We start from the raw sequence: 46358 nt of genomic DNA on the forward strand, positions 1-46358 counted from the left end.
CCGTAAAAATATACTTCGACGTTGATCCATTTTCATCCTGCTGATGGTGCCGCGGAAGCGGCATGAACGTCTAACTCTAAAACTTTTTCCAAACTACCAAGCCCTTTCTATATTATTTCAAATATGAGCAGTACTCGAATCCTTATTAGTACTAATGAAAAAATATTTACTAAATCATGAAATACATTATTCCTTGAGAACTTTAATTGAGTAAGTTTCCGGCTTTCGATGCTTAAAACACGGAATTTTACTACGCACTTGATCAATATAGTCTAAATCAATATCCTGTATTACTATTGTTTCTCTCTCTGGGGCTCTTGCAAGCACGGTTCCCCAAGGATCTATAATCATGCTGTTTCCAAATTCGACGTGATCCGGTGGGGCTGGCCCGAATTGACCAGCTGCAACTATGTAACATTGATTTTCAATTGCTCTCGCTCGCAAAAGAATTTCCCAATGATGCGCACCCGTGTATAAAGGAAAAGCTGCCGGAACGAAAATTACTTTACTACCTTGGAGAGCTAATGAACGGAATAACTCAGGAAAACGAATATCATAACAGATCGTCATGCCAATCGTTCCAAAAGAAGTTTCAGCTGTAACAACTTCATTCCCCGGTAAGATTGTATCTGACTCCTTTATAGAAAATCTTCCCTCAAAATCCGCATCATACAAATGGATTTTTCGATAAGTTTTTACAATCTCTCCATTCCCATTTATTAAAATACTTGTATTAAATACACGATCATTCTCTGCTCTTTCCAAAATGCTACCACAGTTTAAATATATATTGCATTCTTTGGCTATCTTTGAAAATGCTTCACTTGTTGGCCCTGGTATTGTTTCTCCTAATTTTACTTTTTCACTGTCGTCCCCTATAAAATCAACATATTCCGGCAAAACTACAAATTCTGCACCCATCATTGCTGCCTCTTTTATGAATTGCACGGCTTTAGAGATATTTTCTTTTTTACTATTTTGAGAATTGAGTTGAATGGCAGCTACTTTCATATAAAATCCTCCCATTTTGCAAACCAAAATCAATTTCTAATTCATCTTTTAGGATTTCCCCGGAAAATAAGCCATGTGAAAAATTATTAATAAAGCATATCAAAAATAGTTGTTTTTATTCTTTTTTAGCAATAAATCCTATAAGGGTTATATGTATTCTGTAAATACTTTTTGATTTCCAAGCACGATTTTTCAAACTTGTAATTTATCCTTAGATGAGATCTTTCGGATAATTCCTTCTGGCATAAACATTATAACCAGAACAATAATTAATCCGTAAACTACCAGTCGATAATCTCCCAATACTCTCAAATATTCTAATCCCATAACCACAATAAATGATCCAAGAACAGGGCCTGCAATGGTTCCCAGACCTCCAATTACAACTATTAACAAGATCTGCATCATGATGTCTATACTAATTACTGATGTTGGGGTTAATACTTGAACATAATGAGCAAATAACGATCCTGATATACCTGCTATAAAAGCGCTTATCATAAATACATATAGTTTATGTTTTGTTAGGTTAACACCTAAACTTTCAGCTGCATCTTGAGATTCCTTTATTGCTTTTAACGCTAATCCTTGGGGACCCTTTACTATTCTCATAACAACGAATATGGTAATAAAAAAAATAATTAGCACAAGGTAATATATATTTATTCTATTAGCCAAGTTAAAGCTAATCGGGCCGATACTTGTAAAAGCTGGAATGCCATTTAAGCCAAGCTCTCCCCTTGTAAGATCCACAAGATTACTTGTTACCAACTTTGTAATTTCAGCAAACCCTAAAGTCAAAATGGCAATATAAGGGACTATACGTAATCTTAAGACTGGTAAACTAATTATTACCCCAATAATCGCAGCCATTAGTCCACCAATTAACAATCCAAACCACGGTGAAACATCTAGTCTCATTGCCATTAAAGCTGATCCGTACGCTCCTATTCCAAAAAAAGCCTGGTGGCCAAAGGAAAATATTCCTGAATATCCAGCAATTAAATTCCAACTTGAAGCTAATATTGCAAAGATAAGTGACAAAATTAAAAGATGCAGTATATAGCGTTGAACGAGTAATGGAAAAACAAGAAGAAAAACTGCACAAGCCAGATAAACAAATTTACTTGATTTGTACCGTAGGATGTTGTTTCCTAGAAAAGATTTTTCGCTTTTTAAATTAATAGTTTCTTCACTTCCATTTAGTGGGTTTCTTAAGTTCAATGATCACCACTCCTTTGTTCCAAATAATCCTGAGGGCCTTATCCATAAAACTAAAATAAGTAAAGAAAATGCAATAACATTTTGCCATTCTGAGGAAAATGCTAAAATTCCCAACCCTTCAAATATACCTAGACTAACCCCACCAATTATTGCTCCTATTAAACTGCCAAGTCCACCAATTATAACTACTGCTAACGCTTTTAGTAATGGATCAACTCCCATCCAAGGGTTAACCGAATAGATTGGTGAAAGCATAATAGCTGCAACTGTTGCTAAAGCAGCACTAATACCAAAAGCAACCATATATATAACTTTAGTATTTATCCCATAAAGAGTGGCGGAATCTCTATCTTGTGAAGTTGCTCGAAGTGCTTTCCCAAAACGACTGTATTTAAGAAAAGCCCAAAACAATATAATTACTAGTACCGCTACTAAGAAAATTAACAATCTTTGAACAGATAAGTTTACCCCAAAAAAAGACAATTTTGCATCCACATAATAAGGAATGTTTTTAAACCGTTCACCCCATATGTTAAGTGCTAAGTTTTGTAACAATACTGAAACTCCAAAAGTAGCAATGAGATGACTTTCAGTCCACCCTGGTCTGTCCATTAAATTTTGAATAACTAGTCTTTCGACAACAACTGCAACAAGAAATACAATAGCCATGCTGAGGATAGCTGCTATAAATGGATTCAAACCTGATGAGACATTCAGAAAAAACATGAAAAATCCACCTAACATATAAAACTCACCATGAGCTAAATTTAACATTTTCATCGTACCCCAAATTAATGACAATCCACTTGCCATCAATGCATACATTGAACCAACTATAATTCCATTTATAATTTGCTGAATCAATTGTTCCAATCTATTGCCTCCTCTTATAATCCTAAATAAGCCTGTTTAACGTATACATTATTCATTAGATCTTCTGCTTTTCCATCAAGAACTATTTTTCCAGTTTCCAATACGTAAGCATAATCAGAGATTTCTAATGCTACATTGGCATTTTGTTCAACTAATAATATTGTAATTCCTTCCTTATTTAACTTTTGAAGTAATTCAAATATAGATTCTACTATTTTTGGTGCCAATCCGAGTGATGGTTCATCCAACATTAGAACTTTTGGGCTGCTCATTAACGCACGTCCAATAGCTACCATCTGTTGCTCCCCGCCAGATAAAGTACCGCCATGTTGCATTCTTCTTTCTTTTAGACGCGGAAACATTTCGTATACAGTTTCTAACTTTTCCTTTCGCTTTCCCCATAAAGACTTCTCAAAGGCACCCATCAATAAATTCTCTTCGACAGTCATTTGGGGAAACAGTCTTCTTCCCTCAGGAACATGGGATATACCATTTGATATAACTGAAAAAGGCGGGATTTTATCTAAATTTTTTTCTCTAAATAGTATTTCACCACTTTTGGGTCGCAACAGACCTGATATTGTCTTTAAAGTTGTTGTTTTTCCAGCTCCATTCGAACCCAATAAAGCAACTGTTTCTCCTTCTCCAACTTTCATAGAAAGCTTATGAATAACCTGAACATTACCATAAAAAACATCAATTTCACGTATTTCAAGCATGTTTTATCCCCCCCAAGTAAGCATCGATTACCAAGGGATTCTCTGAAATTTCCTTGGGAGTTCCTTCCGCTAAAACTTCACCATAGTTTAAAACTATTATACGATCAGACACACCCATAACAGCCTTCATCACATGTTCAATCATAATAATGGAAACACCGCTTTGCCTAATCTTCCTTATAATTTCGACAACCTCATTTCCTTCAGAAGGTGTTAATCCACCAATAACCTCATCTAACAAAAGTACTTTAGGGTTAGTTGCAAGAGCACGAGCTAATTCTAATTTTTTCAAGTTACCTATTGATAAACTTTTAGCTTCTAAGTATTTCATGTCACCCATTCCAACAAAATCCAATATCTCTTCTGCCTTCCTTTTTGCAGCTGAAATATTATTGTTTTTCTTACCAAAATATGATCCTACTATTACATTCTCAATTAAATTCATGTTCTTAAACGGTTTTGTAATTTGAAATGTTCTCGCTATCCCTTGATGGCAACGCATATCAGGACGTTTTGAAGTTATATCGTTACCATTAAATATTATTTTTCCTGAATTAGGCTTTAAAGCGCCTGCGATCACGTTAAACATAGTTGTTTTCCCTGCTCCATTAGGGCCGATTAGCCCAAGAATTTCTTCTTGGACTAATCCTAGCTCCACATCCTTTAATGCGATTAAGCCCCCAAAAACTTTTGTAATGTTTGTGGCCTTCAAAATATACTCATTGCTCATATTTTACCTCCGCCAATTCCTAATTGTGGAAACAAACAGATTATTTCATCCATGGTTGCGGCTCATATTCTGAAGTCGCAATATTTTCAGGCCAAATAATCTGTTGTTTTCCTTTTTGAATTTGAGCTGCTGGTACGGGGATATAATCCGGTCCTGCTTTTGCTGTATGGTCTTTTTCATCAAATTCATATACCCCATTAAGTCCTTCTCTGTTAAAATTGGAAAGGGCTTCAACTATTTTTTCGGGATCAAGACTTCCAGCCATTTCAATAGCACTTATAGCATTGTTCATATAATCATAGCCCTGTGCAGCATCAGCATTACCTTCAGTATCATACGTTTCCACATATTTATCTTCAAACTCTTTTTGTTTCTTTATTAATTCAGGGTGGTAGGAAATTGGCTCCCAAAGTAAACCATTTGCATCGTCTCCAGCTTGTTCAAGAAATTCTGGTCTAAGGGGGTAATAAATGGCCAGGTGCAAAGATTCTATACCTGTTTCATTAAACTGTTTCACTAATGCAACTCCGGATGAAACTGCAGTAAAACATGTGATCAAGACATCAGGTTTTAGTGATTTCAGCTTTGTTAATTGTGGATAAAAATCAGTATGCCCGACATCCACCGTTTCAAAAGTAACTTGTTTCCAACCATCTTCCTCAAATAGCTTTTGAGCCTCTGCAACGTTTGAACGCCCATAATCTGTATCCTCAACTACAAATGCAATAGTTTTATCCTTCGGATCAAAACTTCCATCTTCAATCAATGATTTTATTGTTGAATATGCTCCTTCTCCATACGCTTCACTACTGAAATTCCCTTTATAAAAGTATTTATACTTATCCGGATCTTCCTCTACTTTTTCTGAGATAGCACTACTAACTGCCTCACCGCTCATGATTGGCTTTTCATACTGGGATGCTAATTCCATAACAGCCATAGTAACGGAACTTGAAAATGCATCACCTATCAAAAAGTCAACATTTTCATTATTTAATAGTTTTTCTGCAGTACTTACACCTTCGGCTGGTTTACCTTGGTTATCTTCAAAAAACATCTCAATAGGCAGCTTTTCACCATCAATCTCTACTCCACCCTTATCATTCCACTCTTTAACTGCCAACTCCATTCCTTGCTTTAGTGCTATTCCTGAATTAGCTGTTGAGCCTGTAAGGGGACCTGTAACTCCTATTTTAATCTTGTCTGTTTTACCACCGGTCCCTTGAGAACATCCAGCTAAAACTAGAATACTAATTAAAATTAAATTCATTAACAATAAAATAATTCTTTTATTTTTCAAAATATACACAATATACTTCCCCTTTTAATAAATTAAACTTGAAGTTCTGTTTTTTCTATCCAAACGGTTTAATCACTGTCTTACCTTACACCAATCTAGAATAAAAGCTGAAATAGTTTTTGTAGCCGTTTTCAAACTTTTTAAATCGATGTATTCGTTCGGTCCATGCATATTTCCTCCTGTTGGTCCGTAGCAAGTTGATGGAATTCCAAATTCCTCAAACGCACGTATATCAGTTGTTCCTGTAAATGCTACCGTCTCTATTTCTTCATCAGTTGTTAATTTATGAGCAGCAGAGATTGATTCGAAAAGTTCCACGTCAGCAGAGTTTGTAAAACCCGGTGCACTAAAACCATAAAAAGTTACTTCAGGCGGGTTTTCCTTTAACCAATCATCTCTTTTGGCAGCATTTAGGATCCATTCTTTTAGCTCTTTTTGTATGTCTCCGGGATCTTGATCAGGATAAAAGGCAACACGAGCCTCAAATGTACATTCGGATGGAACGTTTGATGGCCAGTCTCCTCCCTTAATTACGCCAACATTGACATTTAATGGATGAGGGTGTTCAGTATAGTAACTATGTTTCGGCCGATTGTTAATATACTCCCTATATTCGTCAAGAGCCTGTATTAAATAAACTGCTTTATTAATTGCATTTTGCGCTCTTTCTGCCCTTTCCACATGGGCCCCCGCCCCTTTGACTTTTATCCTTACCCACAGAACACCTACTTGGCCTTTTATTAACTTTAATTCAGTTGGTTCCGTTATTAATGCCGCATCGGCAACAAACCCTTTATCCAATAATGCTAAAGCTCCATTGCCTGTGCATTCCTCTTCAATTACTGTTTGGATCTGAACGTCAGCGCCTAATTCTATGCCGGCTTTTTTAATTGCATTTACAGCATAAATCATGGCAGCAACGCCAGATTTCATATCACAGATACCTCGCCCATACATTTTTCCGTCCCTAATCGTTGGATTGTAAGGATCGGTATCCCATAAATGTTCGGGTTCCGCACTTACAACATCGATGTGGCCCTGAAGAATCAGGCTCTTTCCAATCTTCGCGCCCTCACTCTCCCATTCTCCAACTACAACGGGGCGATCTTCATAGGACCACTCAGGGTGCCCGAAATTTTTATATGAAGAGAGCCTCTTAGGGTCCGGATCAAAAGAAGTAGTTTTTAAATTCATATCGTCCAAGTGTTCTTGTATAAATGATTGAACACCTTTTTCATTCCCCAGGGTGCTCTTAAAGGACCCCAGTGCCTTTAAGAAAAGTAGTTGTTCATTCCAATCATTTTCTATTATTTCATGTACCTTTTCGATATCATTAATTATTTTTGAATGTTCCATATATTTTCCCCCGTTCTAATTTTAATTGTTGAATAAAATATAAATTATTGTGATGTATACCAAGGTTCAAATACACATGAAATCTGCACGAAACACCGTGTATAAAGAAACAATACGAAAACTAATAGCCTACCATTCCCCTCAATATTATTAATTCCTGTATGATCAAGCAGTTTACAAAGCGTTTTAGACATATGTATCCAATTGCTTTATTTTTTACAAAGGGGGCAAATAACTATTTGATATTGAAAAAATATCAATGTTTGCTGTTCAGTAGTTTGGTTTATCGATGATATCATTACTAAGAATTTAAACGGAAATCAGGACAAGGAAAGTAAAAACGTTTTCAAAAAAATGATTTCTCAAGTCAATGCTGTAACCTCTTTTGGAAGTTTGTTTTTTAAAGCCTTTGTACAAGGGTGGATTATTAACTTTACGTTTACTTCATTTTTTAAAAAAAGAGATCGACACGTTAAGTTTTGTGAAAATTTCAAACTCAAAAACGACACGGATTTCTCTTCTCTTCTATTCATTTGCTTCTTACACGATACCCTTAGAGCTTCTTACCTTGTCTAAATAAATTCTATCACCGCCTTTTAATAAACGTAAAGTTTAAATTACTTTAATTATATATACATATAGTTGAATGTCAAGCTATTATATAAACCTTTTGTTTAATTTATTTAACATAGTGTTTATTTAATGTAAACTATCTGTAAAATGGTGGAAACGGTGATGTGTGATGAGCTTGGGATCTCGCTTAAAAAAAGAAAGAGAAAAAAGAAACTGGTCACAAGTTTATGTGGCCAAAAAGATCGGCATAACCAATGCGGTCTTGTCAAACTACGAACGGGACTATCGCGACCCGGACACGGAAACATTAAAAAAATTGGCCTTGTTATATGGAGTAAAAACAGATTATTTACTCGGCTTAACGGACGACCCCACTACATCTGAAAAGGAAGAGTTTCCAACAGTTATTAAAGACCCCGAACTGGAACGCTGGCACAAGGAACTGCCCAAATCCAATGAAGAGGATTTGCGTAAACTGAGACAAATGTGGAAGATTATGAAAGGGGAAGTGGAATAGGCGCATGAAATGTTCATGCGCACTCCGCGAAGATCTTTGCAGTGAAGCGGCACCGATCTGTTGTTGAAAATTAAAGTGAAATTATCTTTTTATGTAAAAACTTTGAAAATTACTATTTGCCGGATGGCGCTAAGAATCAGTGTATTGATGGATGGATAGGACGACTATACTCTATTTTGTTCCTTTGTAGCCAGTTCCACATATTGCTCTTGAAGTTCCTGTAAAAAATTGATTGCTAAAATGTTTAGGGTTGAAACAGGTTCATCTGCAATAATTAATTTGGGGTTTAATACCAATACACTTGCTATACCAATTTTTGGGCTGTCTACCACTAAATTCAGGGGGATGACGTTTCCATTACTGGGATCCAGTCCTATTTTCTTGAGTAACTCGCCAATTCAATGGCGATGTAGTTCACGTCCATAGGTAATATAGCTTATGATATCTAGAGTCTTTTACCTTTTTAGGAGTGAGGAATTCTACTTTTCGAGGAAGGCTTTTCTTGTAATTCATCCATAAATCACCTAATGTTGATACATATATGTATCAACATTAGGGACCAAAAAGGAGAATTTTATCCTGAAGATTCTTCACGGCTGCTTCTTCTTTAATGCCTATAAAATCAATAAATCAAATTCAACCTGGAAAATGACGAATCGCACCATCATTTTTGTTTTCTATACTAAATGATCGATCAATGGTAAGACCCTCAATAGAGATAGAAGGACTTTTCTTTTGGACAATATCAGAAATAACCTGACCTACTCCCGGAGAGATAGTAAAGCCGTGTCCACTAAACCCGGCGGCAATTAAATAGCCTGATACTTCCGGAACTTCACCTAAAATTGGAATTTCATCTATACAATGCGCCTCCGCACCATAGTATGTAAAATCAATTTCATATTTCTCTATTTCCGGAACAATAGATAAAACGGTAGCTCTTTGTTGTTTAAGACTTTTTTCATTGAATACCCCTGAGTATTCGTCTGGTCCGGGTTTAGTGGGATATCCCCCGCCAGCTCTTATTCTCCCGTCAATTGTTTGCTTAAGCGATATTTTTGTGTCTTTTGCACTGATTGTCGGCCCAGGGAGAATTGCAGGAGCCGCGAATGTAGCTGACATCTGATGACAGAAAGGCTTAATTTGCGAAAGCGACAATCCCAGTTTCTCATGCAGTGCAGGTGCCCATACACCCGCTGCATTAATGACTGTATCACAAGGTATAAACCCTGAACTTGTTTGTACGCCTGTAACTGCATTGTTTTCTTTTTTAATTGAGTAAACTTCGGTACCAGTTACAATTTCAGCACCAAGTCTTCTTGCTGCTGAAGAAAATGCAATTGCAGTTAATAATCCGTTTGCTTGCCCGCCACTTGGATAGAATATGCCTTTTGTATAAGAAGGAGATATATAAGGAATTAATTCTTTTAAACTATTCTGATTAACTATTTGAGCAGGAATACCATTTTTTTGATCTTCCTTTACCTGTTCTTGAATCATCTCTATGCTAAAGCGATGATCATATAACATAATCTGTCCTGAAGGCATATACTCTAAATCAGCTTCAAGCTCTTCCTCTAATGTTTGCCATCGAAGAATACTCGCTTTTGCCAAAGGTAATTCTCGGGGATCCCGATTATTTAATCTAATTCCTCCGGCAGAGGCTCGAGATGCAGCCCCCTGATTAGCGATACTCCCTTTTTCCAATTGCCTTACTTTCACACCATCACGTGCCAAATGATAAGTGATGGAGGAACCTATTACACCGCCGCCGATGACGATTACCTCTGGTTTCATTTTTATCACCCTCTTATTTTATAAATATTCAAATATTCAATATCCAAATAGTCTAGGCAAAAACATTGATAAAGGTTCCCAAGCAACTGTTAATATTAAAACAGGAAGATAACCGAAAAGAATAAACATAAAAGTAGGCTTTATCACTTCACTAAATTTTGCTTTTCCTACCCGCATCCCAAAATATAAAATACTTGCATATGGAGGCGTCACTCCACCCATTGCCAAATTGACACACATGATAGAAGCAAAGTGTATCGGATCAATTCCATACTGTACGACCAACGGTAATAGCAATGGTGCACATAAAATAATGGCTGTTGTATCGTTGACAATCATTCCTACAAAAAGGAGAAAAATGCTTACTAATATTAAAATGACAACCTTACTTTCTGTGATGCCCATAAATATGTCAATTAATTGTTGAGGAATTCTTAATTGCACATAGGTTTGGGCAAGCAGCAAACAAAATAGAATCATTGCCATGATAGAACCTATTGAAGACGTAGATTCTTTAAAAACCTTATAAAGTTTCGCTCTGCCCATTTCCCGATAAATAGCAATTCCTATAATAATCCCGAATACTCCAGCTACAGCAGCTGCTTCTGTCGGAGTAAACACCCCGCCGTAAATTCCCCCAAGAATAATAATTGGCATTAAAATCCCTGGAATAGCAGCCATAATAATTTTTATTTTTTTCGTCTCCTTGGCTGGCCCCATTTCGATTTCTTTTTCGATTGCACCGGCTGTTTCATGATATGAGACTAATGCTCTTCGAGAGTATAGAATATTAATAATAGAGAACGAGATCATTACTAATATTCCCGGGCCAACCGTGGCAAGAAAAGACCCCAATACCGAAGTGCCTGTGACCCATCCATAGATAATCAATGGTACACTTGGAGGTATTAATACACCCAAGATCGAAGAGACACTGACTAATGAGGTCGCATATCCTCTTGAATAACCTTGGGAAAGCATTTGCGGTATCATGATTGGACCTACTGCCGCTATTCCTGTGAAAGCACTTCCGGAAATGGCTCCTAACAATCCGCATGCAAAAATAACAAGGACCCCAATGGCTCCTTTAATTTTACCGACAAAAAGATTAATAACATTTAATAATCGAGTGGCAATCCCACTCTCGGCGATAATCGATCCTACCAAAATAAATAATGGCCCGGCCAACAAAACAGGTCCGATCATCTGATTAAAGCCCCATAGCATTAAACTGTTAATCTTAATATCGGTAAATATGACCATAAAAATTAAAGCTGCCCCAAAGCAATAAGGTAGCGGAGTTCCTATAAGCAATAATACGACAAGCAGTAAAATATTCAGAAAAAAAACCGTCAGCACTATTGAACCTCCTCTCCTTTTTGTAAATGATTCTTATTCAATAAAGAATTGATACTTTTTATAAAATCAGATATTGAATAGATTGTCATAAGGAAAAGACCTATAAATAGAGCTGATTCTGCCAGGAACATAGGTATTGAAAGTAAAGGGCTAAGTTTCCATATGTTTAATGAATATTGTAAATAGTCAAAACACCAGTAAGTTAATATAACACCAATAATGACGCTGACCATGTCCTTAATAAAATGAGTAATCCGCAAAATCCTTTGATTTTTGATAAACACATCAGCAATATCCACAACAATATGGCTTCTTTCTTGGGAAGCATTCGCAGAACCTAACATATACAGCCATATAGTTGGAAATAACATTAATTCCTCAATTCCCATTAATGGTAGATTAAACACATACCGAAGCAAAACTTGAACAAAAATAAGGGTTATTAATGAGCAAAGGAAAAACACACTAATAGCATTTTGCAATAAAATGAGCTTATTAACGACAAGCTTCGTACGATTAGACATTCTCATTCAAACACCTCCGCTAAGAAACCAATTCCTTTTTTAAAAGATAAGGGTACACATAAAGTGAAGCTGCAATCAATGAGAATTTAGGCCCCTAGGAAACGGGTCATGCAAGCGTTGCCGCACAATGCGGCGTTCTTAGCCTGCGATCACCGAACAAAGGCTAAGATCGTAACGTCCTTGGCAAGCTGAGGCAGCGACGTCCTCGAACGCTTTTTCTTCGTGAGATTGACGATGCTCCTCCTGTTTCTCTTGCACTGCTGCAACGCCTTGGTGATCGACTTCCTACCGACCCAAACAATCGGGCTTTTACAGGCAGTTGATCCCCACTATTCTCGTTTAACCGCAAATTTTGAAGTGGGGATCTTTCTGCCAGTTAAAGCGGGATAAAAATATGTACCCTATTTGATTAAATGGCTTTTCTCTTTAGTTCTCGCGGAACTACGTATTCAAAGTTTTCGTTGATTTCAGACCTTGTTTGTTTGCCGCTTGCAACTTCTAAAAGCAGGTTGTACAAATCTTCTCCTGTTTCTTCAATAGACTTTCCTTCCAACACAACTCCTGCATTGAAATCTATAATACTTTTAAATTTTTGATAAGATGCCGGGTTCCCTGTTATTTTAATGAGAGGCATAACTGCATTGCCGATTGGCGTACCTCTCCCGGTACTAAATACAGTTACATTTGCACCTAAAATGGCGAAACCAGACGTACTGAATTGATCAGGCCCCTGAACTCTGGAATCAACAATCCATAAACCGGGATACGGTATTTTATCTTCCAGTTTTAACAGGCCCTGGACTTGGGATGAGCCCATTTTCTTAATGTTCCCCATAGATTTTTCAACCAAAGTAGTAATTCCGCCTGCTTTGTTTCCGGGTGTCGGGTTGATCTTTTCTATGGCTTGTCCGTGGTCTTTAATAAAATCGCTTCTTAGTTCATCAACCATTTGAAATACCTCTAAACCAACTTTATGCGAAACTGCCTGCTCAGCAACGATATGCTCACTGCCGGGAAAACCTGCCACTTCTGACATTAAAACAGAGCCGCCATTGTTTATAACCAAATCTGTCATTCTGCCAATAACAGTGTTGCCGGAAATGGCTGTTGTCCAGTCGGATCCTCCGCACTGCACGCCCACTACTAAACCTTCCACCGAACATTCCTCACGACTTTGTTCAGAGGCTTGTTTTTGGAGTTTTTTTACGAGCTCAACCCCTTTTTGTATCGCCTCAGGAGATCCTCCTTCATCTTGAATCCTTACAAATTCAACAGGCTTCCCTGTATCTTGGATAGATTTTATGAGGGAATGTGAAGATGTCTGCTCACATCCCAAACTTACCACTACCACTCCGGCTACATTTGGATTCCTGCCGGCTGATGACAAAGCTAGAACTGTTCTTTTATGATCGTCTTCAAACTCTACACACCCCTGTTCGTGATTAATAGGGATCGCTCCTGTTTTTTGTGCAATCTTGGAAGAAACGGAATTAACACATGAGACCGTAGAAATTACAAGTATATAATTCCGAATGCCGACTGTTCCATTTGTTCTTTTGTATGCCTGAATGGTATTCATGAATGTCATTCTTCTCCTTTTCTAATAAAAATCTCTTTATTCTCATTACAAAGATTCTCTGTAATATCCTCTACATTATGAGTATGAACATGTTCTCCAATATTGATAGTTGTACTTGCCTTGCCAATGGGAACACCATATTTAATGATCATTTCATCCTTTTTTATTTCTTTGATTGCCATTTTATGTCCTATCGGAATCTCATTCATGGAATGTATGTTGAATCCTTCCACATTTAGGGTATCTCCCTTTTCTGTATCCTGAACAACGACTGCAACATTATCATTTTGATCAATTCGAATAGCTCTCATGTCCTTTGTTCCTTTCTAAAAAAGATGACAACTTTTATTGAATGCCTAATTCAGCTTTCACTTCAGAGAAAATATCGCCATACTCGCTTTCAATCTTTGGCCAGACTTCTTTTCTAACTTTATCCGCATATGCTTTAATTTCTTCATCTGTAAAATCGTAAACTTCAATTCCTTCTTTCTCCATTAATTCATCATATTTTTTATCCTCTTCCTCTGCTTGTTGGAATGCATTTTTTTCAAATTCCTTTGCTATATGTAAAATAGATTTTTGGTCAGCTTCTGAAAGTTTATTCCAAACATCCTGGTTAACAGTAAGGTAATGGGCTTCAAAATGAGTTCTTAGTGGCATTACATATTTTCCGAGTTCCCGGTATTCGTTATAATAAAGCTCTGTTCCTCCACCCACTGTTCCTTCAATTACACCTGTTTGAAGTGAAGTAAATATTTCTGATGCAGGTAAAGGGGTAACGGTAAATCCCAATCCTTTTCCGAATTCCTCAAATGATTTCATTCCGGGCACACGAATTTTAACATTCTTTTTGGAGTCCGGATTTTTTGGATCATTTGGTTCTTTTGCTAGAAACACAGATCCAAAGTATTGTGGGTAGACAGCTAATAGCTTAATGTTTTGCTTTTGCAGCCGATCAGAAAGATACTTATTGATTAGCCCATCCTCTGAATTATACAAATCCTTAGCTTCTTCCCAATTTGAGACAAGATATGGAGCAATAGCTATTTGCAGAGTAGGATCAACATTTGTTCCCATGGAAGCCAACTGCATTTCTATCTCACCCATCGAGATGCTCTCTTGGACTAATTGATAGTCACCTAATTCTGCATTAGGATAAATCTCAATTTTTAATCTGCCTTCTGTTGCTTTTTCAACATCTTCAGCAAATTGTTTTGCAGCGTTATCCGTTCTTGTGCCTGTTGGACGAATATGATTTAAACTCCAAACCATTTGCTCTTCTTCATTTTCATTTACTGATGCAGTTTTACCTCCTCCAGAACAAGCCGCCAGTAAAGCTGCAGACAAAATAGCTGCCAATAACACAACTGATCTGAATCTTTTTCTTTTAACCATATTTCTGATTTCTCCTTTCATCCTAAACTATAAATAAATTTCTTAAACAATATTGGCAAGGGGACATAAAATTTTGTAAATTCGGATGCCGTAAATTGTTAAACTTCAGTAAACTGGACAGTTTCTTTCGAAAAAAGGACATAAATTTTCAATTTATTCAGTTACATTTGGCCATTAATGTTTTTGTGCATTGGACCATGGAAATGAAAGCTTGTTTATGAAGGTAAGGTAAAAACTCTTGCTGTCTGAAAGATGTCTCTATGAAACAATAATCCATATTGAAAAGCTCAAACATTGTACTTCATACACAGAATCAGCCTTCATTCAATAGACCTCACCCATTCAAATAAGATCCCCCCATATTCAATCTTGACAAAGATTAGCTCATTAAATAATCCCTATATCTTACCAATTACAGAATGATATAAATCCCCTTCCTACGTTAATCATATAATACACTCTGATTGTCTGTTTGTCTACTTATATTTTAGAAAATTTAATGATTTGCATATATAGTTATTTTTTTAAGTATAAACAGATTGTCTGTCAGTCTTAATTTTGCTTGTATATAATTCAAAATCATGGAATAATAAGTTAGTAATATGTCAGATAATTTTTTATAGGGTAAAATACAAGTCAGAAATCTCACGGAATTGCTTACAAAAAACAAGCGATCTCCTTGTTGATTTTTTTGTGATAAATATGGCTATCCAAAACACCACCAGAGAATTTCCCGGTTTATTGGAAGAAATATCGGCTTTTTGATACAACTTAGATTTATATGATTGTGTTTCTTCAAGACACAGGAGATAGATTGCTGTTTAATTCAAAGTCGACCGGTACAATTGTGCCCAGACAAATGAAAGGATTGATGATAACAATGAAACTTCCTAAATTAGCAAGATCCACCCTGGTAGATCAAACTGTTGATGTCCTATATCAACAAATTTTAAAAGGAGAAATAAAACCCGGGGATAAACTTCCTGGTGAATTGGAAATGGGGAAACAATTAGGCGTTGCAAGAACAACTGTCAGAGAAGCCTATTCCCATCTCATTGGATTAGGTATCCTTGCAAGAAAAGAAAATGGAATTTATGTTACTACTGAACCATCTTCCATAATAGATTCAAAATTATCTTCGTTTATTTTAATGAATTGGGAATTACACCAATTTTATGAAGCGAGGAAAATACTGGAATCAGAATTGGCGTACTTAGCAGCTGAAAGAGCCACCCCAGGTGATATAGATAGATTGAATAAAATAAATGAGTATTTTAAAGAAAATGAAATTGAAGACGATGATTATTGGAAATATGATCGAATGTTTCACCTGGAGCTTGCGGAATTGGCAGATAATGATATTTTATTTTCAATGTATAAGTTGCTTATGGAAATATATAAAAAATTCGAAAATGATATATTCAAGTTAAACAAAAGCGGAGTCAGAAATCCTTACGTAACACATAAAAATATTATCGAGGCAATTAAAAACAATGACCCCATTCGATCCAAGCAACTAGTCCTGGAGATGCTATCTTCTGCCGAAAAAGATTTGGTAAAACTAAAAGTAAATGAAAAACTTAATTCTGATTGACTAAACGATCATTAAGATGGATCCGGGTTTAATGGACCTATATTTTGCCTTGGTGTATTTATGATTATTTTCTTTATGAAAAAACCTTTTCCCGGATAGATTCTTGTATTCTCTCTTTGGGAAATGTGTCTCTTATTTCATCATTTAAATTTTCCATTTGAAGTCCGCCGTTCCAGGACATTGTTTATGATGAACGGCCGGAAACGAAATTGTATCATGATAAAGTGGCCTTAGTCCCATGGAATACCAGGGCTAAGGCCGCTTTGATGCATTTTTTTTATTTTCCGTGCCGGCTTGACAGGAGAGTTTATTTTTTAGTGAAGTGAACTGTCTTTTATTTATCCATCAAACTGTTTAAAACCGTTGGAAGAATACCACCGTTATGGTAGTACTCCATTTCAATCTGGCTGTCAAGCCGTATAATGGCTTTAAATTCGGTAATGGCACCGTCCTCTTTAACGGCCTCCATGTCAACTATTCCACCAGGCTCCGCCGATTGATCAAAGTTTTTGACAGCAACGTTTTCTGTACCGTCCAATTGTAAAATTTGGGCATTTTCCCCTTCCATGAATTGCAGCGGCAAGACGCCCATTCCTACCAGATTACTGCGATGAATCCTTTCAAAGCTCTCAGCCAGGACAACTTTCACACCGAGCAGGGCAGTTCCTTTTGCAGCCCAGTCTCGTGAACTTCCGGTCCCATATTCTTTGCCGGCGATCACCATGAGACCTTGCTTGTTTTCTTGATAAGACATTGCGGCATCATATACAGACATGATTTCCCCGGTCGGCATGTATTTTGTATAACCGCCCTCCAGGCTGCCTGCCAGCTTATTCCTAATTCGGATATTCGCGAAAGTGCCTCGCATCATGACCTGATGGTTTCCTCTTCTGGCTCCGTATGCATTAAAATCTTTCACCGGGACACCCTTTTCGATCAAATATGTTCCTGCCGGACTGGAAACCGGGATGGCCCCAGCTGGAGAAATATGATCCGTTGTGATGGAGTCGCCCAAAAAAAGTAGGACTTTTAAATCTTTGAGATGCTCCCCGTACCCGTCTTTTTTATTCTCCGCTTGAACATACGGGACCTCTTGAATATATGTAGACGAAGGATCCCACTCGTATATCATCCCATCTGGTGCATCGATGGATACCCACATTTCATTTTCAAAGATATTACTGTATTGCTCTTTAAATAATGCCTGATTGATTGTATCATTCATGACTTTCTGTATCTCCTCGGGGGTTGGCCAAATATCCTTTAAATAAACCGGATGATTTTGATAGCCGAATCCGATCGGTTCTGAAGTCATGTCTATTTTTACTGTCCCTGCAAGGGCAAACGCCACAACAAGCGGAGGCGAGCATAAGTAGTTTGCCTTGATAAGCGGGTGTACCCGGCCTTCGAAATTACGATTGCCGCTTATTACTGAAGCGGTTACCAGATGATGATTCCGTATGGCTTCTTCGACCGATTCTGTCAAGGCTCCGCTATTTCCGCAGCAAGTAGCACATCCATAGCCATCTACGTAAAACCCTAAGCTTTCCAAAGCGTTTAAGAGATTGGAGGATTTCAAGTATTGTTTAACGGCCTTGGAGCCCGGCGTCAAACTGGCCTTGACAAAGGCAGGCTTTTGAAGTCCAAGTTTCAATGCCTTTTTAGCGAGCAGACCGGCAGCAATCATGACATTGGGATTTGATGTATTCGTACAGCTTGTAATTGAGGCCAAAACAACCGAGCCTGTGCCAATTTCCTCCCCAACTGTCGTTTTGACTTTCTTGTTCAATTCTGCTGGATTCAATCCGTATCCATTCTTTTCAAGGGGTGCTGTCAGCGAAAGCTCAAATGATTGTTTCATTGAACGAAGATCCCTACAGTCTTGAGGTCTTTTTGGCCCGGCTACACTCGGAGCAATAGTCGATAAGTCAAGCTCAAGCTTCTCCGTAAAGGAAGGATCGGGTGTGTTGTCCTCCCTATATAGACCTTGCGACCGGAAATAAGCTTCAGCCAGGGGAACAACCTCCCCCCTCCCTGTTAAACGCAAATAATTCATCGTGATCTTATCGACAGGGAAATACCCCATTGTAGCTCCGTATTCAGGAGCCATATTTGCAATAGTTGCCCTGTCTGTGAGGGATATGCGGCTTAATCCGCTGCCGTAAAATTCAACAAATTTCCCGACTACTCCTTTATTTCGCAGCAACTGTGTAATGGTCAAAGCTAAGTCCGTAGCAGTTACCCCTTTCTGAAGCGTCCCCGTCAACTTGACGCCAACTACCTGGGGAATAACAAAATATAGAGGCTGACCGAGCATTGCCGCTTCTGCTTCTATTCCTCCCACACCCCAACCGACTGTTCCTAAACCATTGATCATTGGAGTGTGGGAGTCAGTTCCGACCAATGAATCGGGATAAATCTCGGTCCCTTGCTCTGTCCTTTTGGTTTGCACTGCGCTTGACAAATACTCCAAATTGACCTGATGAACAATGCCATTTGAAGGCGGGACGGCATTGAAGTTCTCAAAGCTTTTTTGCGCCCACCGTACAAAACGGTATCGCTCCAGATTCCGCTCGTACTCTCTTTTTACATTTGCATCAAGGGAGCCCCGATGCCCAAAGTGATCAATAATAACGGAATGGTCGATCACAAGGTCAACCGGAATTTGAGGGTTGATGCGTGATACGTCACCGCCTTTTCTTTCTACAGCGCTTCTCATTGATGCCAAATCGACAATGGCCGGAATCCCTGTAAAGTCCTGAAACACAATGCGTACCGGCTTAAACGGGATTTCTTTCTTTTCCCATTGTGTCGTTTCCCAATGGACCAGTTGATCAATGTGCTCCTTTTTAATATGTTTTCCATCAACATTCCTGATGGCTGCTTCCAATAATATTTTGATCGAGAAAGGAAGGGAGGCAGTCTTTTTGGGATTGCCTGCAGCCCGAATATCATAGTAAATGTATTCTTCCCCGTTAACCAGGAGGGTTTGCTTGGATGCCAAGCCTTTTTCGGTTACATTCATCTCGGTTCCTCCTTATTTTTCGGGAAAGTCGACTTTCATCTGCACATCCGGAGGTATAAATAACGCTCCTTTCATAATCCTTCTGGCGGTTCTTTCCAAACCAACAAAAGTAACATCTGTTCCATCCCCTGTCAATTGAACCCTGACCTCTGCAATCCCTTCAGGATGTCCAATCCGAATTTTCTGTTCAAAACGCCCATTTTCTTTAAAGGCATGCTGATTTGGGATGGTCCCATGCAACAATACCGAAGCTGCTAAATTATAAAGTCCGCTTCCGGCAAATGTCCGATGAAACCGATTCATCGACACCATCTTTGCAACGATATCCACTTCATCTTTATAGATCGTTATTCCGGAAGTTGTCGCATACATATGGGGCTTGCCTATAAGCGCAATCTTGGGGATGGACGGAATATTTCTGGCCTCATCGATCGTTTTTGCCATCCCGGCTGCAATAGCCGCATGAACACGGATTTCTTCCAGCTCCGACAATAAATCAATTCTTTGAGCTGCTTCATGATTCGATTCCGATCCTCTTAAACCAAAAACATCAGCCGAAACATATACAAATGGATTTACAATATCCACAAAGGAAACTTCGTAATTTTTTCCATGGACTTCAATCTCCGTCTTCCTGCCGGCAGGCAGTGTCTTACCCGTTTTTCCGCCCCCCGGTGATAAAATATCCACAGTGATCTTGGCGCCCTTTGTTACAACGCCCGGCATGAGGAAATCTCCTGTAACTTTGGCTTGTCCCTCTTCAACGGGTACCTTTATTCGGATTATTTTCCCGATATTCCGGTTATAGGCGCGTACAGTCACTTGACCGTCCTTTTCCCGGGCCCCGGCCAACCCCTCATCAACAGCAAACGCGCCAACCGCGGCCATCAAATTACCGCATGTCCCTTCTGCATCCACAATCTCTTCGGCTATGCCGATTTGATAAAAGGTATAATCTATATCCACGCCTTTCACTGAGGGATTTGAGACAACGATCACTTTACTCGTATGGGAAGTTCCGCTTCCCAAGCCGTTAATTTGGGACGGATTATAGGCATCAATACCGCTAAAAAAGATTCTGTTCTTTAAATCACTTTTAGGGAGATCTTTTTCATGAAAAAATAAACCGCGGCTAGTACCGCCTCGATAAACTGAACAGGGGACCGTCCATTGGGGCATTACTCGTCATCCTTTCTTAATCGGGAACAATGGTCTTTGCGATTTTTTCATCCAGATATTCGTAATCATGAAGCTTGATCGTTTCATATAACTCTTTTCTCGTTTGCATTTGATCGAGAACTTCTTTTTGCGATCCCTTTTCAAAGATTTTCGTAAATACGGATTCATACGCCTTGGCCGCAGCCCGCAATGAGGTGACAGGGTAAATAACCATGGAATAACCGAACGTTTCAAACTCTTCGGCTGTAAAATAAGGCGTTTTTCCAAACTCCGTCATATTGGCCAGCAGCGGGATATCGAACTCGCCGGAAAACCTCCTGAAATCATCCTCGGTCACGAGCGCTTCAGGAAATATAGCATCGGCACCCGCCTCAATATAGGACTTTACACGTTTGACTGCGGATTCAATCCCTTCGACCGCTAAAGCATCGGTACGTGCAATAACAATCAAGGAGGGCGCCACCTCTTTAATCACCTTAATTTTTTGCACCATTTCATCGATGGAAACGAGTTTTTTTCCATTTAAGTGTCCGCATTTTTTCGGCAACACCTGGTCCTCGAGCTGAACGGCGGCAACATTTGCTTCTGCCATTTCCTTTGCTGTTCTTGCCACATTGATCATACCTCCAAACCCGGTATCAATATCAACCAGGATAGGCAGATTTGCAGCCCTTACGATATCTCTCGCCCGTTCTGCGACCTCCTGTGAATGTAATATGCCCAAATCAGGGAGACCTCTGCTTGCCGTATATGCTCCCCCAGAAAGATACAACGCTTGAAAACCTACTTTTTTCGCAATTAGCGCTGCCATTCCGTCGTGGGTTCCCATTATTTTTAAAATAGGTCCTTTTGTCATTAACGATTTGAATTCATCAGCCAGTTCCAATTGACTTTTTTGTTTCTCGACTATCCATGTCATCATAATCCCTCCATCCAGTAATTAAATGACCCAACTCCAATAAAAGAATACCGATCCTACAACGATCAGCAGCCATAATCCCAGTGCGTATTTTCCAACGTGCAGTAAATCCCTCTCTTTAAAATGGCCATAGGAAAAACTGACTAAATGAACAGGGGACTGTGTGATCAGGAGGAAACCGGGAATACCTGTCAAAAAAACCGCCATGGCCATTACAAGCGGTGAGATTGCTGATATACTCTGACCAATCGTAATCGCAATGGGGATGACAACGGTCAAGAAGCCCAGGACATTGACAAAAATAATCCGCAGCAACGCAGTACACCCAATCAGAAAAAGGAAAACCATAAATGGCGGAAACGAATCAAAAGCGCCTGCCAAAGTAGAAGCGAGCCATTTGACTGTTCCCGTTTCAATCAACATTTTTGAAACCATCAAGGTCGCAGCAAAGAACAGAATCATATCCCAGTTGATTTTTGTTTTGGCGCTGTCCCAGTCAAAAACACCAATATGGGGCAAAATGGTTAAGCTGGCGCCTAACATTGCGATCATTGGGACTGAAAAACCATGTATACTTTCCGTTACCCACAGGGCAAGGGTTAATCCAATGATACATAAAACTTTAATCTCCGACTTGGATATCTTGCCTAATTTGTCCAGCTGCCGGTCGATGAACCCAAGCACAAGCTTGCGGTCAATGCTTTCAGGTGGAAAACAGTATAAAAATAAGAGATAGAGCAAAACCATAAATAAAAGAATAGGAGGCCCCATATAAAGGATCCAATGAATGAAACTCCATTTGGAGGCCACTCCTGCAAGCATTCCGTATGCATAAATGGTTGAACTGGCACCTGTAGCTACAAAGGCGCCGGATATCGCTACAATATAGGCAACTCCTATAAACAGGGATTTTGCCAGGTTCGGCACTTTGGTGACCTTCTCCAGGTTTTTAACAATTCCGTCCAGAACAGAAGTAACAAGGCCGCCTTTTCCTATATTCGAAGGAATAAACAGGGACAGAACAAACATTAAGACAAAGGAAAGAAAGATTAATTGTTTTCCGGACCCTTTTGACAAACGCAGCATTTTCAATGAGATCCGGCTCGCTAATCCCGTTTCGATAAAGGCACCGGCAATGATGAAGGTTGAAAACAACAACCATATGATATCAGTTCCAAAATAACTCAATGTCTCCTCAAAGGTGAAAAAATTAAAGGAAAGGATCAGTATAAGCAAAACAGCACTAAATGCCAAGGGAAATACACGCCCAATCCATAAGACCTGGACAATGATCAACGCAGCAAGTGCCTTGAGCTTTACATCCCATTCAAAAAGAGGAGTAAGGAACACTGCATATAATGCCAACGTAATGTAAAACAATACTATTTTTTTATTCATACTGTGACTCCCGCCAATAAGAGATTGGTGCAAATTTTTTAAGCTGCAGCCTTTCTCTTTTGAATCATGTTGACAATCAATGGATAGCACAAAGAAAGAATCGTTAGAATAACCAGCGTAACGGTAATGGGCGAAGCATATAAAATACTAAATACATTATCCGAACCGACAATACTTTTTCTAAAATTCTGCTCCATGTCCGAACCTACAATGGCAGACAAAATTAATGGCGCGATTGGAAACTTTAACATCTTCATAACGAGTCCAAGGAAACCAAAAATGATCAGAATATAAAAATCAACAGTGCTGTATCCCAACGTATAGGTTCCGGTGAAGGCCAGAATCAAAATAATCGGATACAAAATTTTTGGCGGAGTATCGAGAATTTTTACAAGCAGGCCCACTAGTAAAATATTTAATACAACGAGAAAAATATTCCCGACAAACATGCTGTTGATGAACGTCCAAACAAGGTCCGGATCGTTCTCGAACAATAACGGTCCGGGTTTCAGACCAAGCATGATGACAGCTCCCAAAATGACCGCCGTTGTTCCGGAACCGGGAATCCCCATTGTCAACATTGGAATAAAGGCTCCAACCGCCGCCGCATTATTGGAAGATTCCGGTGCGGCGACCCCCTCAATAGCTCCTTTGCCGAATTCCTCCGGACGCTTGGAGATTTGTTTTTCAGTACTATAACTTAACATGGAAGCGATGGCACCGCCTGCCCCGGGCAGAACCCCGATCAAAAAGCCCAATGGCGCATTACGGATAATGGGCCATTTCGACCGCTTCCACTGTTCCTTGGTAATCCATATCTTTCCCATGCCTTTTTCTTTTTTTCCCAGAGGCTGATCAATTGTCAAATAGTTGAATAAAACTTCCCCGACCGCGTAGATCCCAATGATCACAACAAGAAAATCGATGCCTTCACTCAGTTCCGGGAGCCCGAAAGTAAATCGATGTATACCCGACTGCATATCTATTCCCATTGTACTTACCAGAAGACCTATACACATAGAAATGAATCCCTTTACCATAGCTCCCTTGGATAGGGCCACGATCGTGGATAAGGTAAAAATCATAAGCAAGAAATATTCCGCAGGGCCAAATTTCAGAGCAAAACTGGCCAGCGGTTTAGCCAAGATAATGAAACCAACAACCGCAATCATTCCCCCAATTAAAGAGGCAATTGCAGAAATGGCCAAAGCTTGGCCGGCCTGTCCCTTTTTTGCCATCGGATAACCATCAAATGTAGCCGCAATCGCAGAACCATCACCAGGTGTATTTAATAGAATCGAGCTTCTTGAACCGCCATACATTGCTCCATAATAAATAGCAGCCATCAAGACAAGAGCACTTGTCGGGTCCATACCGAAAGTGACCGGTATCAGCAAAGCAACAGCCGTAGCGGGACCAAGCCCGGGGAGCATCCCCACTATCGTTCCAAGAAAACCGCCAATAGCTACCCATACCAGATTCATAGGCTGGAGCGCGACCATTAATCCATTTATAAAATGATCAAAATCAATTCCCATTATTGAACCCCCTCCCTACGGCAGACTGACCTGTAGGAGAATTGCAAATGAATACCATATTGCGAACGAAAATAATACCGAAACAAGAATATTGGTCATCCATTTCTTTTTGCCGTTTACAATAAACAACAAACCGGTCAAGAAAATGATGGTCGTCAATAAAAAACCAATACGCTCAAAAAGCAATGAGTAAATAAACATCATGATTAAAGAAGATATAAGTAGAAAAGGCGTCCGACCGCTTAATAGCTCTTTTAATTCCTTGAATTCTTGTTTCCTGCGTTTCCACTCCTGGAAAAAATAAGAAGCGCTTAAAATGATCAAAAAAACCGAAATAATGACCGGAAAATAGATTGGTGCGTTTGGATCACCCAGATTAGATTTGGGCAGGGTCAATGCGCCAATCAAAAACCCCAAACCAACCAGCAGAAAAAACAGCGGAGTGAATAATCGATACATTTACTATCCCTCTTTCAGATGAATGTATAAAAGAACGGGGCCGTCCACTAAGTCGGTGTTTCGATTTTCGGGTGCCCCTTTGCATACTTAAAAACATGGATATATCAATATGTTTTCAATCGTAATGGACATCCCCTTTTTGGACAGCCTCTTCAGTTTACGGAAGGTTACTCTACTAATCCCGAATCTGTTACGAGTTCTTCATACATTTTATTTTGCTCTTCCAAAAATTTCTTGGCTTCGCTGCTGTCTTTATAGAATTCGGACCATTCATTGTTCTCGACCAGCTTCTTCCAGGCATCCATTCCCACCATTTCGCCTATTACTTTGTCCCAGTACGCAATTTCCTCTTTTGTCATATCAGGCGGTCCCATAATTCCTCTCCAGTGCGGGAATACCATGTCCACACCCTGCTCTTTCCAAGTAGGAACATCCTCCAATCCTTCCAATCTTTCGTCGGAGGAAACGCTGACAATTCGGAAGTTTCCTGCCTGGTGCTGTTCTTTTGATTCTGAAATAGACATCGTAGCAACATCTACATGTCCGCCCAGCAATGCTGTCACAACATCTCCGCCGCTTTCATAAACAAGGAAATTCAACTTGGTGACATCAACTCCGTACGTTTTGGCGGCCTCCACGAACGATAAGTGGTCGTTATTCCCCAATCCAGGCGCTACCCCTATTTTTAAGGAACCGGGATCTTTCTTAAGCTGCTCCATAATTTCTTTGGCATCTTGAAACTTGGAATCTTGTTTAACAGCTATGGAAATCCATTCAGTGGTTAAAATCGCCAGGGGCGTAAAGTCCTTGTATGTAAGCTCGCTTTGTCCTAGCAAATGATTGGTTAAAAGCAGGCTCGAGTTAATCGCCAAATGGTGAGCATCCTCTTTTTTCAGGTACTGCCAGCCTACCTCGCCGCTGCCTCCCGGTTTGTTGATCACATTGATGTTTTGATCCACAATCTCTTCATCTTTTAATATCTTTTGGATTGCCCTGGCCGTTGCATCCCATCCGCCTCCAGGAGTTGCGGGAGCGACCAATTCGATATTTTTTGACGGGAAGTCACTTCCTCCGGAGGCTCCGGATGAACACGCTCCCAATAAAGCCAATGCCAATATAGATAACAATATTAATATTTTTCTCACATGTTCCACCCCTCTTTATTAAAAATGACTACCTCATAATACATTTAATTTTCCGTCATGTAACCGTTTTATATTTTAAAAAAATAAAATATATAAACTTCATTTTGTTCATTTTGTTCATTATTTGATTGGTTTATGAACATACTTCCTCTCGGGCCTTCCTACAATTCCATATTCTAATTCGGCGCTTACCCGGCCGATCGACACAAGGTATTCCAAGTACCTCCTTGCAGTTGTCCGTGAAGCTCCCAGTTTTTCTCCCATTTCCTCTGCCGTAATGCCATCTGGAAGTGATTCCAGGATTTGGAGCACATTCTGAAGGGTTAACTGATTTACGCCCTTGGGAAGTGAATGATTTTTCATTTGTCCGGTCAGTTCAGGATTGCCCAACAGTTTATCAACCAGCTCCTGATCCACTGATTTTCTGGAAGAAAGCAAGTCTTGTCTTCTTTTGAATCTTTCAATTACATCTTTGAACTTTTCCAGTGAGACAGGCTTGATCAAATAATAAAAAACGCCGGATTTTAAGCTGAAGTCCAGCAGATCGACATGGTCCGCGGCTGTTACAACAATAAAATGGAGATCGTTATGGGTTTTTTTTAATTCCTTTATAAGTTCTGTACCGAGTTTATCCGGCAAATAGATATCCAATAATAAGAGGTCAACATGATGCTCCTCCATAAAAGCGACAGCATCTTCCGCCCTGTGTACCTGCCCAATCACTTTTACGCCCTCAATATCTTTTACAAATCTCTCGTGAATATTGGCAATTCGAAAGTCATCCTCTACAATCAAAATATTAATCATTCCCATTCCTCCTGATACAATGTTTTTGGAAGATAGACAGTAAACGTTGTTCCTGTTTTGTTGCTGCTCACTTCAATCGTTCCATTTAACTCTTCGATCATTTTTTTTACATTATATAAACCATAACCCCGGCCTTTTTCATTTTTGGTTGAGTAGCCAAGCTCAAAGATCTCTTCCATTTCCTCTTCCGGAATTCCCCTGCCCGTATCTGTTACTTCAAAAATAATATCATCGCCAATATCAAGAGCAAAAAAGTCTACTTGCTTTTTTTCTGCATATAGGCTTCCGGCTGCTTCAATGGCATTATCGACTATATTTCCGATAATGACCGACAATTCGGTTGTTTTAATATGCTCGGGAAGCAAGTTCAACGAGCTGTTCTCATCGATAAAGAACTTGATCTTCTTTTCGGACGCTTTTCCAATCTTGCCCAAAATCAGTGCCTGAACCTTTGGATCCTTAATATGTTCAAAAACCAAACGATTATTTTGTTCGTTTATATCAATTTCACTTTGAAGCATTGCTATTGCTTCAGCGTAATGCCCCAACTGAAGAAGACCGGAAATGATATAAAGTTTATTTGTAAATTCATGAGTCTGCGCACGCAGATCGTCCGAATATTTACGGACTTCCGATAATGTATTGATAATATCCAGCATTTCTGTTTTATCCCTAAAGGAAAGTACGGCTCCCATTTGATCCTCCCCTTCCACAATCGGAACAACATTCATGATCAAAACCTTTTCTTTCAATTTCAATTCAAACGAAGAAACGGCCTTTTTGGCATTTAATAGTTTCAGAACATCCAAATTCGGTATGGCAAGGTGAATCGGTTTTCTTAAATAATATTGTGTAATTCCTAAAATGGCTTCCGCAGCACGGTTAATCAAAGTGACGTTTCCATGATTATCCACCGCTATGATTCCTTCGCTCACAGAGGACAGGATCGCATTACGGTCCCGATAAAGAGAGGCAATTTGCCGGGGCTCCAAGCCCAAAGTGTCTTTGCGGATATTTCTCGCCAGCGCAATACTGCCAACAACCCCCAATAAAATGATCATGATGGCCAGATAAAGGACTCCTTTCAGTCTGGATATAATTGAACCGTAGACATCATCCATCAAGTAGCCGACTGTCACAACGCCCGCTATTTGCTTTTGGCCGCTAAAAATAGGTGCTTTTCCGACGATAGCCGGTCCCATATGTTCGTCAGATTTCATATTATAATAGCCGCCAAATACAATTGCCCTATAGTTATCCTTTATCGGCTGCATCGTCCCAATTTTCTTCGGATTTGGATGCCAGAGAATTTTCCCTTCCCGATCCTCGATCACAATAAAATTTGCATCTACCTGTCCTAGAATTTGCGTAGAAATAATTTGGAGATTCCTTGATGTGTCAGGTGACTGAAGGGATGCTTGAACGGTAGGCATAAAGGAAATCGTCTTGGCAGTCTGTAAACTTAGATTTCTTGTGTTCTCAAAGGTTTGTTTTACATCAAAATAGATAAAAATCCCTAAAAGCGAAACAATCACAAACAACACAAGGGATATCACCAGTCCCATGATTTTGACTTGTAGGGATCCATCAAATATCTTATTCATTCGGCCTCACCCATTTCTCTCAGTCTTTAATGTAATAGCTTTCATATTACTCCGTAAGCTGAATGATCCACAGAGTATAATAAAAGTTTTAAAAAAATGGTCCTTCAAACGGTTATACCCAACAAGGACATTCGATGATGGTATTGAAAACTCTGAAACATTCATTGGTACAAACAGAAACACAACGCCTGAGTTTCACTTAGCCGTTTTGACAATTGGCGTGCTTAAGGACAGATGATGCCTTAATTGAATGATGTATAAAATGGAGTGATATCATTTTCCCCTCCCGACTTTTTTTACAAATTATACATGATTGTTGACTCTCCTCTAAGAGGATCGTTTATAGTTCTTTTGTAAGTAATGAACGGGAAACCATATGTATATGCCATTATGAATCACTTGAAATGATGTTCGCATAGCTTCCAAATGAAGGAAAGTCTGCTTAGTCCTTACCAGTGAGAACCGTAAAAATTTCCAATGTGAAACAGAGTCACTTTCCAAGTATCGACTGGAAACAGTCTGGGCGGGAAAAAAGAGGACATCTTAATTGAAAGGAGAACAACATGTATACCGTTCATGAAGCTGCAAAGTTAGCTCATACAACCGTAAAGACATTACACCATTATCACAAAATAGGTCTTTTAATACACGACAGAAGCAGGCCATCGTTTATACAGCTAAAAGAACTTAGAACGATTACAGCAAATCCTTTTTTACAAAGAACTCGATTTTTCTCTGAAAGAGATTCAACAATTATTGGATGGTGAAATTGACAGAGAGAATACGTTGATCCGGCAGAAATATTTATTAGAACAAAAAATCAATCGATATAAAGAACTGATCAAAACGATCCATTTCTTTACCAAAAGTGCCAAAGAAGGAGCCGATTTAGATATGGAAAAAATGTAAAGGTTTTAAAACGGAAGAAGAATGGCAGGAAGCCTTAAAAGAGAAAAATGAACATTTGAAAAAAGAATATGATGTGGACTTGTCGAATCAAACAATTGATGTTCAGTCAATGAACGACTCTGCCATGGAAGCACAGTCATTTAATGAAGATATGATTCGGTTCTTACAAGAAGGCTTCTCTGTAAATCATTCAAAAGTCTTGGAGAGAGTAAAAGACCATTTATCCTTTTTAGAAAAAAAGGCATCCGTCGCCACCGCAAGACTTTCTAAATCAGACAGAGTTTTTCAGCGCGGACGATTTTCATAAAAATATGCTCGAGCAATGGCAAGTGGGCTACACTTACTTTCTGAACAAAGCAGCAGCTCATTATTTGGCAAGCATTAAATAGGTTCTTCTTCCCGCCTATTAGATTGCCGGAATGTATGATCCATCCTTGGGTGAAATTTCAATAAGTATACAAGAGAACTATAAAGATACAATGCTTCTTGCTGAAAAAAGCATCCTGAACAAAATGTATGAAATGTACAGAGGAAATAAAGGAGAGCTAGCCAAGAGAATAGGCATAGGGAGAACTACTCTGTACCGAAAACTGAAGGAATTTGATATTGAGTAAGTATATCCATTTCCGAATATATGTTTTAAATTGATATATTTTAGGGAATGTTTCTTGAGCTTTAAGATTTGGAAAAGATAATGAGAATAAGAAAAAAAAGCAATAATCTCGTAAGACCTACGGGTTCAATTCCTGAAGCATCCTCAGTAGATTGAACACATTCCTTACTCAGGGACAAAAACTTTCCGAATTCCTTTCATCTCCCCATTATAAATAAAGAACCACAGTGCCCTTAAATTCTTGGAATTCATTTGCACAAAAAAGGCTGAATAGACAGGCTATTTCCGGCCGACTCTATTCAGCATCTATCTAGATTTTAAATGAACCGATCCAATACTCCACTAACCACAGTATTAAACGCCCAACACCTGACCAGCCGGCGTTTGCAGAGGAATGATCTTGCCTCTTACAATGACTTGGCGAAGACCTTCGAGGTGTTTTAAGTTGGTTAATGGATTTTCTTTTGTTAATAGCAGATTGGCCTGATATCCTTCTCGAATTTGTCCGACCTTCCTTCCAAGAATCTTGCCGGCATTTACCGTAGCCGTTTTTAAGATGTTTTTCGTGTCCGGCACAATTTCATGCATCGTATACAACTCATTCCACAATGCATGATGGGGTGTGCAGGGCGAGCCGGCATCTGATCCGGCGCCAATTAAAAGATTATTGTCAAAATAGGAGCGAAACGCATTCCGGTGAATGCTGACAATTTCGACTGCCTTCTCTTTTGCGTATTGAGGAATGCCTTCCTGTGTAGCAATTTGCTTATAAACAAAGAGAGTGGGAATCCAGGCAACATTCCTTTCTTCCATCAAAGCAATTAATTCATCATCCAAGAAATGGCCATGTTCAATCGTGTCAACTCCCGCAAGGATGGAGTTATATAGTCCCTCCCTGCCAATGGCGTGGGAGGCAACTTTTAATCCAAATTTATGTGCTTCGTTGCAAATCACCCGCTGCTCTTCCATACTCAGTTCAGCATTGCCGACTTCCTCTCCTTCAGTCCTTCCATAAACACCGCCGGTAGAGCTTACTTTAATCACTTCAGCCCCTTTAAAAATTTGTTCTCGGACCCCTTTTAAAGCTTCCTCCGGCCCATCGACAAACCGTGCCCAAAAGGGGTCGTGTCCTCCGGTCATCGTCAACGTTTTGCCGCTGGCCACGACATCGGGCCCCTGAATGAGCCCCCGTTTAATTGCCTTTGATATGTGAATGGCAATATCATCAATCGAACCAATATCTCGGACAGTTGTAATGCCATGGAGAAGATAATGCCGGCAGTTGGAAGCCGCTCTAAGCAGCATTTGCTCATACCCCTCTGTCTCAGATGTAGAAACAGGGTTAAGCGACCCGTCCCACATCATATGCACATGCAAGTCGATTAATCCCGGTATAAGATAATCCCCGTTCCCGTCAACTACTGGCAGATCCGCTGGAATTTCCTGTGTTGCGGCCACTTTTTCTATGGACCCATCCTTCACCCATACGGCATGATCCTTCATCAGTTCTAAATTTTCCCCATATAATAATTTTATATTGGTTATGATGTATTCCATATGCTGACCTCCCCATTCAAAATAAAGGAAGATGGCTGTGTGTCATCTTCCTAAAGGCAAATTGTTGAAATTACAGCAGAAGTGAATTCAGGCTGCGCGGATATTCAGTCAGCAATCGGCAGCCATCCGCCGTGATGAGAACGGTGTCGGAATGTCTGAATCCTCCGACTCCCGGAATATAAATACCTGGCTCAATGGAAAAGACCATTCCTTCCTGAACGATATCGTGATGGTCATATCTTAAGAACGGCTCCTCGTGCGCAGAAACTCCGAGACCATGTCCAGTCCGGTGAATCGCGTATCTCTCAAATCCCTCACGTTCAAAAACAGCCCGCGCCACCTTATCAACATCTGACAATTTTACACCGGGCTTAATAAATTCAAGCGCGCGCTGCTGGGCTTCAATGGCAGACTTAAAAGCTTTTTTCTGGATATCAGTTGGCCTCCCAACGATTACGGTTCGTTCCAATTCGGCCCGATAGCCATTTAGTCCGACTTGCCGGGTGTGAATAATGACATCCCCGGATTGTATTTTTCTCGTATTGGAAAATACATGCGGCATAATGCTGCGCTCCATTCCAGACGGTGACATGAAGGTAATATCAATCGTGGCATCTGGATATTTGGTGGCAGTGGCCTCAAAAAGGGCCGCATTGCCTGCTGCATCAATTTCCATTTCGGTAATTCCTTCACGAATCACACTTAATGACTTGCTTACCGCCAGATTGACCAGATGACCGGCTTTCTCCAAAAGATCCATCTCATCTGAATCCTTTATATAACGCATTTCATAAATATCCTGTCCGATATCTTTTACTGTAAAACCTAACTGCTGGATAAACTGCAATGTCGCCCCCGGAATAAAGGACAAATCGCTGCCAATGCTCACATTCTCCGGTAGTTTTGCCAGCAATTCTTTCATCATTTCGGCAGGATTTGTTTCCAAAGTCTGAACCGTCGGATGTTCGTAATAGACAAAGACTTGCTCCACATTGGCCTTTTCTTTTGCATGCGTTTCCTCAAGCGCCGGAACAATCATGGCAGTCTGTTCAAAGTCCATATAATAGATGATCGGCCTGGAGTAGATTAATGCTTTAAATCCGGTTAAATAAAATTGATGGTCGGGATTAAACACCAATATGGCCGACATTCCTTTTTTCTTCATACAGCGGCGCAGTTTTTCAATTCTTTCGGTGATATTCAATTTCTGCCATCTCCTTTTCATGAAATGCTAGCCGTTGGTGGCTTGATCATTTGATAGATTAGGCAATACAGCTTTCTTTTGGGTTAATAAACTAACAATCACTAACGCCAACACTGATAATGGCAATGCAAATAGGACGCTATTCCAGTCAAACGGACGATCCAGTACAAGCTCCCAGAACATCGTTGCCGAACCGCCGATAATAATCGAACTTAAAATGCCTGCTTTTGTAGCCCGTTTCCATAGGACAGTGGCAAGGATGGCTGGTGTAATGGCTGCACCGTACATAGTGTAGGAATACATTTGAATGGCTAGTACGCTTGGGAAAAATTGTCCCAACACAAATGCGAGTACCCCCAACACCAGGACTGTCAGACGGTTATACCATAGCAGTCTTTTTTCAGAGATCGGCTTTGTACTAAATCGCTGGATTAAATCATAGACAATATTCCCCGAAGCCGATAACAAGTAAGAGGTTCCCGTAGTGATTAAAAAGGCAACGGCTGCACTTAAAATTAACAATCCTACGATAAGGGGTAGACCATTGGTCGCCAATGTTAAAATAGCGGCATCCGGCTTAATATTTGGAAAAATGACAATCGCAGTGGTTGCCAAGATAATTGTTAAACCAATCACGAGAGCGTTTCCAAAAAAGAAGCCCACCGTCGATTTTCGGGCAGTATCCGGGTCCTTGGCAGCGGAAAAACGCTGATACATGTTTTGGTCACCCAAGACCAACAGGAATAGCGGCAAAAAGAAGCCAAGTAATTGGGGGAACGTTAGTCCGCCATTCCAGGACAATGTATTCTCCGGCATAACTGCGGCCATATTGGAAAAGCCCCCGGCAGCAGAAATAGCGAATGGAACTCCAATGAGAAAACCAACCACGATCAACAATGCACTGATGGCATCAGAATAAGCAACGGAAAACAAGCCACCACTGACCGTTAAAAAAATAACAACCACACACATAATGACAGCACCCCATTCTAACGGCATACCGGTCGTCAACTGCAGAACATAGGCGCCACCGGTAAATTGGTAGGCGGTTATTCCGACATACGCCATAATGATGAAAATGGAAGAGATCAGCAAAGTAGCTTTCCCAAACCGTTTTTCCATCAATTCAGGAACAGTATAAATTTCACTTTTTCGTATTTTACTGGCGATAAAATACAAAATGATTGCTCCCACAAATCCTCCGGACAAATTAAAAATCGCCGCAAAGGGACCGTACTGGTACACAAAGCTGGCACCCCCTACCACCGTTCCCGAACCAACAAACGTTGCGAGTAGAGTTCCAATGACAACAAATAGCGGAAGACTGCGGCCGGCCACCATAAAGTCATCATTGTTTTTAATGGAGCTTTTTGCAAAAAACACACCAATGAGTGACATTATTGCCAAATAAACAATGACCGCAATTAAATAAATACTCATCCCCTTCACCCCTTAAACTTTTTAAAACAAACGGCACATCTTATTCTTTCTCTGTATCGGCGAGAGCTGAATTTAATTTGGAATGGCTGCCCATCATGACTCCGTCTTTGATGATGATTTTGTCATGCTTTAAGACTGATAGATCTTCCAACGGGTTTTCATCGACAATTAATAGGTCGGCTTTTTTCCCTTCCGAAATGACCCCTCTGTCCTCAATGCCAAGAGCTTCTGCCGCTACTCTGGTGGAAGCTTGAATAACATCCATCGGGCTCATTCCGGCTTGGTTCATGATCAACAACTCATCAAAGTAGTATTTCGGTGGGGTAACCGGTGAGCCGCAATCAGTTCCTGTCGCAATTTTCACGCCAATTTTGATGGCCATTTCAAGCATATTTTGATGCGGCGCGATGACCTTTTTCGCTTTTTCTAAAGCCCATGGCGGAATTCTCTCATCTTTTGCCAGACGTTTCATGACAATCATTGTCGGGACAAGATATATTCCTTTTTCCTTCATGAGCATTAATAATTTTTCATCAGCATAAATACCATGCTCAATTGTATCAACCCCAACTTCGATGCAGTTTTTGATTCCCTGGTATCCTTCCGCATGGGCGGCGACTTTTTTATTCTTTTTATGGGCTTCCTCAATGGCTGCCTGCATTTCCTCTACTGTTAATTGCGGCGATCCCGGTTCTTCCCCAAACGTATAAATGCCTCCGGTAGCCATCAATTTGATCAGGTCCGCTCCATTTTTCATTAACTGTCTTGCAGCTTTGCGAACCTCATCCGGTCCATCGGCTTCCAGTCCCAGATAATGAACATGCCCTCCTGTCATCGTAATGGCGGGACCGGAAGCAATGATGGTCGGGCCGGTTAACAGCTTTTGATTGATCGCATCCCGGACACTCAGTACCGAATGATCGGGCGATGCTACGTCGCGGATGGTCGTGATTCCCAATTTCAAATATTCTGTTGCATGTTTATAAGCGTGAAGCGCTGTCATTTCCCGATTTAATTCATTTACAACCGCCTGAGGATCAAAGCTTCCATCCCAAACAAGATGAACATGGCTGTCGATTAATCCGGGGAGAACATACTTACCGGCACAATCGATTACTTGATCGGACGAAAACTCCGGTATTTGTCCTACCCCAACTTCTTTAATGATGTCGTCTTGAATGATGATATACGTATTATCCACTGCCTCATGAATGATTCCATCGATTACTGTACAATTGGTCAAGATCGTTCGCTTTATTGCCATTGCATACACAACCCACCTTAATATCAAAATTTTCAGTATTCAACTTTGCTTTTTTCTGTTACGTATACAAACTGGTCCAAGTTTCGGCTATAGATCTTCTTATTATTTTATTAAGTTGCAACAATTATAGAAAATAAAATATCAACGCCTTCCTTAGGCAGCCGCAATTGAGAAGCAATAGACGGTGCATGATTATTCCAAACATACAGATTTAGAGATTTTAAAAGCATTGTTACCGAAACTTGGGTTGGTTAAATTATAAGATACCTTGGTTATGAAACACATTATTCCTTAAAAACAAAAAAATCTGATTACATTGTAATCAGACCACAAATACAGGGATTAAGACCGAACAATTGCCAAAATCAACTCATATGGATATCTCTTTTGCTTTAGCCAGGTAGAAATAACTTTTAAACGCAAGCATAAGATTCATGTAATGATTTGGATCATCCACTTTCATCCCTAAAAGTTCTTCAATTTTATTGACGCGATATTTTACCGTATTTGGATGCAAATGGAGCTTCTCTCCACTTTCTTTTAGACTAAAAAAAGTTTTTAAATAAACATATAGCGTATGAATAAAGTTGGTATCGTTTTTTTGGTCATAATCAATAAGAGGCTGTAAATAGTCCAGATGATAATCCTTTAATAGATCAGATTTCCCCAAAAAATAGGTGATTTTTTCAAAGCCCAATTCTTCCCATCTGCCGATATCTTTTCCCTGAATGTGGGAGAAATGCAATGCAACGCCGGCTTGCTCGTACATCATTTTGAGGTCACGATTTGTAAACGCTTTTAATTTTCCGCTTAGTCCGATCCTCAGCTTTTTCCCGCTTAAAGCAAGCTCTTTATCCTCTTTCAGCTGCTTTTGCGTCAAGGCGAAAACCTTTTTATTCATAATCCAGACGAGTCCGTCAACATCTTCAACCACTTTTTTTTCGATAAAGTGATACAACTCTCTTAAAGTTGATTTATCCTCTGGCTCAGCAATCAATAAATAGTGAATATTTCTGATGTCAAAATAAAAATCCTCCAATACGATTTCGGAGTCTCTTTTACCCAAAAAAATTTCTTCCAATAATTTAATATCTTTATTTTTATGGAATTCTTTTATCTGGTTTTTTTTCATGGCATCTAAAATCAATGCTGTTAACGCATTTTTGATGATCATATCACGAAACGGCACTTCTGGATTTTCCTGCCCAATGATTAAATAACCGTAAAAATCCAATTTGTTGTTTACAGGCAGGATTTGAAAATAACTGAGTGCCGTCGTTTTGGGCGCCTTTACCTCTACTGCTTTACGAGTGATTCGGACTTCATTAAAACTTTCACGATGAACCTTTGTCACTTCATCCAGCCGCTCCTTTAAACCGAGACGAGAAAATTGCCCGGAATTCCAAAGTGATACAATATTCATTTCTTGGTTAAGGTAAATAATCGGTTCATTCAGGTACTTGCCGATAGACTGTATAATAAAATGATTATCTTTTTCATGGAGGAGGGCATTGAGCATACTTTGATTTAATTGATCAATTTCATTTTTTAATTTTGTCTTCTCCTGATAAATAAGATCATTGTATTTCTCATATAACGTGTTGTAGGAAATTTTCTTCGGTATAAAAAACAATGGGAGGTCTATCTCGTTGGCCAACTTCACCACTTTCTCCGGAACCTCCGAATATACAACATTATGCATGCAAACCCCGCTGACACCTATTTTCACATACCACTCAAAATGCTCAATAATCTCATTGGTATCCTTAAATCCATAGAAGGTTGTTAGGACAAGCGTATTGGGATATACCCTTGTACTCTTAAAGGGGAACTCCTGAACATTCACATGCTCAATGATACGATCCAAACCTTTTTCCCCAGCGATGAGCCTGATATTTTCCTGGATCAGTTCCTTTTGCATATCTCTAACTGTGATCATCATTATCACCTCTACATTTTGCTTGCTTCGATTAACAGAAATTTAATATTATGGATATTGGCACTTGGCCTTTCTCATTGTTATAATGCCTGGGGCTTTCTAACTTTAAAAATAAATATTTGCTGACAAGACATTATTTCAGACTTTTACTTCTACCGATTTGTAAAGGAACCAATGACATTCGTTAGTACGAAAAGCCTCTGGATTAAATCATCCAATTTATAAGATATTTGTCTATCTCCCCCTTAATACTTAAGCCTAATCAACCACATTTTATCATTAAATTTACATACACAATATTCAGACTAATGGTCTTGTTTTATTTTGAAGAAATAACCTGGGACATGAACGGTAGTTCTAATACATAATTTACAGTTATTTCCATATGTTAGGCTAAGAATATTGGAGGTACGTTAAGTCGTTGAAATGAGTCACCTCGCCTTAATCAAATTGGCTTACAATGAATTAAAAACGCTTCCTCCCAGTTGTACGTTTTTACGGCCTTTTGGTCCGTGTTGGTTTTCAGAATAAAGACCGTATAAATTCGTCTAATGGGCTGAATAGAAGGTTCCCTTGTTCACTTCAACTCCAATAATGACCCTTCATGATGAAATTTCAATTGTAATAACACCCGTAAGAAGTAGTGTAAACTCGCACATTATCTCAGAGACCTGATTCTACACTCAACCAAGTAATAAATCTGAAATAGTGTGCCATTTTAATCAGTTTATTTCAGATTTGAAAATAATCTGTCGTATTATTCCAGATATATTTTCGCAAAAGGGGCTGTCCAGAAAGTCGGTGAAAACCAATTTTCCGGACAGCCCATACCCCTTAGCAATGTAAGGGTATAACATTTTTAGAATACCATAAACAACTGTATTGTCGTAACTTTGCACAATTACACGTTACATAAGTGATACGAGACTGCTAAAGTGTCCATCTCGATATGCATGGAGAACAAGTCCGTCCCGAACCCGGAAAATGATCATTAAGCATGGCAACGGTCATAGGCTTCCGTGTTATTTGCTACTTGAAAGCCGCTTTTAAACACCAATTCAGGCTTTTTAAACATAACTTCCATATGAATGTCGGGTTTTCCGTCTACAAGGATTAAATCTGCTTCATATCCTTCTTTGATTTCTCCCGTTATTCCTTCCAATCCGGCGATGAATGCACTATGTTTTGTAGCTTGAAGGAGAATGTCGATGTTTTTCATCCCGCATAGTTCCTTCCGCATTTTAAATTCCATGCCGGTACGCACATCAAATGTATTGATAGAAACATCAGTCCCAAAGCCCATTTTGAGGCCGGCTTCGTAAGCGGCGCGGAGGCGCACTGAAGTAGCCTCGGCTAATACCTTTAATTTTTGTTCGAGGATGGCATCTTCATATGGATCCCGATTATTCGGTTTTCTGTGATGCATCGGTGTTAAGGTTGGGACTAGATAACTTCTTTCTTCTTTCAGTTTTTCAATCGCTGCATCATCTACATAAGTGCCATGTTCAATTGTATACACGCCTTCATCTAAACACATATGAATGGCTTCATTACTATGACAATGGGCAGCGACGTATTTGCCGTTCATGTTGGCAACCTCTACTGCTGCCCGAATCTCTTCAGAAAACAGGATAGGTTGCGTAGGCACCCCCTCTGTTTGCAAAGCGGAACCCGAGGCATAAATTTTGACCATATCTGCTCCTTCTGCAAACTCTTCCCTCACTGCCTTTACCATTTCATTATGTCCGGTGATTCCTCTTGTAAAAGAGGCTGGATTTCTGTCGTCAGGTATCCCGGTCGGTCTGATAATTTTTCCGCCGCTTATAATTCGCGGCCCGACAAAGACCCCTTCATTGATCGCATCTCTAACCGCGTGTGCTACGCGATTTGTACTCCCTACATCTCTGACAGTCGTAATCCCATATTGAAGATAGAGCTTTGCATTTTTACAGGCCATTTTCATGATTTCAAAATCATTTCGGGTATGGGGATCAAATGATCCAGCCGCGTGCAAGTGAATATGTAGATCAATTATTCCGGGAAGCAGTGTTTTTCCCTCGCATTCTATTACGTGTCCATCGTAAGAGTCGGAACCTGATGGTGCAATCTTCCGTATCTTACGATCCTCCACAGTAATATCGGCAAATTCAAAAGGAAGATGACCTGATAATTCAGGAATGAGCCTACAGTTCTTTAATATAAATGACATCGTTTGACCCCTTTCGATGAATAAATTTTTTGAAGATTTAATCGGTTTTATTATATATAATTTAAACAAATTGTCATGCCTTCACTGACCTGAAGGAAGGATCCTTCGTGGTAGGCATCCCCATTGGAGTATATCCAAAAGCCAAAGCCGTCCACTTCGCTCACGGACAGCTTGGCGCCAAACTCGACGCGCGGCATTCGACTTACGGCGTACAACCAGCCGGATATGCGGCTTCTGAATACTAACGATCCTTTGCTCCGCCCAATGGCTCTTGTCTTCATATATGGATAGCTGTTGGCGGCAAAGCTCTTTACTAGCAGGTCACGATACTTACTTTAAAGCATTTTTTTGAAACCACATTCGTTCGTCTTGTTATTCAGACGAAAAAAATCGCCCATAAAAAGGCGATTATAAAGTTTGTTTATTGAATTACTGTAACGGAATAGAGGATCCGCCTATTTAATACAATATATTCTTTGGTGATGTAATGAACGCAAGATCTATGCTTTCCTGTTCTAAATACTCTATTCATTTTTAAATCCTTAATTAGATTGTACGTTCATGAATATCTTCTCCTCAACTATTCGTTTCAGCGTTGCCTACCCTTGTAAATTGATCCGGGCGAATCTTATGTTTCCATTTCATTAATCCGTAATAGGCAACTCCAGATATAAATAAAGATTGGACGGCCGGAATTCCCCATTCATGAACATATTGGGTCCAATAGGCGATTGCGGCTCCAATCACCATTGCGATCGTGGCGATCCAATTCCACCCGGGATTGTCAGAGTACGTTTGGCTGCGGATAAAGAAAAAGTCAGCGATCATAATTCCTGCTACAGGACCATAGATAATCCCGGATACATACAAGAAATCTTCAAAGTACTCAAGTATCCCGGCTAAAGCCATCACAATTCCCGCCAATGTACCGGCAAAAGTAAGGATCGCCCGTCCTTTCCCCGAATTAATGTTTAACATATTGGCCATTGAAAGCCCCATGCTGTAACTATTCACAATTTGGCTTGTCCAGGTAGAAAGCCATAAGATTAAAAAACCCCATAGCGGAAAGCCCAACTCAAGCATGATTTGTACGATATCAGCTTCTCCAACTCCTACAGACATAATTGCACCAATAAAAAATAACGGAAAGCCGACTCCTATGATTCCCAATGGAATTAAGACATTATCTTTTATTTTCGGCTTTGCATAACGAGTATAGTCTTGTACACCCACCCATTGAGACACATTCATGCCTAATACCAGGCTAATAGCAGCCAATACGGAAATAGATGCTTCCGGCTTCCAGGAAGTAAGGCTTTCCCACCCCGTATTCTTTAATACTAAATAAATTCCTGTAACAACCAATAGGAGGCCTGCGGGAACTGCCACAATATCTGTCCATTTCATGGAGGCATAACCAAATATGGATGGAATGGCAAACAACATTCCACAGATGAAAGTGATGAGTGCCAGCATGCCCCATTGATGTTTATAATCAATGCCAAACATGGCAGCTATCGCTTCCCCTGTAACAGCCGTTTGCAGTGCCCACCAGCCCAAACCAACGAAAAAGGTCAATAAACCAATAATCCATCGGGCTTGAACATGGCCAAAACTGCTTCTGGCAATAACCGAAGAGGACATGCCGGTTTTTGCACCCATATATCCGGTAACTGCATTGCCGATCCACTGAATGACAAAAAGGGTAATAAATAAAATCCAAAATATTTTTGTGATTCCGAAGTAGGTTGCCAGTAAAGCACCTGTCAAAAGGACAGGAATAGAGAATTCCAATCCGCCAAATATAACTGCAGGAACGAGCCAGTGCTGCCTTTCTTTTAATGGAATAGGTGTCAAAGCCTTATCTGCATCCAACGAGCCCGCCTTAACTTCTTTGTTTGCCATTTATTTCTCCCCTTTCAGGTATCCCCTTCTTTTCTCCGTTTCCCGGATGAATTCATAAGTCCGGCCATCAATCACTACACCAAACTTTTCCTCTGCATCCTCAATAGAAAAGTAGCCGTTCTTAACATCTCTGACCACTTGATCAACAGGCCGCAAATAGGGATTTCCATAACCGCCGCCCGTTCCTGTCACGAGCTTCAATACATCTCCCTCATGTAAAGGATATCTGGCATACATTCCGTAAGGTCCATCTGAAGTACCGTCTTTTTTCTGAATATAAAACCTGTTTGTCGAGCCTTCTTCTCCCCCATTGACTCCCCAGGGCGCATAAAGATGTCTTCCATAAGTAACAGTGGCATTTGCCTGATCAGAAAGAATCCGATAGGATCGGACAGTACCTGCCCCGCCGATGAATTGTCCCGCTCCTTTTCCGTCACAGTTCAATTTGTATTCGTCTACCAAGACTCCGTACCTGGCTTCCGCGATTTCAACAGGAATGTTATACGTTTCTCCATCACCGATACAGAATTGGCCCCGTTGACCATCATGATCGGAACCCGCTCCCCATCCTCCAACTGAAGGTTCAACGATTAAGTAAGGTTCCCCGGAATCCGGATGCTTTCCTGACAGGGTCACCGAACAGACCGATAGAAAATGCCCCGCTGTTAACCGGTCTGGAAGTACGGGTGCAAGTGCCTGCCACACCAAATCTGCTCCCGAAGAGCCGCTTTCCCAATAATTGGACACGGGGGCCGGTCTTTCTGCCGAAAAAACCGAAGCCTTATCCGTAATGACTTTCAACGGCCGGAACACGCCATCATTTACATCTTGAGAAGGATTCGTAATGGCCAAAAAAATCGTTCGAATATCTGTAACAAGAGTCGTATAGGAACCATTAATCGGTCCCGGGACTTGAGGGTGGCTCCCTCTAAAATCACAGATAAATTCGTCGTCAGTGATTGTCACTTTTACCTGAATGGGAAAAGGACCGTTGCCCAATCCGTCCCCATCTATAAAGTTTTTGGCTTCATATGTCCCATTGGGGAGCTTTGCGATTTCTTTTAAAGCCATTTGCTCACCCTGGAATAAAAGAAGATCGATAGATGCACCGACAGTATCTTGCCCATATCGTTCACAAAGTTCATGAAAGCGTTTCTCCCCAATTTTCAAGGCGGCAATTTGTGCCCACATATCACCGACGGAAAGATCGGGAAATCTGACATTGCTTTGAATCATTTCAACCAGTGCATCGTTCATCCTTCCTTCATTGCAAAGCTTGATACAGGGGAACTGGAGTCCTTCTTGATAAATATCCGTTGAATCGTTCGTAAAAGATCCCGGATCTTTGCCCCCTACCTCCGTCCAATGGGCTTTGTTTGCAGAAAAACCAAGCAATTGCCCTTTGTAAAATACGGGCATTACCAAGCCAACATCGGATAAATGCGTTCCTCCTCCGCCATACGGGTCGTTAATGAGAAAGATATCCCCGGGTTTAATATCATTTTTGCTTCCATATTTGTTGATAACATCTTTGACCATATAACTTAATGTCCCGATAAATCCTGCCACTCCATTGCCCTGTGTTAATAACTGCCCTTGTTTATCGGTCAAGCCGCATGCAAAATCAAGGACTTCATATATAATAGGACTCATGGAGGTTCTTGCTAAGGTATAAAACATTTCTTCACCAATGGACAATAATGAATCCCTTACAATTTCCAATGTGAATGGATCATGTTTTTTCATTAATGATTGAATGTTATTCATCTGAACCTACTCCTGTATCAATAATTAAATTGCCATACTGATCTGCATACAGACTTTGTCCTTTGTAAATAACGGTTACTGCCGCCTTTTCCTCGATGATGGCCGGGCCTTCAATCTCCATGCCAGTAGGCAGTTGATTCCTGGAAAATACGTTTGTTTTGACCCAGCCTTCATCCTCATAATAAACAGATCTGACTTCAATAAGTGCCTCTTCCAAAGTTCCTCTGTTTTCAACCACTTCTAGAGCGGGCTTGTCCGTTCTTCCCAATGCCACTAAATGAAGGTTAACAATTTCTGTTTCCTGTCCTTCCAATTTAAATGTGTAATGTTTTTCATGAAGACGATGAAAATCTTCAATCATTCTTTCCATTGTGGCTTTTGTCCACTTGCCATTCGGGACAGGTACCTTAACTGTATGCTCTTGTCCGATATATCGAATATCCATAAAGCGGGAAAAAACAACGGATTTTTCCGGCACCCCTTCTTCCCTAAGCTTATCCGATGCTTCTTGTTCAATTTCAATCCACTTCTCATTGATGTCATCCATATTTAAATCCAGTGTTTTTTGAATATATGTTTGAATATAATCGTTTCTCAAATCCGTCATTAACATACCCCATGCAGAAAAGACAGGGGAAGCAAAGGGGATAATGACTTTCCTTACGCCCAACTCTTTCGCAAGAGCGGCAGCGTGCATGGATCCGCCCCCTCCAAACGCCACAATAGAAAAATTGCGCGGATCATGACCTTTACGGATGGAGATGAGCTTCAACGCCGTAAGCATATTGGAGTTAGCGATTCGAATTATTCCCAGGGCCGCTTTTTCTGTACTTACATGAAACGGTTTCGCTATCTTTTCATATAATGCAGCTTCCACTTTGTCCATATCAACGGAATAGTCGAAATTTTTCGGGGACAATCTTCCCGTATAAAGATTCGCATCCGTAGTGGTAGGCTCCGTTCCTCCTTTGTTATAGGCAACAGGTCCGGGTGAAGCACCTGCCGATTGCGGCCCTACCTTTAAAGACCCTCCCTCATCGATCCAGGCGATAGACCCCCCGCCATTGCCAATTTCAACGATATCAACAACCGGTACCTTCACCGGATATCCGGCATTTCTGCTATCTCTTTCTATATAATAATCAGTTGAAACTTTCATTTCCCCATTTTCAATGAGGGAGCATTTAGCTGTTGTTCCGCCAATATCAAACGCAATGATATTTTTTTCACCGATAAGCTCCCCCAGGATTGCTGATCCATAAACACCGGCCACAGGTCCCGACTCGAGCATATTAATGGATTGTTTTTTCGCCTCGGAAAAAGTAGTGGTTCCACCATTAGATTGCATGATATAGTTTTTATCAGGTGAAAGTTCAGTTATCTCTTTTTGAAGCTTATTAATATAGGTAGAAGCGATTGGCTGTACATACGCATTTAAAACGGTAGTGCTCGTTCTCTCATATTCCCTCCATTCCTTTGTCAACTCATGGGACATACTTACAAATGCCTCCGGCCAAAGCTTCTTTATCTCTTCTCTGGCTTCAAGTTCATGTCGTGGATTTATATAGGAATGCAAGAAGACAATTCCTATCGCTTCCACCCCTTCTGATTTAAATGCTTCAACAATTTCTTTAATATCGTGTGTGTGAAGTGGTTGAATGATTTCTCCTTTATGATTTATACGTTCACTTACTTCTCTTCTTAAGAACCGTTCAACAAAAGGAGTGGGTTTTTTATATCGGATATTAAAGAGATCAGGCCGATTTCCGCGGGCAATCTCCAGTACGTCCCTGAACCCTTCTGTCGTAATGAGCCCCGTTTTTACACCTTTTCTTTCCGTGATGGCATTGATGACCACCGTGGTCCCGTGAATAAATTGTTCTATTGTATCAATGTGATTTTTTGTTATGACGTTCATAACCCCTCTTTCAAAATGCGGAGGAGTCGTAGGGCTTTTATCAACTTGTATTCTTCCTGAGTGATCAATATAAGCCAGGTCTGTAAATGTACCTCCAATATCAGTTGCTACTCTCATTTCATATCACTCCCGTAGATATTTTTAAAAAATGACTGGAGTTAAGACACTCAAAATAACGGTTTCTTGATTAAGCGGATTTTTCCACATATGTTTAATTTCTGAAGGAAAATGAATAGATTCTCCTTCCTTCAAATAATATTCTTCATTGCCAACCACAAATATGATGGCTCCGCTCAAAACATAATGAAACTCTTCCCCGGGATGACTAAACGTAAATGTATCTACCTGCAACGGGTTAACAGTAACCTTAAACGCTTCCATTTTTCTCTCAGCAAAATGGCCGCTTAACGTGGTGAATATAGAGTCTGAGCCTGTTGTTTGAAAAGGCTTTTGATCCTCCAGTTTATTTGCATACTTAATTTTTATATCTTTTTGGAAGAAGTCTGCCATTTCAACCTGCAGCGCATCGGCTATCTTCTTTAAAGAAGTGATTGCTAATGAGGACGAGCCTCTTTCAACCTGGGATAAGAACCCCACTGACAAGTCGGTGATCTCACTTAACTCTTTTAATGTCATCCCTCTTGCTTTCCTAAACTCTCTAATCTTTCTAGAAACACTTTCCATAATTTTAGTATCTCCTAAAATTTTTTAATATAACTTAACTTATTTAAATAATATCATAATTTTTATAGTATACAATGCTTTTTTGTAACAAACTTCTCAAGTGACTGACCCCTGCATTCATCAGTACTTCATAATGAAAGAGTCTTCCTTAAATGGATTACTGATCATATTTGTGGAAATATTAATAAAGCTACCGCATAATTAGTCGTCATCAGTTGCCCCTTTTTACCTCTTTGGATATATTTTATCTACCCTGAAAATATAACTAACGAACTGCTAAAAAAAGCAATACTAAGCTAACCGGCTATACCCTAATTTCCAGAA

General features: G+C 39.9%; 39 protein-coding genes. 7 read left to right on the forward strand and 32 right to left on the reverse strand.

Going from position 1 to position 46358, the window contains the following annotated elements:
• Positions 1 to 186 precede the first annotated feature (186 nt).
• The 7 genes from AB1L08_RS09205 to AB1L08_RS09235 all read right to left on the reverse strand — a co-directional run bounded on the left by AB1L08_RS09205 (position 187) and on the right by AB1L08_RS09235 (position 7213).
• Complete coding sequence (locus AB1L08_RS09205) at positions 187 to 1011, reverse strand: carbon-nitrogen hydrolase family protein (protein WP_413064370.1); 825 nt, start codon at positions 1009 to 1011, stop codon at positions 187 to 189.
• 192 nt (positions 1012 to 1203) lie between these two features.
• Positions 1204 to 2235 carry a branched-chain amino acid ABC transporter permease gene (locus AB1L08_RS09210; RefSeq protein ID WP_413064371.1) on the reverse strand — a complete coding sequence of 344 codons (1032 nt, stop codon included), beginning with the start codon at positions 2233 to 2235 and terminating at the stop codon, positions 1204 to 1206.
• A 3-nt stretch (positions 2236 to 2238) separates the two neighbouring features.
• Complete coding sequence (locus AB1L08_RS09215) at positions 2239 to 3108, reverse strand: branched-chain amino acid ABC transporter permease (RefSeq protein WP_413064372.1); 870 nt, start codon at positions 3106 to 3108, stop codon at positions 2239 to 2241.
• 14 nt (positions 3109 to 3122) lie between these two features.
• Positions 3123 to 3827 carry an ABC transporter ATP-binding protein gene (locus tag AB1L08_RS09220; protein ID WP_413064373.1) on the reverse strand — a complete coding sequence of 235 codons (705 nt, stop codon included), beginning with the start codon at positions 3825 to 3827 and terminating at the stop codon, positions 3123 to 3125.
• Entirely contained in the window at positions 3820 to 4557 is a 738-nt protein-coding gene (locus AB1L08_RS09225; protein WP_413064374.1) for an ABC transporter ATP-binding protein, read from the reverse strand. Before AB1L08_RS09225 ends, AB1L08_RS09220 begins: the two co-directional genes overlap by 8 nt.
• 40 nt (positions 4558 to 4597) lie before the next feature.
• Positions 4598 to 5866, reverse strand: a complete 1269-nt coding sequence (locus AB1L08_RS09230) for an ABC transporter substrate-binding protein (RefSeq protein ID WP_413064375.1) — start codon at positions 5864 to 5866, stop codon at positions 4598 to 4600.
• 63 nt (positions 5867 to 5929) lie between these two features.
• Positions 5930 to 7213, reverse strand: coding sequence for an ArgE/DapE family deacylase (locus AB1L08_RS09235; protein WP_413064376.1), 1284 nt, complete (start codon positions 7211 to 7213; stop codon positions 5930 to 5932).
• 742 nt (positions 7214 to 7955) lie between these two features.
• Between AB1L08_RS09235 and AB1L08_RS09240 the strand changes: the two genes are divergently transcribed.
• Positions 7956 to 8303, forward strand: a complete 348-nt coding sequence (locus AB1L08_RS09240) for a helix-turn-helix domain-containing protein (RefSeq protein ID WP_413064377.1) — start codon at positions 7956 to 7958, stop codon at positions 8301 to 8303.
• A 636-nt stretch (positions 8304 to 8939) separates the two neighbouring features.
• Here the strand turns inward: AB1L08_RS09240 and AB1L08_RS09245 are convergent.
• From AB1L08_RS09245 to dctP, 6 genes are all read right to left on the reverse strand, one after another.
• The gene (locus AB1L08_RS09245) at positions 8940 to 10100 is read right to left on the reverse strand and encodes an NAD(P)/FAD-dependent oxidoreductase (RefSeq protein WP_413064378.1); all 1161 of its coding nucleotides are present in this window, start codon (positions 10098 to 10100) and stop codon (positions 8940 to 8942) included.
• A 36-nt stretch (positions 10101 to 10136) separates the two neighbouring features.
• A complete protein-coding gene (locus AB1L08_RS09250) occupies positions 10137 to 11459 on the reverse strand; it encodes a TRAP transporter large permease (protein ID WP_413064379.1) in 1323 nt (440 codons plus the stop codon).
• Positions 11459 to 11989, reverse strand: coding sequence for a TRAP transporter small permease (locus tag AB1L08_RS09255; protein ID WP_413064380.1), 531 nt, complete (start codon positions 11987 to 11989; stop codon positions 11459 to 11461). Before AB1L08_RS09255 ends, AB1L08_RS09250 begins: the two co-directional genes overlap by 1 nt.
• Positions 11990 to 12392: 403 nt before the next feature.
• A complete protein-coding gene (locus tag AB1L08_RS09260; protein WP_413064381.1) occupies positions 12393 to 13562 on the reverse strand; it encodes a UxaA family hydrolase in 1170 nt (389 codons plus the stop codon).
• A gap of 5 nt (positions 13563 to 13567) precedes the next feature.
• Positions 13568 to 13873, reverse strand: coding sequence for a UxaA family hydrolase (locus AB1L08_RS09265; RefSeq protein ID WP_413064382.1), 306 nt, complete (start codon positions 13871 to 13873; stop codon positions 13568 to 13570).
• Between the two features lie 34 nt (positions 13874 to 13907).
• Positions 13908 to 14957, reverse strand: coding sequence for a TRAP transporter substrate-binding protein DctP (gene dctP / locus AB1L08_RS09270; RefSeq protein WP_413064383.1), 1050 nt, complete (start codon positions 14955 to 14957; stop codon positions 13908 to 13910).
• A gap of 880 nt (positions 14958 to 15837) precedes the next feature.
• On the opposite strand from dctP, the gene AB1L08_RS09275 reads away from it, so the two are divergent.
• A complete protein-coding gene (locus AB1L08_RS09275; protein ID WP_413064384.1) occupies positions 15838 to 16551 on the forward strand; it encodes a FadR/GntR family transcriptional regulator in 714 nt (237 codons plus the stop codon).
• Positions 16552 to 16885: 334 nt separating this feature from the next.
• Here AB1L08_RS09275 and acnA read toward each other — a convergent pair whose 3' ends face one another.
• The 9 genes from acnA to AB1L08_RS09320 form a co-directional block, all read right to left on the reverse strand.
• On the reverse strand, positions 16886 to 19576 hold the full coding sequence (gene acnA, locus AB1L08_RS09280; RefSeq protein ID WP_413064385.1) for an aconitate hydratase AcnA: 2691 nt from the start codon (positions 19574 to 19576) through the stop codon (positions 16886 to 16888).
• A 12-nt stretch (positions 19577 to 19588) separates the two neighbouring features.
• On the reverse strand, positions 19589 to 20755 hold the full coding sequence (locus AB1L08_RS09285; RefSeq protein ID WP_413064386.1) for a PrpF domain-containing protein: 1167 nt from the start codon (positions 20753 to 20755) through the stop codon (positions 19589 to 19591).
• Between the two features lie 16 nt (positions 20756 to 20771).
• Complete coding sequence (prpB, locus tag AB1L08_RS09290; RefSeq protein ID WP_413064387.1) at positions 20772 to 21674, reverse strand: methylisocitrate lyase; 903 nt, start codon at positions 21672 to 21674, stop codon at positions 20772 to 20774.
• 21 nt (positions 21675 to 21695) lie between these two features.
• A complete protein-coding gene (locus AB1L08_RS09295; protein WP_413064388.1) occupies positions 21696 to 23072 on the reverse strand; it encodes an SLC13 family permease in 1377 nt (458 codons plus the stop codon).
• A gap of 38 nt (positions 23073 to 23110) precedes the next feature.
• Positions 23111 to 24610: a tripartite tricarboxylate transporter permease gene (locus tag AB1L08_RS09300; RefSeq protein ID WP_413064389.1), complete on the reverse strand. Its 1500-nt coding sequence runs from the start codon at positions 24608 to 24610 to the stop codon at positions 23111 to 23113.
• A 15-nt stretch (positions 24611 to 24625) separates the two neighbouring features.
• Positions 24626 to 25069 (reverse strand): tripartite tricarboxylate transporter TctB family protein, encoded by a 444-nt coding sequence (locus tag AB1L08_RS09305; protein ID WP_413064390.1) that lies wholly within the window; start codon positions 25067 to 25069, stop codon positions 24626 to 24628.
• Positions 25070 to 25236: 167 nt separating this feature from the next.
• Entirely contained in the window at positions 25237 to 26214 is a 978-nt protein-coding gene (locus AB1L08_RS09310) for a tripartite tricarboxylate transporter substrate binding protein (RefSeq protein WP_413064391.1), read from the reverse strand.
• A gap of 120 nt (positions 26215 to 26334) precedes the next feature.
• Complete coding sequence (locus AB1L08_RS09315; RefSeq protein WP_413064392.1) at positions 26335 to 27021, reverse strand: response regulator; 687 nt, start codon at positions 27019 to 27021, stop codon at positions 26335 to 26337.
• Positions 27018 to 28625, reverse strand: coding sequence for an ATP-binding protein (locus AB1L08_RS09320; protein WP_413064393.1), 1608 nt, complete (start codon positions 28623 to 28625; stop codon positions 27018 to 27020). Before AB1L08_RS09320 ends, AB1L08_RS09315 begins: the two co-directional genes overlap by 4 nt.
• Positions 28626 to 29188: 563 nt before the next feature.
• Here AB1L08_RS09320 and AB1L08_RS09325 point away from each other — a divergent pair.
• From AB1L08_RS09325 to AB1L08_RS09340, 4 genes are all read left to right on the forward strand, one after another.
• Positions 29189 to 29392: a MerR family DNA-binding transcriptional regulator gene (locus tag AB1L08_RS09325; protein ID WP_413064394.1), complete on the forward strand. Its 204-nt coding sequence runs from the start codon at positions 29189 to 29191 to the stop codon at positions 29390 to 29392.
• Positions 29370 to 29534, forward strand: a complete 165-nt coding sequence (locus AB1L08_RS09330; RefSeq protein ID WP_413064407.1) for a hypothetical protein — start codon at positions 29370 to 29372, stop codon at positions 29532 to 29534. The genes AB1L08_RS09325 and AB1L08_RS09330 overlap by 23 nt, the downstream gene beginning before the upstream one ends.
• Positions 29535 to 29589: 55 nt before the next feature.
• The gene (locus AB1L08_RS09335) at positions 29590 to 29841 is read left to right on the forward strand and encodes a hypothetical protein (protein WP_413064395.1); all 252 of its coding nucleotides are present in this window, start codon (positions 29590 to 29592) and stop codon (positions 29839 to 29841) included.
• 172 nt (positions 29842 to 30013) lie between these two features.
• A complete protein-coding gene (locus AB1L08_RS09340) occupies positions 30014 to 30148 on the forward strand; it encodes a helix-turn-helix domain-containing protein (RefSeq protein WP_413064408.1) in 135 nt (44 codons plus the stop codon).
• A 353-nt stretch (positions 30149 to 30501) separates the two neighbouring features.
• On the opposite strand, the gene AB1L08_RS09345 is transcribed toward AB1L08_RS09340, so the two are convergent.
• The 6 genes from AB1L08_RS09345 to AB1L08_RS09370 form a co-directional block, all read right to left on the reverse strand.
• Positions 30502 to 31704 carry a metal-dependent hydrolase family protein gene (locus tag AB1L08_RS09345; protein ID WP_413064396.1) on the reverse strand — a complete coding sequence of 401 codons (1203 nt, stop codon included), beginning with the start codon at positions 31702 to 31704 and terminating at the stop codon, positions 30502 to 30504.
• A gap of 70 nt (positions 31705 to 31774) precedes the next feature.
• Positions 31775 to 32908 carry a M24 family metallopeptidase gene (locus AB1L08_RS09350; protein WP_413064397.1) on the reverse strand — a complete coding sequence of 378 codons (1134 nt, stop codon included), beginning with the start codon at positions 32906 to 32908 and terminating at the stop codon, positions 31775 to 31777.
• Between the two features lie 27 nt (positions 32909 to 32935).
• Positions 32936 to 34348, reverse strand: coding sequence for a sodium:solute symporter family protein (locus tag AB1L08_RS09355; protein ID WP_413064398.1), 1413 nt, complete (start codon positions 34346 to 34348; stop codon positions 32936 to 32938).
• A 40-nt stretch (positions 34349 to 34388) separates the two neighbouring features.
• Positions 34389 to 35612, reverse strand: a complete 1224-nt coding sequence (locus AB1L08_RS09360) for a metal-dependent hydrolase family protein (RefSeq protein ID WP_413064399.1) — start codon at positions 35610 to 35612, stop codon at positions 34389 to 34391.
• A 370-nt stretch (positions 35613 to 35982) separates the two neighbouring features.
• Positions 35983 to 37551, reverse strand: a complete 1569-nt coding sequence (locus AB1L08_RS09365) for a PucR family transcriptional regulator ligand-binding domain-containing protein (RefSeq protein ID WP_413064400.1) — start codon at positions 37549 to 37551, stop codon at positions 35983 to 35985.
• A 991-nt stretch (positions 37552 to 38542) separates the two neighbouring features.
• Positions 38543 to 39760 carry a metal-dependent hydrolase family protein gene (locus AB1L08_RS09370; RefSeq protein ID WP_413064401.1) on the reverse strand — a complete coding sequence of 406 codons (1218 nt, stop codon included), beginning with the start codon at positions 39758 to 39760 and terminating at the stop codon, positions 38543 to 38545.
• Positions 39761 to 39867: 107 nt separating this feature from the next.
• Here AB1L08_RS09370 and AB1L08_RS09375 point away from each other — a divergent pair, with 107 nt between their 5' ends.
• On the forward strand, positions 39868 to 40005 hold the full coding sequence (locus tag AB1L08_RS09375; RefSeq protein ID WP_413064402.1) for a hypothetical protein: 138 nt from the start codon (positions 39868 to 39870) through the stop codon (positions 40003 to 40005).
• A 331-nt stretch (positions 40006 to 40336) separates the two neighbouring features.
• Here AB1L08_RS09375 and AB1L08_RS09380 read toward each other — a convergent pair whose 3' ends face one another.
• The 4 genes from AB1L08_RS09380 to AB1L08_RS09395 are packed head-to-tail and all read right to left on the reverse strand — an operon-like array spanning position 40337 to position 46034.
• Entirely contained in the window at positions 40337 to 41665 is a 1329-nt protein-coding gene (locus tag AB1L08_RS09380; RefSeq protein WP_413064403.1) for a purine-cytosine permease family protein, read from the reverse strand.
• A complete protein-coding gene (locus AB1L08_RS09385) occupies positions 41666 to 43432 on the reverse strand; it encodes a hydantoinase B/oxoprolinase family protein (protein ID WP_413064404.1) in 1767 nt (588 codons plus the stop codon).
• Positions 43425 to 45467: a hydantoinase/oxoprolinase family protein gene (locus tag AB1L08_RS09390; protein WP_413064405.1), complete on the reverse strand. Its 2043-nt coding sequence runs from the start codon at positions 45465 to 45467 to the stop codon at positions 43425 to 43427. Before AB1L08_RS09390 ends, AB1L08_RS09385 begins: the two co-directional genes overlap by 8 nt.
• 24 nt (positions 45468 to 45491) lie before the next feature.
• Positions 45492 to 46034 carry a helix-turn-helix domain-containing protein gene (locus AB1L08_RS09395; protein ID WP_413064406.1) on the reverse strand — a complete coding sequence of 181 codons (543 nt, stop codon included), beginning with the start codon at positions 46032 to 46034 and terminating at the stop codon, positions 45492 to 45494.
• Positions 46035 to 46358 lie beyond the last annotated feature (324 nt).

This window comes from Siminovitchia jepli, assembly GCF_047228825.1.
Lineage (GTDB): Bacteria > Bacillota > Bacilli > Bacillales > Bacillaceae_C > Siminovitchia.

Bases quoted from the DNA above. Each gene is read 5' to 3' on its own strand.
- AB1L08_RS09365 (WP_413064400.1), bottom strand. From the start codon at position 37,551: ATGATCACAGTTAGAGATATGCAAAAGGAACTGATCCAGGAAAATATC.
- AB1L08_RS09260 (WP_413064381.1), bottom strand. From the start codon at position 13,562: ATGAATACCATTCAGGCATACAAAAGAACAAATGGAACAGTCGGCATT.
- AB1L08_RS09390 (WP_413064405.1), bottom strand. From the start codon at position 45,467: ATGAGAGTAGCAACTGATATTGGAGGTACATTTACAGACCTGGCTTAT.
- AB1L08_RS09315 (WP_413064392.1), bottom strand. From the start codon at position 27,021: ATGATTAATATTTTGATTGTAGAGGATGACTTTCGAATTGCCAATATT.
- AB1L08_RS09380 (WP_413064403.1), bottom strand. From the start codon at position 41,665: ATGGCAAACAAAGAAGTTAAGGCGGGCTCGTTGGATGCAGATAAGGCT.
- AB1L08_RS09345 (WP_413064396.1), bottom strand. From the start codon at position 31,704: ATGGAATACATCATAACCAATATAAAATTATTATATGGGGAAAATTTA.
- AB1L08_RS09275 (WP_413064384.1), top strand. From the start codon at position 15,838: ATGAAACTTCCTAAATTAGCAAGATCCACCCTGGTAGATCAAACTGTT.
- AB1L08_RS09370 (WP_413064401.1), bottom strand. From the start codon at position 39,760: ATGTCATTTATATTAAAGAACTGTAGGCTCATTCCTGAATTATCAGGT.
- acnA (WP_413064385.1), bottom strand. From the start codon at position 19,576: ATGAATGTAACCGAAAAAGGCTTGGCATCCAAGCAAACCCTCCTGGTT.
- AB1L08_RS09285 (WP_413064386.1), bottom strand. From the start codon at position 20,755: ATGCCCCAATGGACGGTCCCCTGTTCAGTTTATCGAGGCGGTACTAGC.
- AB1L08_RS09320 (WP_413064393.1), bottom strand. From the start codon at position 28,625: ATGAATAAGATATTTGATGGATCCCTACAAGTCAAAATCATGGGACTG.
- AB1L08_RS09295 (WP_413064388.1), bottom strand. From the start codon at position 23,072: ATGAATAAAAAAATAGTATTGTTTTACATTACGTTGGCATTATATGCA.
- AB1L08_RS09305 (WP_413064390.1), bottom strand. From the start codon at position 25,069: ATGTATCGATTATTCACTCCGCTGTTTTTTCTGCTGGTTGGTTTGGGG.
- prpB (WP_413064387.1), bottom strand. From the start codon at position 21,674: ATGACATGGATAGTCGAGAAACAAAAAAGTCAATTGGAACTGGCTGAT.
- dctP (WP_413064383.1), bottom strand. From the start codon at position 14,957: ATGGTTAAAAGAAAAAGATTCAGATCAGTTGTGTTATTGGCAGCTATT.
- AB1L08_RS09205 (WP_413064370.1), bottom strand. From the start codon at position 1,011: ATGAAAGTAGCTGCCATTCAACTCAATTCTCAAAATAGTAAAAAAGAA.
- AB1L08_RS09240 (WP_413064377.1), top strand. From the start codon at position 7,956: ATGAGCTTGGGATCTCGCTTAAAAAAAGAAAGAGAAAAAAGAAACTGG.
- AB1L08_RS09340 (WP_413064408.1), top strand. From the start codon at position 30,014: ATGCTTCTTGCTGAAAAAAGCATCCTGAACAAAATGTATGAAATGTAC.
- AB1L08_RS09395 (WP_413064406.1), bottom strand. From the start codon at position 46,034: ATGGAAAGTGTTTCTAGAAAGATTAGAGAGTTTAGGAAAGCAAGAGGG.
- AB1L08_RS09265 (WP_413064382.1), bottom strand. From the start codon at position 13,873: ATGAGAGCTATTCGAATTGATCAAAATGATAATGTTGCAGTCGTTGTT.
- AB1L08_RS09255 (WP_413064380.1), bottom strand. From the start codon at position 11,989: ATGAGAATGTCTAATCGTACGAAGCTTGTCGTTAATAAGCTCATTTTA.
- AB1L08_RS09360 (WP_413064399.1), bottom strand. From the start codon at position 35,612: ATGGCAATAAAGCGAACGATCTTGACCAATTGTACAGTAATCGATGGA.
- AB1L08_RS09355 (WP_413064398.1), bottom strand. From the start codon at position 34,348: ATGAGTATTTATTTAATTGCGGTCATTGTTTATTTGGCAATAATGTCA.
- AB1L08_RS09220 (WP_413064373.1), bottom strand. From the start codon at position 3,827: ATGCTTGAAATACGTGAAATTGATGTTTTTTATGGTAATGTTCAGGTT.
- AB1L08_RS09300 (WP_413064389.1), bottom strand. From the start codon at position 24,610: ATGGGAATTGATTTTGATCATTTTATAAATGGATTAATGGTCGCGCTC.
- AB1L08_RS09225 (WP_413064374.1), bottom strand. From the start codon at position 4,557: ATGAGCAATGAGTATATTTTGAAGGCCACAAACATTACAAAAGTTTTT.
- AB1L08_RS09385 (WP_413064404.1), bottom strand. From the start codon at position 43,432: ATGAATAACATTCAATCATTAATGAAAAAACATGATCCATTCACATTG.
- AB1L08_RS09325 (WP_413064394.1), top strand. From the start codon at position 29,189: ATGTATACCGTTCATGAAGCTGCAAAGTTAGCTCATACAACCGTAAAG.
- AB1L08_RS09245 (WP_413064378.1), bottom strand. From the start codon at position 10,100: ATGAAACCAGAGGTAATCGTCATCGGCGGCGGTGTAATAGGTTCCTCC.
- AB1L08_RS09235 (WP_413064376.1), bottom strand. From the start codon at position 7,213: ATGGAACATTCAAAAATAATTAATGATATCGAAAAGGTACATGAAATA.